The sequence below is a fragment of the Spongiactinospora sp. 9N601 genome, from assembly GCF_044326295.1.
Classification (GTDB): domain Bacteria; phylum Actinomycetota; class Actinomycetes; order Streptosporangiales; family Streptosporangiaceae; genus Spongiactinospora; species Spongiactinospora gelatinilytica.
The window spans coordinates 168,686-211,268 of record NZ_JBIRBB010000017.1 but is presented as its reverse complement, the minus strand read 5'-3'; the positions used below and the strand labels follow the sequence as shown (position 1 = coordinate 211,268).

42 protein-coding genes are annotated in these 42,583 nt (G+C 70.5%); 17 read left to right on the top strand and 25 right to left on the bottom strand.

What is annotated here, in order from left to right:
* The 5 genes from ACH34R_RS34420 to ACH34R_RS34400 all read right to left on the bottom strand — a co-directional run.
* Nucleotides 1-553: NuoI/complex I 23 kDa subunit family protein (locus ACH34R_RS34420; RefSeq protein WP_397565726.1), on the bottom strand; the 553-nt coding region annotated here is incomplete at its 3' end.
* 81 nt (nucleotides 554-634) lie between these two features.
* Nucleotides 635-1,588, bottom strand: a complete 954-nt coding sequence (gene nuoH / locus ACH34R_RS34415) for an NADH-quinone oxidoreductase subunit NuoH (RefSeq protein ID WP_397565725.1) — start codon at nucleotides 1,586-1,588, stop codon at nucleotides 635-637.
* Complete coding sequence (locus tag ACH34R_RS34410; RefSeq protein WP_397565724.1) at nucleotides 1,581-2,132, bottom strand: NADH-quinone oxidoreductase subunit C; 552 nt, start codon at nucleotides 2,130-2,132, stop codon at nucleotides 1,581-1,583. Before ACH34R_RS34410 ends, nuoH begins: the two co-directional genes overlap by 8 nt.
* Nucleotides 2,129-2,680 carry an NADH-quinone oxidoreductase subunit B gene (locus tag ACH34R_RS34405; RefSeq protein ID WP_397565723.1) on the bottom strand — a complete coding sequence of 184 codons (552 nt, stop codon included), beginning with the start codon at nucleotides 2,678-2,680 and terminating at the stop codon, nucleotides 2,129-2,131. Before ACH34R_RS34405 ends, ACH34R_RS34410 begins: the two co-directional genes overlap by 4 nt.
* A gap of 28 nt (nucleotides 2,681-2,708) precedes the next feature.
* Nucleotides 2,709-3,080, bottom strand: coding sequence for an NADH-quinone oxidoreductase subunit A (locus ACH34R_RS34400; protein ID WP_397565722.1), 372 nt, complete (start codon nucleotides 3,078-3,080; stop codon nucleotides 2,709-2,711).
* 177 nt (nucleotides 3,081-3,257) lie between these two features.
* Between ACH34R_RS34400 and ACH34R_RS34395 the strand changes: the two genes are divergently transcribed.
* The 9 genes from ACH34R_RS34395 to ACH34R_RS34355 all read left to right on the top strand — a co-directional run bounded on the left by ACH34R_RS34395 (nucleotide 3,258) and on the right by ACH34R_RS34355 (nucleotide 13,094).
* On the top strand, nucleotides 3,258-4,871 hold the full coding sequence (locus tag ACH34R_RS34395) for a polysaccharide deacetylase family protein (RefSeq protein WP_397565721.1): 1,614 nt from the start codon (nucleotides 3,258-3,260) through the stop codon (nucleotides 4,869-4,871).
* Between the two features lie 105 nt (nucleotides 4,872-4,976).
* The gene (locus tag ACH34R_RS34390; protein ID WP_368773533.1) at nucleotides 4,977-5,066 is read left to right on the top strand and encodes a putative leader peptide; all 90 of its coding nucleotides are present in this window, start codon (nucleotides 4,977-4,979) and stop codon (nucleotides 5,064-5,066) included.
* A gap of 294 nt (nucleotides 5,067-5,360) precedes the next feature.
* Nucleotides 5,361-7,208: a 2-oxoacid:acceptor oxidoreductase subunit alpha gene (locus tag ACH34R_RS34385; protein ID WP_397565720.1), complete on the top strand. Its 1,848-nt coding sequence runs from the start codon at nucleotides 5,361-5,363 to the stop codon at nucleotides 7,206-7,208.
* A gap of 58 nt (nucleotides 7,209-7,266) precedes the next feature.
* On the top strand, nucleotides 7,267-8,247 hold the full coding sequence (locus tag ACH34R_RS34380; protein ID WP_397565736.1) for a 2-oxoacid:ferredoxin oxidoreductase subunit beta: 981 nt from the start codon (nucleotides 7,267-7,269) through the stop codon (nucleotides 8,245-8,247).
* A gap of 51 nt (nucleotides 8,248-8,298) precedes the next feature.
* Nucleotides 8,299-9,102: a bifunctional hydroxymethylpyrimidine kinase/phosphomethylpyrimidine kinase gene (gene thiD, locus ACH34R_RS34375; protein WP_397565719.1), complete on the top strand. Its 804-nt coding sequence runs from the start codon at nucleotides 8,299-8,301 to the stop codon at nucleotides 9,100-9,102.
* 266 nt (nucleotides 9,103-9,368) lie between these two features.
* Nucleotides 9,369-10,319 carry an NAD-dependent epimerase/dehydratase family protein gene (locus tag ACH34R_RS34370; protein ID WP_397565718.1) on the top strand — a complete coding sequence of 317 codons (951 nt, stop codon included), beginning with the start codon at nucleotides 9,369-9,371 and terminating at the stop codon, nucleotides 10,317-10,319.
* A gap of 56 nt (nucleotides 10,320-10,375) precedes the next feature.
* Nucleotides 10,376-11,044, top strand: a complete 669-nt coding sequence (locus ACH34R_RS34365) for a polysaccharide deacetylase family protein (protein WP_397565717.1) — start codon at nucleotides 10,376-10,378, stop codon at nucleotides 11,042-11,044.
* Nucleotides 11,045-11,055: 11 nt separating this feature from the next.
* Complete coding sequence (locus ACH34R_RS34360; RefSeq protein WP_397565716.1) at nucleotides 11,056-12,000, top strand: glycosyltransferase family 2 protein; 945 nt, start codon at nucleotides 11,056-11,058, stop codon at nucleotides 11,998-12,000.
* A gap of 2 nt (nucleotides 12,001-12,002) precedes the next feature.
* The gene (locus tag ACH34R_RS34355) at nucleotides 12,003-13,094 is read left to right on the top strand and encodes a GNAT family N-acetyltransferase (protein WP_397565715.1); all 1,092 of its coding nucleotides are present in this window, start codon (nucleotides 12,003-12,005) and stop codon (nucleotides 13,092-13,094) included.
* Here ACH34R_RS34355 and ACH34R_RS34350 read toward each other — a convergent pair.
* Nucleotides 13,084-14,187, bottom strand: coding sequence for an acyltransferase family protein (locus ACH34R_RS34350; protein ID WP_397565714.1), 1,104 nt, complete (start codon nucleotides 14,185-14,187; stop codon nucleotides 13,084-13,086). The two genes, ACH34R_RS34355 and ACH34R_RS34350, sit on opposite strands and share 11 nt — an antisense overlap.
* A gap of 270 nt (nucleotides 14,188-14,457) precedes the next feature.
* On the opposite strand from ACH34R_RS34350, the gene ACH34R_RS34345 reads away from it, so the two are divergent.
* Genes ACH34R_RS34345 through ACH34R_RS34335 form a run of 3 tightly spaced genes read left to right on the top strand, consistent with a single transcriptional unit; the run spans nucleotide 14,458 to nucleotide 17,763 of the window.
* Nucleotides 14,458-15,786, top strand: coding sequence for a nucleotide sugar dehydrogenase (locus tag ACH34R_RS34345; RefSeq protein WP_397565713.1), 1,329 nt, complete (start codon nucleotides 14,458-14,460; stop codon nucleotides 15,784-15,786).
* Entirely contained in the window at nucleotides 15,776-16,996 is a 1,221-nt protein-coding gene (locus ACH34R_RS34340) for a glycosyltransferase family 4 protein (RefSeq protein WP_397565712.1), read from the top strand. The genes ACH34R_RS34345 and ACH34R_RS34340 overlap by 11 nt, the downstream gene beginning before the upstream one ends.
* A 41-nt stretch (nucleotides 16,997-17,037) precedes the next feature.
* Nucleotides 17,038-17,763 (top strand): methyltransferase domain-containing protein, encoded by a 726-nt coding sequence (locus tag ACH34R_RS34335; RefSeq protein WP_397565711.1) that lies wholly within the window; start codon nucleotides 17,038-17,040, stop codon nucleotides 17,761-17,763.
* Between the two features lie 22 nt (nucleotides 17,764-17,785).
* Here ACH34R_RS34335 and ACH34R_RS34330 read toward each other — a convergent pair whose 3' ends face one another.
* A complete protein-coding gene (locus ACH34R_RS34330; protein ID WP_397565710.1) occupies nucleotides 17,786-18,613 on the bottom strand; it encodes a glycosyltransferase in 828 nt (275 codons plus the stop codon).
* A 28-nt stretch (nucleotides 18,614-18,641) separates the two neighbouring features.
* Between ACH34R_RS34330 and ACH34R_RS34325 the strand changes: the two genes are divergently transcribed.
* The gene (locus tag ACH34R_RS34325) at nucleotides 18,642-19,184 is read left to right on the top strand and encodes a dTDP-4-dehydrorhamnose 3,5-epimerase family protein (protein ID WP_397565709.1); all 543 of its coding nucleotides are present in this window, start codon (nucleotides 18,642-18,644) and stop codon (nucleotides 19,182-19,184) included.
* A gap of 11 nt (nucleotides 19,185-19,195) precedes the next feature.
* A complete protein-coding gene (locus ACH34R_RS34320) occupies nucleotides 19,196-20,077 on the top strand; it encodes a hypothetical protein (protein ID WP_397565708.1) in 882 nt (293 codons plus the stop codon).
* Here the strand turns inward: ACH34R_RS34320 and ACH34R_RS34315 are convergent.
* The gene (locus ACH34R_RS34315; protein WP_397565707.1) at nucleotides 20,029-21,405 is read right to left on the bottom strand and encodes an O-antigen ligase family protein; all 1,377 of its coding nucleotides are present in this window, start codon (nucleotides 21,403-21,405) and stop codon (nucleotides 20,029-20,031) included. The genes ACH34R_RS34320 and ACH34R_RS34315 overlap by 49 nt on opposite strands.
* 1 nt (nucleotide 21,406) lies before the next feature.
* The gene (locus ACH34R_RS34310; protein ID WP_397565706.1) at nucleotides 21,407-22,192 is read right to left on the bottom strand and encodes a hypothetical protein; all 786 of its coding nucleotides are present in this window, start codon (nucleotides 22,190-22,192) and stop codon (nucleotides 21,407-21,409) included.
* A 220-nt stretch (nucleotides 22,193-22,412) separates the two neighbouring features.
* Here ACH34R_RS34310 and ACH34R_RS34305 point away from each other — a divergent pair, with 220 nt between their 5' ends.
* Complete coding sequence (locus tag ACH34R_RS34305; RefSeq protein WP_397565705.1) at nucleotides 22,413-23,294, top strand: DUF6492 family protein; 882 nt, start codon at nucleotides 22,413-22,415, stop codon at nucleotides 23,292-23,294.
* Nucleotides 23,295-23,321: 27 nt separating this feature from the next.
* Here the strand turns inward: ACH34R_RS34305 and ACH34R_RS34300 are convergent, their stop codons facing one another.
* Complete coding sequence (locus ACH34R_RS34300) at nucleotides 23,322-24,296, bottom strand: hypothetical protein (protein ID WP_397565704.1); 975 nt, start codon at nucleotides 24,294-24,296, stop codon at nucleotides 23,322-23,324.
* Nucleotides 24,297-24,716: 420 nt separating this feature from the next.
* On the opposite strand from ACH34R_RS34300, the gene ACH34R_RS34295 reads away from it, so the two are divergent.
* Complete coding sequence (locus ACH34R_RS34295; protein WP_397565703.1) at nucleotides 24,717-25,925, top strand: acyltransferase family protein; 1,209 nt, start codon at nucleotides 24,717-24,719, stop codon at nucleotides 25,923-25,925.
* Here the strand turns inward: ACH34R_RS34295 and ACH34R_RS34290 are convergent.
* The 8 genes from ACH34R_RS34290 to ACH34R_RS34255 are packed head-to-tail and all read right to left on the bottom strand — an operon-like array spanning nucleotide 25,902 to nucleotide 34,292.
* A complete protein-coding gene (locus ACH34R_RS34290) occupies nucleotides 25,902-26,807 on the bottom strand; it encodes a glycosyltransferase family 2 protein (protein ID WP_397565702.1) in 906 nt (301 codons plus the stop codon). The two genes, ACH34R_RS34295 and ACH34R_RS34290, sit on opposite strands and share 24 nt — an antisense overlap.
* Nucleotides 26,800-28,296, bottom strand: a complete 1,497-nt coding sequence (locus ACH34R_RS34285; protein WP_397565701.1) for an oligosaccharide flippase family protein — start codon at nucleotides 28,294-28,296, stop codon at nucleotides 26,800-26,802. The genes ACH34R_RS34290 and ACH34R_RS34285 overlap by 8 nt, the downstream gene beginning before the upstream one ends.
* Complete coding sequence (locus ACH34R_RS34280; RefSeq protein WP_397565700.1) at nucleotides 28,293-29,306, bottom strand: hypothetical protein; 1,014 nt, start codon at nucleotides 29,304-29,306, stop codon at nucleotides 28,293-28,295. The genes ACH34R_RS34285 and ACH34R_RS34280 overlap by 4 nt, the downstream gene beginning before the upstream one ends.
* Nucleotides 29,303-30,574 (bottom strand): DUF4910 domain-containing protein, encoded by a 1,272-nt coding sequence (locus ACH34R_RS34275; RefSeq protein WP_397565699.1) that lies wholly within the window; start codon nucleotides 30,572-30,574, stop codon nucleotides 29,303-29,305. Before ACH34R_RS34275 ends, ACH34R_RS34280 begins: the two co-directional genes overlap by 4 nt.
* A gap of 8 nt (nucleotides 30,575-30,582) precedes the next feature.
* On the bottom strand, nucleotides 30,583-31,647 hold the full coding sequence (locus tag ACH34R_RS34270) for an NAD-dependent epimerase/dehydratase family protein (protein ID WP_397565698.1): 1,065 nt from the start codon (nucleotides 31,645-31,647) through the stop codon (nucleotides 30,583-30,585).
* A gap of 7 nt (nucleotides 31,648-31,654) precedes the next feature.
* Nucleotides 31,655-32,305 (bottom strand): PIG-L deacetylase family protein, encoded by a 651-nt coding sequence (locus ACH34R_RS34265; protein WP_397565697.1) that lies wholly within the window; start codon nucleotides 32,303-32,305, stop codon nucleotides 31,655-31,657.
* Entirely contained in the window at nucleotides 32,302-33,081 is a 780-nt protein-coding gene (locus ACH34R_RS34260; RefSeq protein WP_397565696.1) for a glucose-1-phosphate cytidylyltransferase, read from the bottom strand. The genes ACH34R_RS34265 and ACH34R_RS34260 overlap by 4 nt, the downstream gene beginning before the upstream one ends.
* Nucleotides 33,081-34,292 (bottom strand): methyltransferase domain-containing protein, encoded by a 1,212-nt coding sequence (locus ACH34R_RS34255; RefSeq protein ID WP_397565695.1) that lies wholly within the window; start codon nucleotides 34,290-34,292, stop codon nucleotides 33,081-33,083. The genes ACH34R_RS34260 and ACH34R_RS34255 overlap by 1 nt, the downstream gene beginning before the upstream one ends.
* A gap of 117 nt (nucleotides 34,293-34,409) precedes the next feature.
* Here ACH34R_RS34255 and rfbC point away from each other — a divergent pair, with 117 nt between their 5' ends.
* Complete coding sequence (rfbC, locus tag ACH34R_RS34250; RefSeq protein ID WP_397565694.1) at nucleotides 34,410-35,006, top strand: dTDP-4-dehydrorhamnose 3,5-epimerase; 597 nt, start codon at nucleotides 34,410-34,412, stop codon at nucleotides 35,004-35,006.
* Here the strand turns inward: rfbC and rfbD are convergent.
* The 7 genes from rfbD to ACH34R_RS34215 all read right to left on the bottom strand — a co-directional run bounded on the left by rfbD (nucleotide 35,000) and on the right by ACH34R_RS34215 (nucleotide 42,032).
* Complete coding sequence (gene rfbD, locus ACH34R_RS34245; protein ID WP_397565693.1) at nucleotides 35,000-35,860, bottom strand: dTDP-4-dehydrorhamnose reductase; 861 nt, start codon at nucleotides 35,858-35,860, stop codon at nucleotides 35,000-35,002. The two genes, rfbC and rfbD, sit on opposite strands and share 7 nt — an antisense overlap.
* A complete protein-coding gene (rfbB, locus tag ACH34R_RS34240; RefSeq protein ID WP_397565692.1) occupies nucleotides 35,857-36,828 on the bottom strand; it encodes a dTDP-glucose 4,6-dehydratase in 972 nt (323 codons plus the stop codon). The genes rfbD and rfbB overlap by 4 nt, the downstream gene beginning before the upstream one ends.
* Complete coding sequence (locus tag ACH34R_RS34235) at nucleotides 36,822-37,889, bottom strand: glucose-1-phosphate thymidylyltransferase (protein ID WP_397565691.1); 1,068 nt, start codon at nucleotides 37,887-37,889, stop codon at nucleotides 36,822-36,824. The genes rfbB and ACH34R_RS34235 overlap by 7 nt, the downstream gene beginning before the upstream one ends.
* Before the next feature lie 2 nt (nucleotides 37,890-37,891).
* Nucleotides 37,892-39,352, bottom strand: a complete 1,461-nt coding sequence (locus ACH34R_RS34230; RefSeq protein WP_397565690.1) for a sugar transferase — start codon at nucleotides 39,350-39,352, stop codon at nucleotides 37,892-37,894.
* A gap of 367 nt (nucleotides 39,353-39,719) precedes the next feature.
* Nucleotides 39,720-40,070: a hypothetical protein gene (locus ACH34R_RS34225; protein ID WP_113978718.1), complete on the bottom strand. Its 351-nt coding sequence runs from the start codon at nucleotides 40,068-40,070 to the stop codon at nucleotides 39,720-39,722.
* Nucleotides 40,071-40,425: 355 nt separating this feature from the next.
* Entirely contained in the window at nucleotides 40,426-41,091 is a 666-nt protein-coding gene (locus tag ACH34R_RS34220) for a GntR family transcriptional regulator (protein ID WP_397565735.1), read from the bottom strand.
* A 2-nt stretch (nucleotides 41,092-41,093) separates the two neighbouring features.
* Nucleotides 41,094-42,032 (bottom strand): DMT family transporter, encoded by a 939-nt coding sequence (locus ACH34R_RS34215; RefSeq protein WP_397565689.1) that lies wholly within the window; start codon nucleotides 42,030-42,032, stop codon nucleotides 41,094-41,096.
* Between the last annotated feature and the right edge of the window lie 551 nt (nucleotides 42,033-42,583).

The following is a 42,583-nucleotide window of genomic DNA, read 5'->3' as shown; positions in this document are numbered from 1 at the left end:
GTGGGGGCGTGGGGGGTGGGTTGGGGGTCTGGGGGCGCGGTGGGGTGGGGCGTTGGGGGCGGGAGGTGGCGGTGAGTTCTTTGGGGGGATCGGCGGTGGGGTCGTGTGGGGGTGGTGGGGGGACGGTGTCCGTCCACTCGCGCAGGCGGTCCTTTTCGTGGAGGAGGTCGCCGAGGTCGTGTTCGGCGTACTCGAACTCCGGCGACCAGAACAGCGCGTCGAACGGGCACACCTCGATGCAGATCCCGCAGTACATGCACAGCGAGAAGTCGATCGCGAAGCGATCGAGGACGTTGCGGGCCCGGGGGCGGCCGCCCTCCGGCGCGGGCAGCGTCTCCTTGTGCGAGTCGATGTAGATGCACCAGTCGGGACACTCACGGGCGCAGAGCATGCAGACCGTGCAGTTCTCCTCGACGAGGGCGATCACGCCACGGCTGCGCGGCGGCAGGTCGGGCTTCACCTCGGGGTACTGCTGAGTGACCGACCTGCTCAGCATGTGCCGCAGCGTGACGGACAGCCCTTTGGCCAGTCCTACTCCCGGTATGTGCGCCACGACTCAACATCATGGCGCACCTTGCCCCGAAGGTGAATGCCACAGCACCCGTCCGCGCGTTTTCCCCGGAAACCTTGACCGTCACACGATGAGGACTTTGACCAGGCCAGTGAGTGCGAGCTGGCCGAGCGCGACGGGGACGAGGCCGATCCAGGCCAGTTTCTGCAACTGGTCCTCGCGCAGGCGCGGGTAGCTGACCCGCAGCCAGATCACCACGAACGACAGCAGCGCCACCTTCACCAGCATCCACACCGGCCCCGGCAGCAGCGGCCCGTGCCAGCCGCCCAGGAACAGTACGGCCGTGAGGGCGGACAGGACCACGATGCCGACGTACTCGGCCAGCATGAACAGCGCGAACCGCATGCCGGTGTACTCCGTCATGTGCCCCATGATCAGCTCGGATTCGGCGATGGGCATGTCGAACGGCGGGCGGCGAAGCTCCGCCAGCCCGGCGATGAAGAAGACCACGCCGCCGGCCGCCTGCCAGGGCAGCCACCACCACTGCCAGGCGTCCACGATGCCGGACAGGGAGAGCGTGCCCGCGGCCATCGCGACGGAGGAGGCGGCGAGCACGAGCGGGAGTTCGTAGGACATGAGCTGGGCCGCCGAGCGCATGCCGCCGAGCAGGGAGTACTTGTTGCCCGAGGACCACCCGGCCATGATCGAGCCCAGCACGCCGATGCCCATCACCGCGAGCACGAAGAACAGCCCGACGTCGAGGTCGGCGGCGACCAGGCCGGGGCCGATCGGGATGGCGGCCATCACCACCAGGTAGGGGACCAGCGAGACGCCGGGGGCGAGGGCGAACACCCGGCGGTCGGCGGCCCGCGGGATGATGTCCTCCTTCTGCATGAACTTCACGCCGTCGGCGATCAACTGGGCCCAGCCGTGGAAGCCGCCCGCGTACATCGGGCCGAGGCGGGCCTGCATGTGCGCCATGACCTTGTGCTCGGCCTGGCCCACGATCAGCGGCAGCAGCAGGAACGCGACCAAGACCGACGCGATCCGGACCAGGACGTCGAGCACTTCAGCCATCGCGACCCCAATCGGGGGGAACGCCAGGGGGAAGGGTCTTGCGCCGGCTCGGCGAGCCGTGGTCGGACTCGCCGGGCTCCTTGGCTCCCGGCCACGCCTTGGCGACCCGGGCGGCCAGGACGAAGTCCTTGCGCAGCGGGTGGCCCTCGAAGCCGTCCGGAAGCAGCAGCGGCACCAGGTGGGGGTGCCCCTCGAAGATCACTCCGAACATCTCGAAGGTCTCCCGCTCGTGCCAGTTCGCGCCCCGGTAGACGCCGGTCACGCTGGGCAGGCGGGGGTCGGCGCGGGGCACGGAGGTGCGGGCCAGCAGGTGGGTACGGCCTGCGGGGGCGTAGACGTGCGCGACCACGGAGAACGCCTCGGGCGGGTCGTCCACGCCGGTCAGCCAGTCGAAGAACTCGCACCCCAGCTCGTCGCGGGCGAAGGTGAGCAGATCGGGCCACAGCTCGGCGGGCACGTCGGCGGTGGTCTCACCGAAGGACTCGGTGACCCGCACCCGCTCGCCGTACCGTTCGGCGAGGGCGCGCGCGGCGTCGTCGCTCACGATCCGGCCTCCCCGCCCTGGTGGGACCGCGACCATACGTAACGGTCGCTCAGCGTCTCACCGGCGATCTGTTCCTGGAGCTTGATGATGCCGTGCAGGAGCGCTTCGGGGCGCGGCGGGCAGCCGGGCACGTAGACGTCGACCGGGATGATCTGGTCGACGCCGTTGGTGACGGCGTAGGAGTCCCAGTACGGGCCGCCGGAGTTGGAGCACGCGCCGAAGGAGATCACGTACTTCGGGTCGGGCATCTGCTCATAGAGCCGCTTGATGGCGGGGGCCATCTTGTCGGTCACCGTGCCCGCGACGATCATCAGGTCGGCCTGCCTGGGGCCGTTGGCGAACGGGATCACGCCGAACCGGATGAAGTCGTGCCTGCTCATCGAGGTCGCGATGAACTCGATCGCGCAGCAGGCCAGCCCGAAGTTGAACACCCACAGCGAATAGCGCCGCCCCCAGTTGAGGATGAACCGCATGGGTTTGGGGGCGAGCCGCGACACCGGGCCCACGGTGGGCATCGGGGTGGGCATCGGCAGGTCCGCCTTGGCCATCGTTCTCCTTCCGTCCGGCCCGCCCGGATCAGGTCCAGGCGAGCACGCGCTTGCGCCACGCGTAGAGGATGCCGAGCGCGATGAATCCCAGGAAGAGGAACATCTCCACCAGTGTCGTCATCCCGAAGCCGGGCGCGGCGTAGACGGTAGCCCACGGGAACAGGAAGACGGCATCTACCGCGAACACCACATAAAGGTACGTGAAGACGTAGTACCGGACCTGCGACTGCGCCCAGCCCTCCCCCACGGGATCGACACCGCACTCGTAGGAGGTCAGTTTCTCAGGCGTGGGACGGCTGGGGCGGAGCATCCGGTTGGCGAACAGGGCCGCGGCGACGACTACCGCGCCGATCGCGAAGAGCACGACGATCAGCGCGTAGGAGCCGAAGTATCCGCCCATGGGCCGATCGTAACCCCGCCGCCGGGGCTTTCCCAGACGCGCCGGCGACCCACCTGCCAAGGCCGGACAGGGCCCGCCCATCGTCCGGGAACGCCGCGTAAAAGCATCCCCCCACTTCCCACCAATTCATGACAAGTGGCCACAAATCACCCGGCCGGATCCCTAGCCTCAACCACCATGCGAACCATCCGACTGGCCGGAGGAATCGCGCTCATCACCGCGATCGCGACCGGTTGCGGTGGCATGGACGTCTCCCCCGCCACCGACCCCGCAGGGGCCCCGCTGCCCTCGGACCCCACGATGATGGAGTTCGTCGACCCCGCCCGCGTGGACGGCATCGACACCCGCACGATCGCCGGCACCACCGGCAGCCGGATCCACGTCACCTACCCGAGCCTGCCCGGGGCCCCCGCCCTGACGGACCGGCTCCGCGAGGAGGTGGCCCGGCAGGTCCGCGCGTTCACCGGCAAGCGCGGCAAGACCGGTCCGACGCGGGAGTTCAATGTGGAGTGGCAGATCACCGCTCTGTCCTCCGACATGGTCGGCGTGCGGCTGCGGTCCGGGGAGTACAGCGGGCTGAGCTGGCGCAACTCCACCCGCACCCTGTGGTACCACCACGCCGGCAAGGACTCGCTCGGCTCGGCCAGGCTGCTCCGCGACCGCGAGGCGCTGTCCACCCTCGCGGGGATGGTCAAGCAGCGGCTCGCCCCGCGCTCCCCTCAGGTGAACGTGCAGGCCATCACCCCGACAGAGGCGATGTTCGACTCGATCGCCTTCAACCGGCACGGCGACCTGGTGGTGGAGTTCGACGACGGCCAGGTCGGCCCGGTCTCGCTGGGCCGGGTGGCCGTCGCGGTACCGCGCGAGGAGGCCGACCCGCTGCTGTCCGCGGCGGGCAGGCACGCCCGGCTGGCGACCGAGGAGGCGCCCAGGCGGGCCTGGGACGGGCCGCCGATGCGGGCGTTCGCCGAAGCGCCGCCCAAGGCGTTCAGCAACGAGCAGGGGACGGTGGACTGCACCCGCGTCAAGTGCGTCGCGCTGACCTTCAACGACGGCCCCGGCCGCTACACCGCCGACGTGCTGGCCGTGCTGGCCCGGCACGGGGCCAGAGCCACGTTCTTCACACTGGGCGCCAACGCCGCGGCCCAGCCGGAGGATCTGCGGCGGATGCGGGACGACGGTCATCTCGTCGCGAACCACTCCTGGTCTCACCGCAACCTCAGCTCACTGGGCACCCCGACGCTCTCGGAGCAGCTCAGCCGTACCCAGAGCGCGGTGGCGTCGGTGGTCGGCCAGGTGCCGACGCTGATGCGCCCGCCGTACGGGTCGATGGGGCCGGAGGTGAGCAGGGTGGCCGAGAAGATGGGGCTGAGCGTGGTGAAGTGGAACGTGGACACCCGCGACCTGCGCGACCGGGACAGCCGGGCGATCGAGCGCCGCGCGGTCGCCGGGGCCGCACCGGGGGCGATCGTCCTCATGCACGACGTCTACCGGCCGACACTGGACGCCCTGCCCGGCATTCTCACCGAACTCGGAAAGCGTGGATACAACTTCGTCACCGTGCCGGAATTGGACGGGCTGGATGCGATGGAGCCGGGACGGACTTACTATGCGGGCAGGACCGTGTCACCAGGCGCCGAGCCCGGTGTGAGCGGCCGGCCGCGGGAGGCGAGCCTTCTCCGGCGGGCGCTCGTGCCCGGCGAAGCGCCGCTCGGTGAACAGCACCACGAGCACCATCCAGAAATGCCAGAGGTCACAACTTCCCACTCAGGGGGGCACCGGTCGGCATAACGGGGGAATTACGGGAGCATAACGGGGTGTGGGCGGCTGATGGCGTACGGCAAGGCACCGGTCCAGTCGCCGCCCATCGCCACAGGGGTCATATAGTTAGGGCTCGTGACCCGAACCGTCCTTTTCGCTCGCCTGCACGTGGACCTGTGCCGGCTCGCGTCGGGGCTGTGTCGCGGCTACTTTCCGCGGTCGTGACAGCTCCGGCGATCCAAAACCCGCCACGATCCGCACAAAACGCACCGACGGCCCTGTTCCGTCATGCGCCACGCCCGAGCGGGACGCCCCCGGGGTTCGCCCCCGCCACGCGCCCGGAGCACGCAAGTTCCGCCCGCTAGCCCCGGGTCAGCGGGCCCGGAGAATCTGCGACGTACGTCACACTCTCCGAGAGTGGTACGCGAACGAGATACGCGCCATCCCAAGGGATCTAGCATGGAACCGAAGAACATGCCACAACCAGCGGCGCCCCTGCGCGTCGAGGAGGACTGAGCTGTGACCAAGCAGGTTCAGCAACTCGACCGCGTGATCATCCGGTTCGCCGGTGACTCGGGCGACGGCATGCAGTTGACGGGCGACCGTTTCACCGCAGAGACCGCGGAGTTCGGCAACGACCTGTCCACGCTGCCCAACTTCCCGGCCGAGATCCGCGCCCCCGCAGGCACGCTGCCCGGAGTCTCCAGCTTCCAACTTCACTTCGCCGACCACGACATCCTCACCCCGGGCGACGCCCCCAACGTCCTCGTCGCGATGAACCCGGCGGCGCTCAAGGCCAACCTGGGCGATCTGCCCAAGGGCGCCGACATCATCGTCAACACCGACGAGTTCACCAAGCGCAACCTGGCCAAGGTCGGCTACGCGGCGAGCCCGCTGGACGACGACTCGCTGGCCGAGTGGCGCGTGCACGCCGTACCGCTCACGTCCCTGACGGTCGGCGCGCTCGAGGGCTTCGACATGTCCAAGAAGGACGCCGAGCGGGCCAAGAACATGTTCGCCCTCGGCCTGCTGTCCTGGCTGTACCACCGGCCCACCGAGGCGACCATCCAGTTCCTGGAGACCAAGTTCGCCAAGAAGCCGGTCATCGCCAAGGCCAACATCGCGGCCTTCCAGGCGGGCTGGAACTACGGCGAGACCACCGAGTCGTTCTCGGTCTCCTACGAGGTCAAGCCGGCCAAGCTCGAACCGGGCGTCTACCGCAACATCTCCGGCAACCAGGCCCTCGCCTACGGGCTGGTCGCCGGCTCGGTGCAGTCGGGGCTGCCGCTCTTCCTCGGGTCCTACCCGATCACGCCGGCCTCCGACATCCTGCACGAGCTGTCCAGGCACAAGGACTTCGGGGTGCGCACCTTCCAGGCCGAAGACGAGATCGCCGGCGTGGGCGCCGCGCTCGGCGCGGCGTTCGGCGGGGCGCTCGGCGTGACCACGACCAGCGGCCCGGGCGTGGTGCTGAAGGGCGAGACGGTCGGCCTCGCGGTCACCACGGAGCTGCCCCTCATCCTGGTCGACGTGCAGCGCGCCGGCCCGAGCACCGGCATGCCGACCAAGACCGAGCAGGCCGACCTGCTGATGGCGATGTTCGGCAGGAACGGCGAGTCGCCGGTGCCGATCGTGGCCGCCGCCACCCCGAGCGACTGCTTCCACGCGGCCATCGAGGCGACCCGGATCGCGGTGACCTACCGCACGCCGGTGATCCTGCTGTCCGACGGCTACCTGGCCAACGGCTCCGAGCCGTGGCGGATCCCCGAGGTCGCCGCGCTGCCGGTCATCACCCCCGGCTTCGCGACCGCCCCCAACGGCGACGACGGCGAGACCTTCCACCCCTTCAGGCGCGACCCGCAGACCCTGGCCAGGCCGTGGGCGGTGCCCGGCACCGCGGGCCTGGAGCACCGCATCGGCGGCATCGAGAAGGCCGACGTCACGGGCAACATCTCCTACGACCCCGGCAACCACGACACGATGGTCCGGCTGCGTCAGTCGAAGATCGACGGCATCGACGTGCCCGACCTCGAAGTCGACGACCCCGACGGCGACGCCCGCGTGCTGGTGCTGGGCTGGGGCTCGACGTACGGCCCGATCGCCGCCGCGGCCCGCAGGGTACGGCGGGCGGGCGGCAAGGTCGCCCAGGCACATCTGCGGCATCTCAACCCGCTGCCCAAGAACACCGGCGAGGTCCTCAAGTCCTACGACAAGGTGCTCCTGCCGGAGATCAACCTCGGCCAGCTCGCGCTGCTGCTGCGCGCCCGGTTCCTGGTCGATGTCATCAGCTACAACCGAGTGCGCGGCCTGCCGTTCAAGGCGGAGGAGCTGGCGGGAGTGATCCAGGACGTGATCGACAGTGAGTGAGACCACCCTCAACGGCCGCGGGCTGGCGCTGGTGCCCCGGACCGACGCCAAGCAGACCATGAAGGACTACAAGTCCGACCAGGAGGTCCGCTGGTGCCCCGGCTGCGGTGACTACGCCATCCTGGCCGCGGTGCAGAGCTTCGTGCCGGAGCTGGGGCTGCGGCGGGAGAACATGGTGTTCGTCTCGGGCATCGGGTGCTCCTCCCGCTTCCCCTACTACATGAACACCTACGGGTTCCACTCGATCCACGGCCGCGCGCCCGCGATCGCCACGGGCCTGGCCGCCTCGCGGCCCGACCTCAGCGTGTGGGTGATCACCGGTGACGGTGACGCGCTGTCGATCGGCGGCAACCACCTGATCCACGCGCTGCGCCGCAACATCAACCTCAACATCCTGCTGTTCAACAACAGGATCTACGGTCTGACCAAGGGCCAGTACAGCCCGACCTCGGAGGTCGGCAAGATCACCAAGTCCACGCCGATGGGGTCGCTGGACAAGCCGTTCAACCCGATCTCCCTGGCCGTCGGCGCGGAGGCGTCGTTCGTGGCGCGGACCATCGACTCCGACCGCAAGCACCTGCACTCGGTGCTGCGCGAGGCGGCGAGCCACCGCGGCACCTCGCTGGTGGAGATCTACCAGAACTGCAACATCTACAACGACAACGCCTTCGAGCAGCTCAAGGACCCTGGGCTGCGCGACGACATCACGCTGCGCCTGGAGCACGGGCAGCCGATCGTGAGCGCGTCCAAGGCGGTGCGCCGGGCCCCCGGCGGCGGGCTGGAGGTCGTGGACCGCGCCTCGGTGCCGGAGTCGGAGATCCTGGTCCACGACGCCCACCATCCCGACCCGTCGGTGGCGTTCGCGCTGTCCAGGCTGGACGAGCCGGCTTTCGAGCACGTTCCGATCGGGGTCTTCCGCAGCGTGGACCGGCCCTCCTACGACCAGCTCATGAGCGAGCAGTTGGAGCAGGCGCAGGCCGGCGGGCGGGGCGACCTGCACAAGCTGCTGCACGGCGGAGACACCTGGCGGATCGGCTAGCCAAAGCGGATCGGCCGGCGAAGCCAGATCGGCCCGCGAGAGAGGATTCCCGTGACCGGCATTCCGAAGGTGCTGTCCATCGCAGGCACCGACCCGAGCGGCGGTGCGGGCATCCAGGCCGACCTGAAGGCGTTCTCCGCGCTCGGCGCGTACGGCATGACGGTGGTGACCGCGCTCGTCGCGCAGACCACCACCGGCGTGCGCGCCATCCATGAGGTGCCCGCCGAGTTCGTCACCCAGCAGCTCGACACGCTGCTGACCGACGTTCCGGCGGACGCCGTGAAGATCGGCATGCTGAGCGACGCCCGGGTGACCCGGGCGGTCGCCTCGGCGCTGCGGACCTACCGTCCGCCGTACGTCGTGCTCGACCCGGTGATGGTGGCCAAGAGCGGCGACCGGCTGCTCGCCGTCGAGGCGGTGGCCTCGCTGCGCGATGAGCTGCTGCCGCTGGCCGACCTGATCACCCCCAACCTGCCCGAGGCCGCCGACCTGCTCGGCGAGCCGGAGGCCAAGACCCTCGACGAGATGCGCGACCAGGCCCGGCGGCTGCTCGGGCTGGGCGTGCGGCGGGTGCTGCTCAAGGGCGGCCACCTGGACGGCGAGGAGTGCGTGGACCTCCTGCTGACCGGCGAGGAGGAGATCGAGCTGACCGCGCCGCGGGTGCCGACCCGCAACACGCACGGCACCGGCTGCACGCTGTCGTCGGCGATCGCCGCGCTGCGTCCGCGCCACGAGGGGTGGCCGGACGCGGTCCGCGCGGCGAAGGACTACCTGACCGGCGCGCTGCGCGCGGCCGACACGCTCGCGGTCGGGCACGGCCGCGGGCCGGTCCACCATTTCCACGCCATCTGGTGACCTGAATCGCCATCTGGTGACCTGAAAAGGCTTCATATCTGAGAAAGAATTCCACGCATTATCTATTTTCGGACGTGGAATTTCGATGATCTCGCCCGACCCTCCGGAGAAAGCGTGCAGGCCGTCCGGATGAGGTCACTACATCGGCGCTGACCTGGGTAAACGAATCGATACACCCGAATTCAAGCCGATTCCTGTTCCACCGCCCCAACTACCCGACTAATGTGAGTGCGTTCGCCGATGCCGAATCCGTGAGGAGGATCCGGATGGCCCCCGTCGAGGGACCATGGGACTGGTACGGCAAGCGGGCGCTCGTCACCGGCGCCACCGGCTTCATCGGAGACCGCCTGGTCGCCAGGCTGGCCGCGCTGGACGCCGAGGTACACGCTGTCAGCCGCAGGCCGCAGGCGCAGGCGGCTGGAGAGGTCTGGCACACCGCCGACCTCACCGATCCGGAGGCCGCGGGCAACCTGATCAGGGCCGCGCGCCCCGATGTGCTGTTCCACCTGGCCAGCGAGGTCACCGGCACCAGAGACCACAACGCGGTGCTGCCCACCATGCACGCCAACCTGGCCGCCGCGGTCAACCTGATGTCCGCGGTCGCCGGGGCCGGGACGGGGACCAGGGTGGTGCTCGCGGGGTCGGTCGAGGAGGCCCGGGAGGGCGACGCGGTGCCGTGCTCGCCGTACGCGGCGGCCAAGTGGGCCGCCACCGGTTACGCGCGGATGTTCCACGGGCTGTGGGACGTCCCGGTGACCGTGCTCCGGGTGGCCATGGTCTACGGGCCGGGCAGGGACGAGCCGCGGCGGCTGGTGCCGTACGTGACCCGGGCGCTGTTGCAAGGCCGCGACCCGGAGCTGTCCAGCGGCACCCGGATGATCGACTGGGTCTATGTGGACGACGTGGCGGACGCGTTCGTCGCGGCGGCGTCCGCAGAGAAGGCCGCCGGGCAGGTCTTCGACATCGGCTCCGGCCGGCGGGTGTCGATCAGGGAGACCGTCGAGCGGATCACGCGGATCATCGGCGGGGCGGGCCGGCCGAGGTTCGGCGCGCTGCCGGACCGCCCGCTGGACAACCCCCAGATCGCCGACGTCGCCGCCGCCGCCGAAGTGCTCGGCTGGCGTCCGGTCACGCCGCTGGCGGAGGGTCTGCGGGCCACCGTGGCGTGGTACGCGGACCGTTCCAGATCGGACGGCCTGCCACCCGATGACGTGTAACGCCGGACGCCGCACAGCCCGATATGACGGTGAGCCGGGGATGCGAGGGTGGGGAAATGGCGGGTTCGATCGTCAACATCACGGTGCACGGAATCGGTCCCGTCGTACGCGAGCTGGATCCCGGGGAGGATCACGTCTGGGTCGAGGTGGAGCAGTTCGAGCGCATGCTCGACGCGGCCGTCGGCCGCGGCGACGTGCGGATCACCTTCGATGACGGCAACGCCTCCGACGTCGAGATCGCCCTGCCCAGGCTGCTCGAACGCGGGCTGACCGCGGAGTTCTTCGTGTGCGCGGGCCTGCTCGGCGAGCCCGGCAGAGTGGACGCGGACGGCGTGCGCGAGCTGACCGCGGCGGGCATGCGGATCGGGTCGCACGGCTGGTCGCACCGCGACTGGCGGCTCCTGAGCCCCGAGGACGTCGAGCGGGAGATGATCGAGGCCGGGCGGGTGCTGGCCGGCCTGGTCGGGCACCCGGTGTCGCGGGTGGCCGTCCCGTTCGGTTCCTACGACCGTCACGTGCTGCGCAGGATGCGCGATGCGAAGATCACCCGCGCCTACACCAGCGACGGCGGGCGGGCCAGGCCCGGTACCTGGCTCCAGACCCGCACCAGCATCGGCCCCGACCTCGACCAGGACTGGCTCGACCGGGTGCTCAACGGCACCCCATCGGTGTACGGCCGCGCCCGCGGGAGCGCGGCGCGCGCCTTCAAGCGGTTACGAGGCTGAGGGAGGAGGCCATGTCCGAGCATGTGGCAACGGATCACGAGGGCCCGCGGATCGCCGTGGTCATCGTGACCTACAACAGCGCCGCCGTCATCGGCGACTGCCTGGCGTCGCTGCCGGCCGGCGCCCGGGACGCGCGGCTCACCAGCGTGGTGGTCGCCGACAACGCCTCCGCCGACGACTCGGTCGCCATCGCCGAACGGGCGGCCGGCGAGGGCCTGCCGGTCCGCGTCGTGCAGGTCGGCAGGAACGCCGGGTACGCCGCGGCGATCAACGCCGGCGTGGCGGCGCTCGACCTCGGCGCGCTCGACGCCGTGATGGTGCTCAACCCGGACTGCCGGGTGCGCCCCGGCACGCTGACCACCCTGGCGCAGGCCCTCGGCCCGGCCGGGCGCGGGATCACCGCCCCCAAGCTGGTCAACCCGGACGGCTCGCTGCAACACTCGCTGCACCGCACCCCGGCGATCTTCAGAGCGCTGGTCACCGGGCTGATCGGCGGCGGCCGGGCGGGCCGGATCGGCACGCTCGGCGAGATGTCCACCGACCCGCGCGACTACGACGGGCCGCAGGGCGCGGTGTGGCCGTGGGCGACCGGCGCGGCGATGATGATCTCGGTGCGGACGCTGCGCGAGGTCGGCCCGTGGGACGAGTCGTTCTTCCTCTACAGCGAGGAGACCGAGTACGCCCTGCGCGCCGCCGACAAGGGCTGGACGCTCTGGTACGAGCCGTCGGCGGTGGTCGAGCACATCGGCGGCGACTCCGGGACCAGCCCGGCGCTGGCCGCGCTGCTGGTGGTCAACAAGGTGCGGCTGTTCCGCAAACGGCGCGGGGCGCTGCCCGCGGTGCCCTACTACCTGGCGGTGATCCTCGGGGAGTCGCTGCGGGCCGTGGCGGGCCGGCGTACCTCCCGGGCCAGCGTCGCGGCGCTGCTGCGGCCCTCACGCGTCCGCATGCCCTAGCCATGGCCCCAGACGGGAGCACGACCCTGACCACCCTGCGAACGGTCCGCTACGACGCCCTGGGAGCCGAGGAACTGGACGCCTGGCACGCGATCCGGGCCGCCGACCCCCGGCTCGACAGTCCCTGCTTCCATCCGGAGTTCGCCGCCGCCGTCCATGCCACCGGCAACGAGGTGCTGGTGGCGGTCGGCCGCGACGCGGCCGGGCGGGTCCGCGGGCTGCTGCCCCACCATAGGGAACGTTCCCTGATCCGGCCGGTGGGCTGGCCGGGCGCCGACTTTCAGGGGCCGATCGCCGAGCCGGGCTTCGCGTTCCCGGTCGCCGGGCTGCTGGCGGGCGGCGTGCGGCAGTACGCCTTCGACCACCTGCGGGACGGCCTGGCCGGGCTGGAGGAGTTCGAGCCGTGGGTGGAGTCGCGGATGGTGTCGCCGTACGTCGACACGACCGGCGGGCTCGACGGCTACCTGGGCAGGGCCTCGCGCAGCGGCAAGGACAAGATGGCCGAGGCGCGGCGGGGCACCAACAAGGCCGGGCGCGAACTCGGGCCGGTCCGCTTCGAGGCGCAGGCGGTGGACGAGGAGTCCCTGGCGCGGGTGATCGACCGCAAGCGCGAGCAGTACGCCGCGACCGGGGTGCGCGACTACTTCGCGATGCCGGGCCGCCGCGAGCTGATCACCCGGCTGCTGCACACCAGCGGGCCGGGCTTCTCCGGGATGCTGTCCACGGTCCACGCCGGGCCGCACCTGCTGGCCGCGCACTTCGGGATGCGCTCGGGTGGCGTGCTGCACTGGTGGTTCCCGGTCTACGACCCGGCCTTCGGCACCCTGTCGCCGGGCTGGATCCTGCTGCGCGAGGTGCTGGCCGCCGCTCCTGAGCTGGGGCTGACCCGCATCGACCTCGGGCGCGGCGACGACGACTACAAGCGGCGGGCCAAGACCGGCGAGTACACGGTGAGCCAGGGCATGGTGACCAAGGGCGCGACCGGCCGGCTGGTACGGCGGGCGGGCCTCGCGGTTCAGGCGGCGGTGAAGCGCTCGCCGCTGGCCCCGGCGCTGCGCCGGGCGGTACGCTCGCTGCGCTCCATCAGCCGGTGAGGCGGGGGCGGCCCAGCCGTCGTTCCAGCGGGCGCTCGACCAGCCGGTAGAGGGCCCACGACCCGAGCAGGGTGAGCGCCAGCATCGCCAGCATGCCCGCCACCTCCAGCGACGGCGGCAGGTCGTCTCCCACGGCCCACACGACCAGCCGGATGACGCCCTGGTGCACCAGGTAGAAGGCGAACGACACCTCGCCGAGCCAGACCAGCGCCCGGCGGCGCAGCACGGACCGGCTCCCCCGCACATCGGACACCGCCGCGGCGGCGATCAGCACCGCGTACGGGCCGGTCATCCACGCCACCCACTTCCACGCCTCGGGGGCGTAGGGCACCGCGACGTACGCGACCAGCACCAGTGCGACGGACGGCACCAGTCCCGGACCGCGCCAGCGGCCCTCGCGCACCATCCGCGCCAGGACCATGCCGAGCGCGAACTCCATCGCCCGGGGAATCGGGAAGATCCACACCAGCCAGTAGCCGATGCCCACCGGCAGCACCAGGGTGACCAGCGGCATCAGCCACACCCCGGCCAGCAACAGGGCGGCCACCGCCCACAGCCGGCCCGGCGCGATGCGCTTGACCAGCGGCAGTAGCAGCGGGAACGCCGCGTAGAAGGCCATCTCACAAGAAAGCGACCAGGCGGGGGTGTTGACCGCGAAGAAGTAGTCGATGTCGGGAATCCACGCCTGCGTCAGGAACAAGCCGGCCACCGCGGGGCCGGGGGAGATCTGCTCGCGCGCCAGCAGGAGCAGCGCGAGCGTGCCGGCCCAGGTGACCACGTGGTTGGGCAGGACGCGGGCGGCGCGCCGCCGCCAGAAGGTGACCGCCGGCATTCCCTCGCGGGCCGACCAGGTCAGCACCATCCCCGACAGAATAAAGAAAAACGGCACACCCGACGCGCCCGCCCCGAATAGCACAGAGAGGAAGCGGTCGATCACTTGATCGTCGGAAAGCCCGCTGTGGTGTACGTGAAAACCGAAGACAACAAATGCCGCAAACCACCGCAATCCGGTCAATGACGGGAGCCTGACCGGCACCTGTCCCGCCGGGGCGGTGCCCGTAACCTGCGGTGATCCGGTACGACCCTCAGTCATCAGACCCTCAAGCGATGAACGTCCAGCACGAATGGGGAGCCGATCGCCCGCGAGACCGGATACCGGGCTAAATCCTACTATCAGGGCTTACAATGCTAGACCCACATCCCGGGATGCGGCGGCCGTCGCGGCCCCGGCAAACCCTTTCCATCCCCGGCGTAACGACCCGTCACGCTGCGGCGATATATGCGGTGGAGTCGGGGGAACACCGGATATTTCACCTCCCGCTCCGCGGCGGAGTCCGCGAGCTATGGAGGGGCTGGTTTCAGCGTGCGGATCAGCGTTTTCGGTCTGGGCTATGTGGGGTCGGTGTCCGCCGCGTGCCTGGCGGCGCGCGGTCACCAGGTCATCGGCATCGACGCCAACCCGGAAAAGGTCGCCCTCATCGCGAGCGGCAGGGCCCCCGTGGTCGAGGAGCGGATCGGTGAGCTGACCGCCGAGGTGGTACGTTCCAGAGCGCTGCGGGCGACGACCGACGTGACCGAGGCCATCGCGGCGTCGGACGTCTCGCTCATCTGCGTGGGCACGCCGTCCGCGCCCAACGGGAGCCTGTCCACGCTCTACCTGGAGCGGGTGGCCGAGCAGATCGGCCGGACGCTGGCCGCGCGGGCACCGGGCGAGCCGCGGCACACGGTGGTGTTCCGCAGCACCATGCTCCCGGGCACCTGCGAGGAACTACTGGTGCCGATCCTGTCCAAGGCGTCGCAGCTCACCCCCGGCATCGACTTCGGCGTGGCGGTGAACCCCGAGTTCCTGCGGGAGGGCACGAGCGTCCGCGACTTCTACGAGCCGCCCAAGACCGTGATCGGCGAGCTGGACGAGGAGAGCGGCGACACCGTCGCCGCGCTGTACGAGGGGTTACCCGGTGAGGTGTTCCGGGTGCCGGTCTCCGTCGCGGAGATGACGAAGTACGTGGACAACACGTTCCACGCGGTGAAGATCGGGTTCGCCAACGAGATCGGCGCCGTCTGCCGCGCCCTCGGCCTGGACTCCCACCAGGTCATGGACGTCTTCCTGGCCGACCGCAAGCTCAACATCAGCCCGGCCTACCTGCGCCCCGGGTTCGCCTTCGGCGGCTCGTGCCTGCCCAAGGACCTGCGCGGCCTGGTCTACGCGGCCCGCCGGGCCGATGTCGCGGTACCGATGCTGTCCAACGTGCTGCCCTCCAACGAGGAGCACCTGCGCCGCGCGTTCGAGCTGATCGCCTCCTACGGCAGGCGCAGGATCGGCCTGTTCGGCCTCTCCTTCAAGCCCGGCACCGACGACCTGCGCGAAAGCCCGCTGGTCGAGCTGGCCGAACGCCTCCTCGGCAAGGGCTACGACCTGCGGATCTACGACGCCAACGTCTCCCTGTCCCGGCTGATGGGCGCCAACCGCGCCTACATCGAAGCCCGGCTCCCCCACCTGGGCGAGCTGCTGACCAGCTCCGCCACCGACGTCATGGACCACGCGGAGATCTGCGTGGCCGGCTGCGCGGACGCCGACGTGCTGACCGCCCTGGACAAGGCCGCCCCGGACCAGGTGATCATCGATCTCGTACGCCTCCCCGACGCCGCCGCGCGCCGGGCCCGACCTGGGTATGTGGGACTTGGCTGGTAAGGCGTCCTCGCTCGGCAAGGTCCTCATTCTGGTCGAGAACCTCTCGGTGCCCTTCGACCGGCGCGTCTGGCAGGAGAGCCTGGCGCTGCGCGACGCGGGCTGGGAGGTCCACGTCATCTGCCCGCAGGGCACCAAGCGGGACACCGAGCCGGAGGCCGAGATCGACGGGGTGCGGATCCACCGCTACCCGCTGCGCGCCGCGACCGGCGGCCCGCTGGGTTACCTGCGGGAGTACGGGGCGGCGCTGTGGCACACCCGCAGGCTCGCCCGCCGCGTCGGGCGCGTGGACGTCGTACACGCCTGCAACCCGCCCGACCTGTTCTTCCTGCTGGCCGGAGGGCTGCGGCGGCGCGGCGCGAAGTTCGTCTTCGACCAGCACGACCTGGTGCCCGAGCTGTACCTGTCCCGCTTCAACCGCGGCAAGGACCTCCTCTACCGCGTGGTGTGCTTCCTGGAACGCCGGACGTACCGGGCCGCCGACGTGGTGATCGCCACCAACGAGAGCTACCGCCAGGTCGCCCTGACCCGCGGCGGCAAGCGGCCCGAGCAGGTCTTCGTGGTGCGCAGCGCGCCCGCTGTGGAGCGTTTCAGGCAGGTGCCGCAGGAGCCCGGCCTGCGCAAGGGCAAGCCGTACCTGCTGTGCTACCTGGGCGTGATGGGACCGCAGGACGGCGTGGACTACGCGCTGCGGGCGCTGGCCAGGCTGCGCGACGAGGTGGGCAGGGACGACTGGCACGCGGTCTTCGTCGGCGCGGGCGACACCTTCGACGACATGGTGGCGCTGGCCCGGCGGCTGGGGCTGGCCGAGCAGGTGGAGTTCACCGGGCGCATCCCCGACGAGGACCTGCTGCGCTACCTGTCCACCGCCGACGTGTGCCTGTCGCCCGACCCGTTCAACCCGCTCAACGACGTCTCCACCATGAACAAGGTCATGGAGTACATGGCGATGGCCCGGCCGATGGTCTCCTTCGAGCTGCGCGAGGCCAGGGTGTCGGCGGGCGAGGCGGCGCTGTACGCGCCCGGCAACGACGAGCTGGAGTTCGCCAAGCTGGTCGCCAGGCTGCTGGACGATCCGGACGAGCGGGCCAGGATGGGCGCGATCGGCCGGGAGCGGGTCGCCGGCCCGCTGTCGTGGGAGCGGTCGCGGGAGGCGCTGATCGCGGCCTACCAGGCCGCCATGGGCGGGGCCGGGCAGACCCGGCCCGAGTGACCTTCCGGCCCGCGCGGCCGGAGCAGAAGAAAGGGGAGGGCATGACGGTCCTGCTGGAAGCCGTCGCCGTCGTCGACATCGCCGCGGAGTGCGCGGGCACGGAATCGGTCGGGCTGCTGGCGGCCCGCCGTCCGTGGACCTGGCTCCGCCGGACCGCCGCCAAGCTGCTGTTCGAGTGGCGGTACGGCGTGCACACCTCCGAGTTCGTCCACCTGGAAGAACTCGGGCTCGCCCACAAGGACCGCGCCTACTACTCGCCCGCCAACTGGATGACGCTGCGCCGCACGCTGGCCAGACACGAGGTGGGCCCGGACGACGTCTTCCTCGACCTGGGCTCGGGGATGGGCCGCATGGTCCTGGAGGCGGCGGCCGGGTACCGGTTCAAAACGGTGATCGGTGTCGAGTTGTCCCGGCACCTGAACGAGATCGCCCGCGCCAACCTCAAGAGCACCCGGGTCCGGCTGCGCTGCGGCGATGTCCGGCTGGTCACCTCCGACGCGCTGGACTACGCGATCCCCGACGACGTGAACACGGTGTTCATGAACAACCCGTTCGGCGGCGAGGTGTTCAGCAGGGTGATCGACAACCTGATCGAGTCGGTGGACCGCCGGCCGCGCCGGGTGCGGCTGATCTACTTCAACCCCGTGGAGGAGGCCCGCCTGCTGGCCACCGGGAGGTTCCGCCCGGTGCGCACGGTGGCGCGCGGGCGCGGCAAGCCGGAGGTGTTCGGGTCGACGCGGGTCTACCTGCTGGAGCCCCGTGCGTGACCGCACCGGGCGGGCCGGGACGCTAGCGCGTGGTGGCGTCGGTCCCCCAGCTCACCTGGCCGCCGCGCTGGCCCCGCAGCCTGGTCAGCGCCTTGTCCATGACGAGCACGGCCAGGAAGCACCCGGCGTCCAGCGGGCTCACCCGGCGGGCGCGCAGCAGGCCCCACAGGTCGCTGAGCGACAGCCTGCGCTCGCTGACCGGGCGGCCCAGCTCTTCGAGCTGCCGGTTGCCCATCCGCACCCGGACCCGCCGGTTCAGGTTGGCGCTCAGCGTGCGGGACGGACGCACCAGCGACCGCGCCTCGGTCACCACCATCCGCTCGTGGGGCGCGAAGCTGGCGTGAACGTAGCCGTCGTCGGAGATCACGTCGGGCATCGGGAACACCCTGGCGTGGCCCTCCTCGCTCAGCACGTAGACGCCGGTGCCGGCCAGGCCCCTGGTCGGCTCCACCAGCCGCTCCTGGACCTTGTGCAGCCGGCGCGACAGCCAGCCCACCCCGGCCATGTCCAGGTCGGGCACCGGCGCGCAGGCGAGCACGCCGGGCCTGCGCGCCGCCGCGACGAGCGCCCGCGCGGACGCGGCGGAAAGGCGCACGTCCGCGTCGAGGTACACCCTCGGAAACGATCGGCAGGCGGCGTCGCCCAGCCGCAGCGCGTTGGCCTTGCCCGGCTCCGCCGTCTCGACCACCCGCGCGCCGGCCTTCCTGGCCACCTCGGCGGTGCGGTCGGAGCAGGCGTTGGCGACCACGATGACCTCGAACTCACCCGGCTCCGCACCGTCCAGCAGGGTTTTGACGCCCGCCCCCACGACGGTTTCCTCGTTGTGCGCGGGAATCACTACAGTGGCCATTTTCCCTCCCCTTGGGAAAGGATCTCATATGCGCGCTGAGAAAGCACCGCTTGATGGCGTCTTGTTATTCGTCCCGACCCCGCACCATGACGAGCGGGGGTTGTTCACCCGGACGTTCGACAACGTTCTCGCCAAGGACTGGGGATTGGACCCGCACGCTTTCGTGCAGGACAGCCAGTCGCGTTCGGTGCGGGGCACGATACGCGGAATGCACGGCCGTTCCGGGCGCGGCGAGGCCAAGCTGGTGCGCTGTGCCCGGGGGGCGATCCTCGACGTCCTGGTGGACACGCGGCCGGGTTCGCCGACGTTCGGGCAGCGGTTTTCGGTGCGGCTGGACGACGAGACGTTCACCACACTTTACGTCCCGCCCGGAATGCTGCACGGTTTTCAGGCGCTCACCGAGCACGCCGACGTGTGCTACAGAATCGACCGTGAACACGATCCGGCGGAGGATCTGTCGGTCCGGTTCGACGACCCTGAATTGTCGATCGAGTGGCCGCTTCCGGTCACCGTGGTAAGCGCTCGTGACCGTGCCGCGGGTTCGTGGGCACAATTGCGCGAACGACTGTAGGAGTCTGGAATATGCGCCGGGTTTTCCCGATCATCGTCGCGGCCGGGTTGCTGGCGGGCTGCACGGCGACGCCGCAGGCGGCGCCGTCCCCGCCGCGCGCCCCCTCCCCCACGCCCTCCCCGGTCTGCCAGGGCCATCCGACACCGAAGTGCACCGGGCTGCCGCCCGGCCGCAAGCTGACCGAGGTGGAGCTGAACATCGACGGCCTGGCCCACCTGGTGGACACGCCGGGCGCGGTGCTGGACGGCGTGCACGTCAAGGGCGAGCTGGTGATCGGCGCGGACAATGTCACGATCAAGAACAGCCTGATCGACGGTCAGGTGTGGGGCGAGTACAACATGAAGTTCTCGTCCTTCACGATCTCCGACTCCACCGTGGGCCCGGCCAGCGGCTGCAACCAGGCCCCGGGGGTCGGCCCGGCGAAGTACAAGGCCACGCGGGTCAACATCCGGAACCACTCCGACGGCTTCCGGGCCTCGGGCGACGACATCGACATCCGCGACTCCTACATCAAGCTGTGCTCCAACCCCGGCGACCACTCCGACGGCATCCAGTCCTACAAGACCGGCAAGAACCTGATCTTCCACCACAACACCATCGACCAGCGGTTCGCCAAGGACGCCACCGCGCCGATCTTCCTGGTGGACGAGGGGCAGGAGAACGTCACCGTCACCGACAACCTGGTGATGGGCGGGACCTACAGCATCCAGGTGCGCAACGTGGCGGGCCGCCAGGTCGTACGGGACAACAAACTGGTGGACAAGTCGTGGGTCTACGGCCCGGTGGTCGCCGACTGCCGCGACACCGTGTGGGCGGACAACACGCTGGTGCGGATCGACGAGGACTACCGGATCACCGGCACGGTCGGCCCGCTGGCCTGCGACGGCCCCTGAACCGGCCTCTGGACCGGCACCGCTTCGGCGAGGGCGTTGCGGTGCAGCGCCCCGCACGCCCCGATGATCAGGAAGCCGAGGCCGGTCACCGTCGCGAACGCCAGCAGGTCGAAGGTGGCCGACCCGATCAGCGGCGCGGTCAGGCACGCGGCCAGGGTGAGCCCGAGGTCGCGGGTGCCGGGGTCGGTGCTCAGGTGCCGGGCGCGCAGCGCCGCGTAGATCGCCACGACGAACATCGCCACGAACGCGGCGGTGCCGATGAAGCCGGTCTCCACCAGGTTGAGGATGTACTGGTTGTCGAAGACCTGGTGCTTGGGCGCGTACCAGGTCGCCACCCCGCGGCCGAGCCACGGATGCTTGGCGATCTCGGCCGCCGCCACGTCGTAGTCGTGGGTGCGGTAGCGGATGCTGTCGTCGTTGCCGAGGTTGCTGAACAGGCCGATGAAGGTGCCGAGCAGCCCCGGTACGGCGAACCTGATCACCACCAGGAAGCCGAGGGTGACCCCCAGGGCGATCAGCCGGCGCCTGGCCGGCCAGCCGATCAGCAGCACCACGGCGACGCAGCCGAGGCCCAGGACCGCCGAGCGGGAGACGGAGAACATCAGCCCGAGGCCGATCAGCACCGCGCACGCCCACCAGCGCAACGACGGCTCGGCGCGCATCTTGGCCTTGTTCCCGTAGTGGACCGCGATCGGCAGCAGCATCGAGCAGGCCACGCCGAACTCGATGGGGTGCCCCATCGTCGCGCCGACCCGCCGGCCGCCCGAGCGTTCGATGACGAACGCCTCCTCGGAGGTGTAGCGCAGGCCGGGCAGTTCCAGGAAGCGGGTCAGGTCGATGTTGAACAGGTATTGGAACGCGCCGATCACGGAGATGAACGCCCCGGCCAGCACCATGCACTTGAGCAGGAAGTCCAGCCGGTCCGCGCCGCGCACGCCGTCGCAGACCAGCAGGGCCAGGCCGAGGTTGGCGATGATCAGGATGAACGCGTGGTCGGCCAGGCCCAGCTCGTCGGGCGGCAGGTAGCGGTAGGTCGCGAAGCCGTACGTGGCGACCATGGCCGAGCCGTACACGAACAGGCCGGTGCGCACCGGCGTGCGGCCCTTGGCCATCCTCAGCACCAGCGTGAAGTGCGCGAAGAACCAGCAGGCCGCGGCGATCAGGCTGATCAGGTTGGCCGGGGTGATGGACAGCGGCAGCCCGACGAAGACCAGCCGGGCCGGGACCACCAGCAGCACGGTGGAGAACACCACGGCCAGCGTCGCCCCGTCGGCGCGCACGAAGCCCTTCTTGGGGAGCGGTTCCGCCTCGCTCGTGAGGGTCGTCACATCAGCTCCCCGGCGGCGGCGCGCCGACGCGCACCAGCCCCGTGCCCTGTTCGCCGGGCTCCCCCTGCTCCCCGGACTCACCGGCCTTGGCCGGCTCGGGCCCCGGATCGGGCGGTACGACCGGCGCGCGGGACCGCCGCCCGCGGCGGTGGCCGGCCACGCTCTCCCCGGCGAAGGTGACGGTCAGCGCCGAGATCACGCCCAGCCCGAGCGCCGCCGCCACCGCGCGCATCTTGCGGGTGCCCTGCTCCAGCGGCGTGGTCGGCGGAACGCTCTCGCTCAGCTCGATGTAGGTGGCCTCCGGCGCGGACAGCCGCCGCTGCCGTTCGGCCAGCTCGACATGGGCGCGGGCGATCACCTTGCGGACCATCTCCTTGGCGGCGGCCGGATCGGCGCTCTCCGCCTCGATGAACACGAACGGCCCGGTGGCCAGCGACTCCAGGTTGCTGCTGCCGTTGAAGGCCCGGTAGGTGGTGGTGCCGCCGGGCGTCGAGCCCAGCTCGGCCGCCACCTCGGGGGTGCCGAGGGCCGCGATCAGGATCGACGCCGACACGCTCAGCCCGTGGTCGAAGTTGAGCAGCGGGTTGACCTTGGGGTTGGGGTACTGCGGGTTGTTCGGCAGGCTGCCGCCGCTGGTCGGAATGGTGAGGACGAGCATCGCGGAGGAGACGTGCGTGACCGGCACGGTCTTGTAGACGCCGAAGGCGGCCCCGACGGCCAGTACGAAGGCGGGCACCGAGAGATACCAGCGCCGGAACAGAACGAGGACCGTCCCCCAAAAGTCCATTCGCTTCCCCATTCCGGATGACAGGAGCCGAACAGACAGTCTCCCCTAAGAGCAATCGGGCCGGGACCGGTCGGATGTTACGTTCCGAACAGCGGTTCTTCCACGTCTTCGACGTGACCGAAACGCAACTTTTCCGGTACTCCGGTCGCAGCGCTCAGGCACCACCATGATGAATAGGCAAACAGCCCATGACGTCGTAGGACTGGAGACGCGACCACCCATGCCGAAGCTGGCCGTCGTCACCCCGAGCTACCCGCCCGACCTCCCGCTCTTCGCGGATCTGCACGAGTCCGTCCTCACCCACACCCAGGGCGAGACGATCCACCATGTCTACGTGCCGCCCGGAGACCTCCGGCTGTTCTCCCGGTTTCAGGGCCCGCGCTGCCGGGTGAGCGTCCGTTCCCGCGCGCTCCCCGGCCGCTACCTGCGGCTGCCCGCATCGGAGATCTACGTCAACGCCCGGCGTCCGTGGCCGCCGGTGCGCGGCTGGATCACCCAGCAGGCCATCAAGATCCACGCCACCGCGACGATGGACGCCGACGTCGTGCTGATCGCCGACTCCGACGTGGTGCTGGTCCGCCCGACCACGGCCGAGCGCTTCGTCCGCGACGGGCAGGTGGTGCTCTACCGGGAGGACGACGGCGTGCACGCGTCGATGGCCCGGCATGTGATCTGGCACCAGGTGGCCCGCAGGCTGCTCGGCCTGCCGCCGCCGCCCCCGCCGCCGCTGCCCGACTACGTGGGGCCGATGATCCCCTGGGAGCCGGCGATCGTACGGGCCATGCAGCGCCGGATCACCGAGGTGACCGGCAGGCACTGGCTGGACGCGTTCACCGCCGAGATGCACATCTCGGAGTTCATCCTGTACGGCGTCTTCGTGGACGAGGTCCTCGGCCAGAGCCAGGAGCCCCCGCCCGTCGACACCACGTTCTGCCACACCAGCTACGACCCCGACCCCTGGGACGAGCGGACCGCGGTGGCCTTCGCGGACCGGCTCGGGCCGCAGGCGGTGGGGATGGCGATCTCCGCCAAGTCCAACACCCCGCACAACGCGCGGCAGGCCGCCATCCGGCGCTGTGCCGAGGTGGCCGCGGAGTCCTGACCCGCGGCCCCTGCGGCGCCGGTGTGCTCAGGTGTCCTTGCCGTGGTCCTTCTGGTTGATGTGCTTGTCGTTGTTGACGGCCGGGATGGGGGCGGTCTCGTCCATCGGGATGCGCGCGAACGCGACCGTGTCGTCGTCCCCGCCCGTCGCGGGGAACACGACGACGACCGACTTGCCGAGCCCCTTCCTGGGCTCCCGCTCCTCGGCCGGGCGCTCCGGCTGTTCCGTTTCCTCGGGTTCCCGCGCCGGGACGGCCCGCGCGCCGGCGGGGGCGGGGGCCGGTCTGGGCGCGGGCCGGATCAGGCCGGCGTCGGGTTCGTCCGGACGCCCGAGCGCCGGCTGCTCCACCCTGTCGATCGTCAGGGCCGCGGCGACCGGGGCGGGCAGCGGCGGCCCGTCGCCCCCGGCGCCCTCGGCGCGCAGGATCTGCCGCCGCCGGATGAAGTAGGCGATGGCCAGCCCGGCGATCAGGCAGAAGACGAACGTCGCGGCGGCGATCTGGAGTTTGGTGGACGTGGACTCCTCGGGAGCGCTCGGCGGGACGACATCGACGACGACGATGTAGGTGGAGCGGGGGGCGTTCAGCTCGCGCTGCCGGTCGACGAGTTCCTGGCGCAGCCGCCGCTGGGCCCGCGCGGTGGTGTCCCTGGCCTTCTTGGCGGATCTGCTGGTGGTCTCTACATAGACGAACGGCCCGCTCACGCTGGCGGCCAGCAGCTCGGCGTTGCTGCGTCCGTCGTTGATGACGATCGAGGTGTCGCCCCCCTTGACGATCCCCAGCTCGGCCAGCGTCTCCGGGGAGTTCATCGTCGCGATGATCACGCCCGCGGTGATCCGCAGCCCTTCGCTGAACTGGAGCAGGGGGTTGGTCAGGCCGCCCTGCCGTTCGGGGTCGGAGGTCAGCGTGCCGCCGTTCGGGGAGGTGGTCAGGACCATCGACACACTGGACACGTAGGTGGACGGCACCAGCAGGTAGGCGGCGGAGGCCAGGATCAGGGACACGAGGACCACCGGAGGGCCGACGAACTTCCTCCGGGCAAGATCAAATATGGTCTTCCAGAACTCCATTATTCCCCGCCCTCTATGTGCGCCAGGGTGCCGGCAACCCTGGGACACCGTCGTTGGCCATCGTCCGCGGCAGCCTGCCTGTTACCAGGTGTAGCGCTCCACCCACATATGAAACCGTCAACCTTTGGGTTGTCAAGGCATGAAACATCAGCACACTCAAGCCTAAAACGGCACAAAACGCCGTATCTGGAACGATCCCATGACCTTTCATCTCTTCGGATTCATGTTACGTAGAGAGCCTTTCATTCGATTAACAGCCGAGGGCCGAACCCCCCGTGCGACCACTCCATCGTCGCCAGCCCGCTTCGCCCGGTAGTGCCGCCAAATGACACGTCGGCGACTGGAGTCACCTGAATGCAACGTTCTGTGCCGGCCGCGGACGGCCGCGCCCGGCTCGCCGGGCTCGACGGGATCCGTGGGCTCGCGGCGCTCTTCGTCGTCCTGCACCATTGCCGGCTGCTGTCCTACACCGGTTTTCCGGCCGACACGGGCCCGTGGTGGTCCGGCTGGCTGCTGTACGGGCACTTCGCGGTGGGCGTCTTCATCGTGCTGTCCGGTTTCTCCCTCGCCGTCGCCCCGGCGCGGGCCGGCTGGCGGCTCGGCGGCCTGCGCAGGTTCGCCCACCGGCGGTTGTGGCGCATCCTGCCGCCCTACTGGCCTGCCCTGGCGATGAGCCTGGTCATCGCCTGGACGCTGGTCCCCCAGCCGGGCGAGGAGGTACCGACCCTCAAATCGGTGCTGATCTACGGCCTGCTGTTGCAGGACGTCTTCGGTTCGCCCAGCCCGAACGGCGCGCTGTGGTCGATCGCCGTGGAAGCCCAGCTCTACCTGGTCTTCCCGCTCCTGATCCTGGTCGTGCGCAGGGCCGGGGCCGCCGTCATGCTGGGCGCGGTGACCGTGGTCGTGGCCGCGGTCGGGGCGCTGGCCCCGAGCGTGCCCGCCGTGGACGCGCTGATGCGGCTCACGCCGCAGTTCGCCGCGCTGTTCGCGGTCGGCGTCGTGGCGGCGGGCGTCGTGTCCGCCGGGGAGCGGACGCGCCGGCTGCCCTGGCACTGGCTGGCGCTGCTCGCCTTCCTGCCGGTGCTCGCGCTGATCCTGGTCAAGGGCTCGGTGTGGACGGTCGGCAACTTCTTCTGGGCCGACCTCGCCATCGGCCCGCCGGTCGGCCTGCTGCTCGCCGCGGTGGCGACCGGCCGGCCGCGGTGGCTCCTGCGGCTGCTGGACACCCGGCCGGTACGCGCGCTCGGGTCGTTCTCCTACAGCCTCTACTTGACCCACGCGCCGCTGGTCGTCGTGGTGAGCCTGCTGGTGGTCGGGCCGTTCGCCGCGCCGGGCACCGGGAAGTTCCTGGCCACGCTGGCGCTCGCGGTTCCGCTCACGCTGGTGGTGGCGCGGCTGTTCGCGGCGGCCTTCGAGTGGCCGTTCCAGCGGCACCGGACCTGGCCCGCGCTGCGGGAGGCCGTGCGCTCGGCCGTCTCGCGCCGGCGGGATCGTAGGCGTTCGGTTCACCACACTGACCTGGATGAGAAGGGTGAGGATTCAGCCGTTGGCCGTTCCGCGTGACCCCGCCACCGAGGCGGCCATGCGGGCCAGCTTGCGGGTGCGGTGGGCCAGCGTGCGGCGGTGGCGGGTGCCGTACATGCGCAGCACCGCCGCGCGGGCACGGCGGTGCTGGGCGGGGGTGAGACCGGCCAGCGGCAGCCAGCGCAGCATCTCGCGGCACTGGAGCAGCGTGGCGAACCTGGCCTGCCAGGCGGGCACGTCGAGGCGGCGGGCCAGCTTGGGCAGCCGGTCATGCTTCCAGTTGCGGTGCGCCAGCACCTCGGGGACGTGCGCCCACGGCCCGGCCAGAGCCAGTTTGGTGGCGAACACCTCGTCCTCGCGGAGCATGTTGCGGCGCGGTATCGCCCGCGCCGGCTCCCGCCTGACCATCCCGTACAGCGGGTCGATCAGCAGATGGCTCTGGTTGAGCAGGCGCAGCATTTCGGCGAACCGCTCGACCGGGTCGGCCGAGCCCAGCGCGGTGCCCTCGTAGGCGGCGGTCTCGACGGCGCCGTCCGGGCCGATGTAGGCGACCTGGGTGGTGACCAGCACGATCCGCTCGTCGCGCAGGAAGGGTTCCAGCGAGCGGGTCACGCACTGCGGTTCCAGCCGGTCGTCGTCGCCGACCCAGCGGAAGTACTCGCCCCTGGCCAGGTCGATCGCCGAGATGAAGTTGTTGAGCAGGCCCAGGTTGCGCGGGTGGCGGTGGTAGACGATCCGCTCGTCGAGCGCGGCCAGCCGTCTGCACACCTCCTCGGTGTCGTCGGTCGAGCCGTTGTCGCAGATCACCAGTTCCAGGTTGGCGTGGTCCTGGGCGAGGACCGAACGGACCACTCCGGGCACCCGGCCGGCCCCGTTGTAGACGGGCAGCCCGATGGAGACCAGTGGCATGGTGTCAGGCATCGGATTCCTTCCTCAGGGCGGGGCGCAGCCCGGCCTTGACGGCCATCGAGACCATCACGGCCCGGGGCACGACGACGAGGGCGAAGGCCAGCAGCCCGCCCCCGCCCGCCACACAGAGCTGAACGAACTGGGATTCGCCCACCACGCCGGCGAGCAGGGTCATCACGACCGCCGCCACGGCCCCGCCCAGCAGCGGGCGCACCAGGCCGAGCGCGACGGGGGGCAGCCGGACCCCCGCGCGGTGCATGACGAGGACCATCACCGGCAGCGCGTACAGCACGGCGACGCAGGCGTGCGCGATGGCCGCGCCCCTGATGCCGTCCAGCCGCCCCCCGATGAGCAGGGCCGGCACGAGCATGCCGACCCACGAGAGGTTCAGCCACATGGTGGCCTTGGTGCTGCCGAGCGCGGCCAGGATGTCGGTGACCAGCGCGCTGAGCATGCGCACGGTCATCACGATGGCCAGGAAGCGCAGCGCCTCGGCGGCGGGCGCCCACTCCGCGCCGTACAGGAAGGTGACGAGGGCGGGCGCGAGCACGCCCATCAGCACCGCGACCGGGAGCACCACGGAGGCCAGCATGGGGATGGCCCGCCGGGCCCCTTCGGAGACCGCGTCGGCGGAGGAGTCCTCGGCCAGCCGGGAGAAGCTGGGCAGGGCCACATAGCGTACGGCGGTGCCGATCAGCCCCGGCACCCACGCCGAGATGTTGAACGCCATCAGGTACAGGCCCAGCGCGCGCTCGTCCACGGCGCTGCCGACCAGCAGCAGGTCCACGTTGAGCAGCAGGCCCTCGATGCCCATGGTCACGCACAGCGGCAGGCCGAAGACGAGCAGACCGCGGGCCACCGCGCGGTCCAGGCCGATGCGGATGCGCACCCGCGCGAACACGATCACCAGAATGCCGGTGATCACGGCCTGGAGGAGCTGGCCGTAGGCGAAGCTCATCGCCCCTGTGCCGTGCACGGCCAGGGTGATGGCCAGGGCCGCGTTGCCGCAGAAGCCGATCAGGTTGGCCAGCGCCAGTTTGCCGTGCTCGAAGCGGCGCATCAGCGCCGCGCTGCGCACCGCCGACAGGCCGTAGACCACGTTGGTCAGCATGAGCACCCGCATCACCCCGACCGCGTCCTCGCTCCCCACGAAGAGCGCGTAGAGCGGGGCGGCGGTCCAGAATATCGCGTACAGGGTGACGCTGGAGACGATCGCCATCACGGTGGCCGTCGGCGCGATCTCCGAAAGCCGGCCGCGCCACTGCACGGTCGCCGCGATGATCCCGGCGTCGTTGATGTGCAGCATGAGCTGGCTGGCGGCCAGCGCGACCGCGAAGACGCCGAACTGGTCGGCGTCGATCAGCCGCGCCAGCACCAGGCTCATGACGAACGAGCCCGCCTTCATCACCACGTTGCCGAGCAGGCTCCAGCCCAGCCCGCGACCGGCCTTGCGGCCGATGTCGGCGAGGCCGTCAGTGGTGTCCGGCGGTTGTTCCTTCATCCGCTGACAGGCTCCTTGACCGGGCCAACGGCCGCGGGGACGCGCTCCAGCCAGATCTCCCGCCAGAACGGCACGAATTCCCTGGGGCAGTTGGCGTTGTACACACCCGCGCAGACGATGTCCTCAAGGATGATGCACGGGTTCTTCATCGTCAGCAGGCGGCCGGTCTTCTCGTCGATGCACCGCTCGACCCGGGCGCGCACGACCGCCGTCCGGCCGCAGTAGCGGGCCATCTCCTCCTCGAAGCCCATGCCGCGGTTGAGCAGGTCGGCGTTGAGGGTGGCCATGATCTCGGCCTTGGACCTGATCCTGACGACCTCGCCCGGCTGGAGGCCGAGCGTGGCGGTCGGGGTCTTGCCCTCGGTGACGCCGCCCTTGACGAACCCCCAGCGCAGGCCGCCCTTGATCCACAGCCAGCGGGGCAGGTACCGCTGGGCGCGGTCCTGGAAGCGGTTGAACAGCCCCACCAGGAAGGTGCGGACGCTCCCCGCCACCCCGACGTTCCCGCTGCGCACGTCGTCGGCGTACTGCCGCAGCGAGCCGAACGGCAGGCAGGTGGGCGCGGCCCGGAGGAGTTCGGTGGCCTGGCAGCGGTACCGGGCCTCGCCGTCCTCGCCGTCCTCCCGGCGGGTCCTGATCGTAAGGAGCGGCAGGCTGCGCGGCGGTTCCTCGGTGGGCTGCTGCTCGATGGGCCGGGGGCCGGAGGCCGGCTTGAGCCACGCCTCCTTCCAGTACAGCGAGCAGGCGGTCTGGCAGCCGCCGTGGGCGGCGCCGTCGCAGCGCGCCCCGGTCAGGTGGACGGCCCGTTCCATCCGGCGGATGCCGCTGCGGCTGATCGTGTCGCACAGCTTGTGCGCGACCTTGTGCACGGTCATCCGCTGCCCGCAAAAGCGCAGCATCTCCGGCATGAACGGGAGGTTCTCCAGTTCGCCGTTCTCGTCGAGGGTGGCCAGGATCTCGTCCGCGCTGCGGACCTCGACCACGTCGCCGACCCGTAAGCTGGTACTCATCGGATCTCCTTCAGCAGCCCGGCCTCGGCCAGCGCCCGCGCTGCTTCCGCGACGGCGTCGAACGGCAGACCGGCCTTTTCCGCGATGTCGAGCAGAGCGCAGTCCGGCGAGACGCCGTCGGACTGATTGAGCACCCACAGCATTGCCATCTGGAGTCGCTGGGTGTCGCTACGCCCGCCCAGCGAGCCGTACAGGCCGCGCCTGCCGAGTTGCGGCTCGCCGTACGGGCTGAGGTTGAGGTAGCGCCGGTTGCGTTCGAGCACCTGGAAGACCTCCCAGCAGGTCTCCAGGGTGTCGCTCATCGCCTCCGCGGAGACGAAGTCAGGGTCGTCGCCGGAGGTGTGGTACTCCGGGTAGCCCGCATACGTGCTGCGGGTCATGCAGCCGACCGGCAGGTTGAAGCCGGGCGAGCAGTACTGCCTCTCGTCGTAGCCGTAGGGAGAGAAGGGCAGGACGGTGTGCTCGCGTCCGGAGGCGCGCAGCACTTGGGCGGCGGCCCGGTCGATCTCGGCGTCGCCGCGCCTGCTGTGCTTGTAAGTGAGCGAGCCGCGGTCGCCCGCGCAGGCCAGTACCAGCCCGTGCGCGATCTTGTGGGCGGCGCGTTCCCGGTTGCGGGCGAGCCAGGTGATGGACCCGATCGTGCCGGGCGCGAAGACGAACCGGTAGGTGTGGTACGGGTCCTTGAGCCGGAGCGCCAGCGACACCGCCACCGCGATGCCGGCCAGGTTGTCGTTGGCCAGCGACGGGTGGCACACGTGGCAGGAGACCAGCACCTCGCGGTCGGTACGGCCGGGCACCACGTGCTCGGCGTAGGTGAGGTGACCGTCGGCGAGCGTTGAGTCGATCATGACCTCATAGTCGCCCTCGGGCAGCCCCGCCAGCGTCTCGTGCCGCAGGCAGAACCCCCAGGTCTCCTTGTAGTAGCTGGTCCGGTAGGGGATCAGGTCCGGCTGCTCGGGCAGCGTGTGCAGCCGGCCGCGCAGGTCGGCGAGGCTCAGCACGGTCGGCGGCACGGGCACGCTGTAGCCGACCACGTGCAGGTTGGACTCGTTGAAGTCGACGACCCTGCGGCCGGTCGCGACGTCCTTGATGTAGGCGTCGCGGATGTTCCACTCCTTGGGCACGATCCAGTCGAGCACCTCGGTGCCGGTCGGCACCTCGCTCACGTCGAGCGGGATCGACTCGCCGACGATCTCAAGGGTGCGCCGCACCCCGTCGCCGGTGATGCTGCGGCACAGGGGGTACAGCCGCCGCACCAACTCGTGCATGTCGAGGGTCACAGTCCAACGGCCTCCGGCGAGCGGGAGCCGCGCAGGCCCTCGCGGGGGCGCAGCTCGGCGTCGATGGTGCCGTCCTCGCGCCGCTGGGCGAGCCGGACCAGGCGGGTGAAGCGCGGCTGGAAGTCGGCCTCGCGCAGGCCGTACCTGGTGTAGGCGTCCAGGAGTTCGGTCGCGCCGGCGGCCACCGTCCAGGTCGCCTCGAACCCGGGTACGGCGGCGCGCAGCGCCGAGAAGTCCACCCGGTAGGACCGCGGGTCGGGCCCCGCCTCACCGGTGATCACCAGCTTGGCCCCCGGCACCGCGTTCACGACGTGCGCGGCGATCTCCGCCACGGTGACGTTGTTGACCTCGGTGCCGATGTTGAACGGCTTGGCGTGTACGGCCTCGCGCGGCGCGCTGAGCAGCGCCACGACGGCCCGCGCGATGTCCTCGGCGTGGACCAGAGGCCGCCACGGCGTGCCGTCGGAGAGCACCCGCACCTCTCCCGTCAGGTAGGCGTGCGCGACCAGGTTGTTCAGCACGATGTCGGCGCGCAGCCGGGGCGAGTAGCCGAACGCGGTGGCGTTGCGCAGGAACACCGGGGTGAAGTCGCCGTCGGCCAGCGCGACCAGGTCCTCCTCCACCCGCACCTTGGACTCGGCATAAGGGGTGACCGGCCGCAGCGGCGCGGTCTCGTCCACCAGTTCGTCGCCGCCGGAGGCCCCGTAGACCGAGCAGGTGGAGGCGTACATGAACCGCCTGACGCCCGCATCGCGTGCCATCCGGGCCAGCCGTACCGAAGCGTGATGGTTGATCTCATAGGTCAGCTCGGGGGCCAGCGACCCGAGCGGGTCGTTGGACAGCGCGGCCAGGTGGACCACGGCGTCGATGCCGGTCAGCAGGTCGGGCGTGACGTCGCGCAGATCGACGGCGTGCCCGGACGGGTCGGGCGGCGGCGGGCCGAGCACGCAGTCGGCGAACAACCCCGAGTCCAGTCCGACCACCTCATGCCCGGCAGCCGTGAGCACCGGGGCCATCACGCTCCCCAGGTAGCCCTGGTGACCGGTGAGCAATATGCGCATCCGAATCTCAGCCTCCAGCCAGATTCAAGGTCAGTTTGTTCACATGGAAAGCCTCCGCGTAGCGCTCGTGGCACTCGATCCCGCGGATGCGGGCCAGGCCCAGGAACGCCTCGCGGTCATACCAGGGACGCCCCCACTGCGAGGGGTAGTGACGCATCAGCAGGGCCACCTTGGCGGCGGCCACGGCCGAGGTGAGCGGCTGGTAGACCGAGGGCCGCCCCATGTCGCCGTCCCATTTGACGATCTCGTAGCCGAGCACCAGGTGGTCGCGGAAGGCCGTGGGGACCAGCTCGGCCAGGCCGCGGTGGTCCTGGTGGGCGTCGTGCGGGCTGGGCGCGATGAGCAGGTGCGGCTCGGTCTCGGCGCGCAGCCCCTCCAGGGCGTCCTTGGCCTCGTCCCAGTGCGCGGGCAGCCGCCCGTCGGGCAGCTTGAGCACCCTGACCCGGAGGTCGGCGCCCGGGCAGAAGTCGGCGAGCGCGGCCCGCTCCTCGTCCTCACGAGCGGTACCGCCGCCGGACAGCACCAGCACGTCCACCCGCGCACCGGGACGGGCCGAGCAGATCGTGAGCAGCGTGCCGCCGGCGCCGATCGGGATGTCGTCGCAGTGCGCGGCCAGCGCCACGATCCGGTCGGCCCCGGTGGGAAGCAGTCCGATCACGCCGAACGCTCCCATACCGCCCAGGGCCGGTCGCCGCGCGAGTACGCCTCGTCCAGTGCCAGCCGTTCCTTGACGGTGTCGGTGGGCCGCCAGTAGCCGCGGTGCGGGTAGGCCAGCAGCCGCCCGCTCTTGGCCAGCGCGAAGCAGCCGTCGGCGACCAGGTCGCCGCCGGGCGGGATGTGGTCGAAGATCTCCTGGCGGAGCACGAAGTAGCCTCCGTTGACCCACAGCGGCATCTCACTGACCGGCGTCACGCCGCCGACCTGGCCGTTCTCCCCCACCTCGATGCAGTGGAAGGTGGCGGGCGGCGGGACCACCATCATCGAGGCCCCCACGTCGCCGCCGTTGAACCGGTCGATGATGTCCGGCAGCGGGGCGTCGGTCAGCACGTCGGCGTAGTTGGCCAGGAACACCTCTTCGCCCTCCAGGTGCTCGCGGACCCGGCGCAGCCGTTCGCCGATCGGCGACTCGATCCCGGTCTGCACGAAGGTGATCGACCAGTCGGAGATGTCGGTGGACAGCAGTTCCACCCGGCCGCCGCGCAGCACGAAGTCGTTGGAGGTGGTCTCCTGGTAGTTCAGGAAGAACTCCTTGATGTGGTGCGCGCCGTAGCCGAGACATAACACGAAGTCGGTGTGGCCGAAGTGCGCGTAATAGCGCATCACATGCCAGATCAGCGGGCGTGGTCCGACGAGTTGCATGGGCTTGGGCACGTCGCCGGGTGTCCCGCTGCGCATGCGCGTGCCGTACCCGCCGCAGAACAGTACGACCTTCACTAGACCACCTCCAGGCTCGGGATCGGGAAGACCAGGCGGCCTCCCCACTCGTGGACGTAGGAAAGCTGGGCGGTCAGCTCCTCCCGCAGGTTCCACGGGAGGATCAGCACGTAGTCGGGGCGGTCTTCGGCGATCCGCTCCGGCGGCAGGATCGGGATGCGGGCTCCCGGGGTGTACTTGCCGTGCTTGTAGGGGTTCATGTCGACGGTGTAGGGCAGCAGGTCGGGCCGGATGCCGCAGTGGTTGAGCAGCGTGTTGCCCTTGCCCGGCGCGCCGTACCCCACGACCTTCTTGCCCTGGTCGGCGGCGTCGATCAGGAACCGCAGCAGGTCCCGCCGCACCTTGCCGACCCGCGCGGCGAACTCCGCGTAGCCGGACAGTTCGGTGAGCCCGGCGGCCTTCTCGCGGGCCAGGACGTCCAGTACGGCCGGCGACGGCTCGCCCGCGTGCTCGGCCGGGGCGGCCCACAGCCGGATCGATCCACCGTGGGTCGGCAGCAGTTCGACGTCCACCAGCGCGAGCCCGCCGGTGGCCAGCGCCCGCTGCGCGGCGGTGACCGAGTAGTACTGGAAGTGCTCGTGGTAGATCGTGTCGTACTGGTTCAGTTCGATGAGCGTGAGCAGGTGCTGCACCTCGATGGACACCCTGCCGTCGTCGGCGACCAGCGCCCGCAGGCCGCGGGTGAACCCGACGATGTCCGGGATGTGCGCGTAGACGTTGTTGGCCACGACCACCGAGGCGGGCCCGTGCTCGGCCCGTACGGCCGCGCCCATCTCCGGCGTCAGGAACGCCGTCCGCGTCGGCACGCCGCGCTCCCTGGCGGCCATGCCGACGTTCTCCGACGGCTCGATGCCCAGGCAGCGCACCCCCCGCTCGACGACGTGCTGGAGCAGGTAGCCGTCGTTGCTGGCGACCTCCACCACGAACGCGTCACGTTCCAGCGCGAGCCCGTCCACGAACCTGCGGGCGTGCTCCACCCAGGAGGTCGAAAAGGAGGAGAAGTAGGCGTATTCGGTGAACGTCTCCTCCGGCGTGATCAGCGGCGGGATCTGCGCCAGCCAGCACGACGTGCACACGCGCAGATGCAGCGGGTAGGCGGGTTCGGGGGCGTCCAGCTCGGCCGCCGTGAGGATCCGCTCGCACGGCGGCGTGGCCCCCAGATCGACGACGGACGCAAGAGTCGCCGAGCCGCACAGGCGGCAGGTTTTCATTGGATATCTCCCTTATGGCCGTGCTGGCCGACAGCTAGTTCGCTGGATCCGACGTACGCGTTACAGCACACTTCTCGCAGACGCCTTCCACCGCTCAGGCGTGGCATGCTCTGCCCCATGGATCCCCTCAGCATCGAAGGCGCCTGGTGCCACACTCCGCGCGTCCACGCCGACGACCGCGGCCGGTTCATGGAGACCTATTCGGAGCCCGCCTTGCGGGCGGCGGCCGGGCACGGGCTGCGCCTCGCGCAGGCCAACTGCTCGGTCTCCCGGCGCGGCGTGCTCCGCGGCGTCCACTTCGCCGACGTGCCGCCCGGACAGGCCAAGTACGTCACCTGCGTGTCCGGAGCGGTGCTCGACGTGGTGGTGGACCTGCGCGTGGGCTCGCCCGGGTTCGGGCGCTGGGAGGCGGTGCGCCTGGACGATGAGTCGCGGCGCTGCCTGTACGTCGCAGAAGGGCTCGGGCACGCGTTCATGGCCCTGTCCGAGCAGGCCACGGTGGTGTACCTGTGCTCGGAGGGATACGCGCCGCAGCGCGAGCACGGCGTCCACCCGCTGGACCCGGAACTCGGCATCGAATGGCCCGCCGACATCACGCCGGTGCTGTCCGGCAAGGACGCCGCCGCCCCGTCGCTGGGCGAGGCCCGCGCGAGCGGCCTCCTTCCCGACTACCAGACCTGCCTCGCCTACTACGACAAGCTGAAGAGTCACTGAACCTTCCCGAGCATCGAGGGCCAGGCGTCGCGAAACGCCGTGCGCCAGTCGCGCATGGGGGACAGCCCGGCCCTCGCCCAGCCCTCGTGCCCGAGCACGCTGTAGGCGGGCCGCCTGGCGGGCAGCGGGTAGCGCGCGGTCGGGATGGGGGTCACCCGTCCCGGGTCCGCGCCGAGCGCGGTGAAGATCTCCCTGGCGAAGCCGTGCCAGGTGGTCCGGCCCCCGTTGGTGCCGTGGTAGACGCCGCTCGGGGCCTCGGTACGGGCCAGCCGGAGCACCTGCGCCGCCAGGTCGCCGGTCCAGGTGGGCTGGCCGGTCTGGTCGTCCACGACCGCGATGGTGTCCCGCTCGGCGGCCAGCCGGATCATGGTCCGCACGAAGTTACGGCCGCGCGGCCCGTAGAGCCACGCCGTGCGCACGACCAGGTGGCCGTACGCGAGCGCGGCGGTCTCCCCCGCCAGCTTGCCGCGCCCGTAGGCGTTGACCGGGTTCACCGGGTGGTCCTCGGCGTACGGCACGCGCGCGGTCCCGTCGAACACGTAGTCCGTGGAGATCTGGACCAGCCGCGCGCCGTACCCGGCGCAGACCGTCGCCAGCGACTCCACGGCCGCGCCGTTGACCACCGTGGCCTCGGCCTCGTGCTCCTCGGCGGCGTCGACGGCGGTCCATCCGGCGCAGTTGACCACCACGTCGGGCTTGTGCTCCTCCATGGCCGCGGTGACGGCGTGCGGGTCGCGTACGTCCAGCTCGGCGCGGCCGGGCGCGGCCACCGTCTCGGGCACCGGCCCGCGGCGCAGCGCCGCCACCACGTCGGTGCCCAACATGCCCTGACCACCGGTCACCAGCCACCTCACGGCGTGCCCTCCTTCAGGGGTTTCCACCAGGCGGGGTTCTCCGCGTACCAGCGCACGGTGGCGGCCAGGCCGTCCTCGAAGCCGATCCGCGGGGTGTAGCCGAGCGCGCGCAGCTTGGCGTCGTCCAGGGAGTAGCGCCGGTCGTGGCCCTTGCGGTCGGGGACCCGCTGGACCATGTCCCAGTCCGCGCCGCAGGCGGCCAGCAGCCTGCCGGTCAGCTCGACGTTGGTCAGCTCCGCCGTGCCGGCGATGTGGTAGACCTCGCCGGGCTCGCCGCGCTCGGCGACCAGGCGGATGCCCGCGCAGTGGTCCTCGACGTGGATCCAGTCGCGGACGTTGCCGCCGTCGCCGTACAGGGGGACCTTGCGGCCCTGGAGCAGGTTGGTGACGAACAGCGGGATGACCTTCTCCGGGTACTGGTTGGGTCCGTAGTTGTTGCCGCACCGGGTGATCGACACCGGCAGGCCGTGGGTCACCGCGTACGCGCGGGCGATCAGGTCGCCGCCCGCCTTGGCCGCGGAGTACGGCGAGCGCGGCGCGAGCGGGGCGTCCTCGGCCCATGAGCCGGACTCGATCGACCCGTAGACCTCGTCGGTGGACACCTGGACCACGCGCGGCGTACCGGCCGCAAGACACGCCTGCATGAGCGTCTGGGTGCCGAGCACGTTGGTCCGCACGAAGTCGGCGGCCCCGTCGATAGATCGGTCCACGTGGGACTCCGCGGCGAAATTGACCACCACGTCGTGCCCCGGGACCACGTCGGCGAGGAGCCGCGCGTCGCAGACGTCGCCGCGCACGAAGTCGTGCGGTGTCCCGTCCAGGTTGGCGGGATTTCCGGCATACGTGAGCTTGTCCAGGACCGTGACCGTGACCCCGGCGGCGGCGAGCGCCCGCACATAGTGCGAGCCGATGAACCCGGCGCCGCCGGTCACGAGTACACGCCCCTGGTCACCAGGGGGGTTCAGCAACTGATCTGCACCTTGCTGTGGTCGCCGAGCACCAGGCGGTGGGCTCGGGGCGTGGCGGGAGCGGGCGTGACCTCGACGTCATGTCCGATCAGCGACGCCTCGATGCGTCCCACGCCGGAGATCGACGCCCGCGGGAGCACGATCGAGTACTCGATCTCGCTGTGGCTGACCGAGCAGCCGGCCGCGATCGAGGTGAACGGGCCGATGTAGCTGCCGGTGATCACGGCCCCGGCGCCGATCACGGCCGGGCCGACGATGCGCGAACGGGTGACCATCGCGCCAGGCTCCACCACCACCCGGCCGATCAGCTCGCTGCCCGGATCGACCGTTCCCTCGACCCGCGCGGGCAGCGACTCCAGCACGAGCCGGTTGACCTCCAGCATGTCGGTGACGTTGCCGGTGTCCTTCCAGTAGCCGGTGACCATGGTGGACTCCACCCGGTGCCCCGCGTCGATCAGCCACTGGATCGCATCGGTGATCTCCAGCTCACCGCGCCCCGAGGGCTTCAGCTCCGCCACCGCGTCGTGGATCGCGGCGGTGAACATGTAGACGCCGACCAGGGCCAGGTCGCTCTTGGGATGGCGGGGCTTCTCCTCAAGGCCGGCCACGCGGCCTTCGGAGTCGAGTTCGGCGACGCCGAACTGCCCGGGGTCGGCGACCTGGGTCAGCATGATCTGGGCGGCGGGCCGGTCATGAGCGAACCGGTCCACCAGCCCGTTGATCCCGCCGACGATGAAGTTGTCGCCGAGGTACATGACGAAGTCGTCGTCGCCGAGGTAGTCGCGAGCGATCGCGACCGCGTGCGCCAGCCCGAGCGGGGCGTGCTGGCGCAGGTAGGTGACCTGGAGGCCGAACGCGGAACCGTCGCCGACGGCCGCCTCGATCTCCGCGTGCGTGTCGCCGACCACGATCCCGGTCTCCCTGACGCCCGCCGCGGCGACCGCTTCGAGACCGTAGAACAGCACCGGCTTGTTGGCGACCGGCACGAGCTGCTTGGCCGACGTGTGGGTGATCGGCCGCAGCCGTGTCCCCGCCCCGCCGGCCAGCACCAGAGCTTTCACGGTCAGTAGGCTCCTTCTCCGCTTATCACGGCGGCCCAGGTCTTCCAGAGGATCTGGAGATCGAGCACGAGCGACCAGTTCTCCACGTAGCGCAGGTCGAGCCGGACCGACTCCTCCCAGGACAGGTCGGATCGTCCGCTGACCTGCCACAGGCCGGTCATGCCCGGCTTGACGACGAGGCGGCGGCGGACGTCCTCGCCGTACTTGCGCACCTCGTCGGGGAGCGGCGGACGAGGGCCGACGAGGGACATCTCGCCGCGGATCACGTTGAGCAGTTGCGGGAGTTCGTCCAGCGAGTAGCGGCGCAGGAAGCCTCCCACGCGGGTGATCCGCGGGTCCTTGCGCATCTTGAACAGCACGCCGTCGAACTCGTTGTCGCCGAGCAGTTCGAGCTTGCGACGTTCGGCGTCGACGACCATGGTGCGGAACTTGAAGACCTGGAACTCACTCCCGCCCTTGCCCACCCTGGACTGCCGGAACAGCGCGGGCCCGTCGCTGGTCGCGCGGATGAACGCCGCGATGACCAGCATCGGCACGGCAAGTACGGTCAGCACCGCCCCGGCCACGACGCGGTCGAAGGCGTTCTTCACCAGCCGCCTGGCCCCGTCGAACTCCGGGTGCTCCACGTGCAGCAGCGGCATCCCCGCCATCGGCCGGATGCTGATCCGCGGACCTGCGACGTCCAGCAGCGCCGGGGCGACGTATAACTCGGTGCGGGCGTCCTCCAGGCTCCAGGCCAGCCGGCGCAGGGCCGCGCCATCCAGCTCGGGGCAGGCCAGGATGGCCACGGAGTCGGCTTTAGCACGTGCCACAGCCTCTGGAACGCTACCGAAGTCGCCGAGGACCTGGACACCGTCCACGTCCAGCACCGGATCCAGAGCCCCGTCGGGCAGGCACGCGGCGACGATCTGCATGCCGTGGTGCGGCTGGCGGCGAAACTGCATCACCAGGTCGAGAACGGCCTCGCGATGACCTACAGCCACCATCTGTCTTACGTAATCGCCTTGCTTTCGTAGCCGATGCAGCCTTTTGCGCATCCGGTAGCGGAAGAACAACGTCAGCAACAACGCCAGCGGGAACATCGCCATCACAAAGCTGCGCGCGATGCTCGTCTGGGTCGCGTAGGCGCCGATCGCCACCGCGGCGGTGAGCGCTAGACCGCCATTGAAGACCACCCGGAACTCCTCGGTGCCCTCGCCGTGCAGCCGCTTGCGGTAGGCGCCCCCCAGCGCCATCGCCACAGGCCAGGCCAGTGCGAGTGCCAGCCCGAGAAGTGCCTCGGTGCCAGGTACGTAGGCGCCCAGCCACAGCCGGGTGCCTACGACGATTTCGCAGGCGATCACCGCGCAAGCGAGATCGCCCGCCATCAGGATCCGAGCGTAGGACCTTGTCCAGATGCTTGGAGCCGTGCGCGCGACATCATCGAGGAGCGCCACGCTGCGCTCCTCAACCCCCACCCTCATTCCACCCCACCCTGCTGCCTCTGTCTAAGCAGAAACGAGACGTGCGGCCCGTCCCTCTGGTTGACACATTTCCTGGATGTATCAGGAGCGGTGGGTACCCATGGAAATCCTAAAGATCAACCACCTTGAGGGGAATAAGGGTGGATGTCCACAATCGGACGAATCGTGGGGGGTGTAGGGCCTTGACGGAACGGTCCAAATGGTGTGGACCGGGCAAGGTGCGAGGGCGTCCTGTGGAGGGCGTACCGCCTGGTGATCGGGCCGAAGGCCATTCGGATTCCGGTCCGCAGCCGGTCGGCGGCTCGTCGGCGGCTCGCTGGGGGCTCGCTGGAGGATCGCTGGGGGCTAGTCCGGGGCTCGTCGGGGGCTAGTCGTATTCGAGGTCGGGCAGTGGTGATGGCGGATCGGGGCTGCGCCAGACCACCGTGTATCCCTCTTTGGAGGTCGCCACCGCCGACGCGAGCCGATCCAGATCGAAATCGGGCAAATAACGCAGCCGGGTGAGAAACGACGCATCGGTGGCCGACCTGGGCACGACACAGCCCTGGCCGTCGCGGTCGAGCAGGGTATAGAGAACGTCGGCGTCCGCGTCGCCCTCGACCCGGACCTCCACGACGTCTTCCCACGCGAGCGCTTCCACGCTGCCGTCAGCGTAGTGACGGGTCACGCCTTCTTCTGTGACGTACACGTAAGAGTCCGGCACTGGGTTGCCGTGCATGGGCGCGATTCTTACGACTCCAGGGGGCCGCGTGCAAGGGAACGAAGAAACAGCGGGGGGTCGCACCCCCCATAACCCCCCAAACCATCCCCCACCCCCAAGGCAGTAGGGGTGGGGTTGCTCGTAGGGGTCCTGTGGAGCGGCCTGAGGGGCGGTCCAGACGGACGCGTACGGCAGCGCGCAACGAGAGCCCACCAGGTGGCGGTACTGCTTGCGGTGGGTCCTGTGGAGGGGTCCAGATGGGCGCGTACGGCAGCGCGGGCAACCCCGGCCGGACGGGCCAGTAGATCGCCATGCTCGGCGATCAAGACCGCGCGCAAGCGAACGAGAAAGCAACGGGACGCCACCCCCGCCCTCAGGCAGTGGTGTCGCTCGCGGGAGGTTCAGCGGGGTGGCCGGGCACGTGGTCGCCCCAGGAATGGTCCAGATGGGCGCGTACGGCGGCGCGGGCGGCCTTGGCCGGGCCGGCGGCGATGGCGTCCAGGAGGTCGCGGTGCTCGGCGATCAGAGCCGCTCGGTCCTCGTCGTAGACGCGGCGCAGCCGTACCAGCCCGAGGCGGGTCTCGGCGGCGAGCGTGCCGTACAGGCGCTCCAGCCGCGGGCTGCCCACCGCGACGATCAGCGCCTGGTGCAGGGCCATGTGCTCGGCCACCACTCGCCCCCACGGCGACCCCGGCGGCAACTCCGCCATCCGCGCCAGCGCCGCTTCGGCCTCCGCCACCCGCCGCCCCGCCAGCGCCGTGGCCATCAACTCCTCCAGCGGCCGGCGTACGAACATCAGGTCGGCCAGGTCCGCCGCGCTCACCACTGGCACATGCGCGCTGCGGTTGCGTTCGCGGCGGAGCAACCCCTCGTGCACGAGCGCGGCCAGCGCCTCACGCACGGTGGGACGCGCCACGCCGTACGCCGCGGCGATCTCCTGCTCCGGCAGCGCCGTCCCCGGCTCGATCTCTCCGGACAGCACCCTGGCGCGCAGCGCGTCGGCCAGCGCGCTGACCGTCGAGACCGGTCGCAGTGGCATGCTCACGCCGACGATTCTGCCCTCTCCGGCGCGGCCGGGCGCCGCCGTACCAGCCGCGCGCCGCCGGTCGGCAGGGCCACCAGCACGAGCGCCACGGCCAGCAGGCCGAGCCCCGCCAGCGAGGCCGGGGCCAGCCGCTCCCCCAGCACGACCACACCGAGCAGGGCCGCGACGGCGGGCTCGGCGAGGGTCAGCGTGGCGGCGGTGGCGACCGGGGTGGTACGCAGGCCCAGGCCGTACACGAAACACGCCAGCGCCGTGGTCGCGCACCCCAGGTACACCGCGGTACCGAGGCCCGCGGCACCGCCCAGCCAGGTGAAGTCGGAGGTCAGCAGGATGGGCAGCATCACGACGCCCGCGCCGCCGAACATCGCTCCCATCACCACCCCCGACGGCGTCCCCGCGCTGATCACGCGGGCCGCGATGACCGCGTAGAACGCGTACAGCAGGCCGCCCAGCAGCGCGAACAGGATGCCCGGCAGGACCTCGCCACCGGCCGCCACCCCGCCGCCCGCGATCAGCACCGCGCACCCCGCCACCGCCGCCGCGGTGGCCGCGGCCCAGCGCGGGGTCGGCCGCACGCCGTCGATCAGCCACGCCAGCACACCCGTGAAGATCGGCCCACTGCCGATCGCCACGACCGTACCGATCGCGACCCCGGTCCGGGTGACCGCCGCGAAGAACGCGAGCTGGTAACCGGCCGCGGCGACCGCGGCCAGCAACATCGGCAGCCGGGCCGGGCCCCTGCCGGTCAGCAGCGCCACCGCGGCGGGCGCACCGGTGAGGACGGCCAGCAGCACACCGCCGATCAGCAGCCTGGCCGCGGCCAGCGACACGGGCGCGACATCAACACCACCGAGCACCGCCAGCGCCCCCGCAGTACCGGCGGTCCCCCAGAGCACGGCAGCACCGACCACGGCAAGTGGTCCATTGAACTTCACCGCATGATTGTCTGACAACCAGACACTCGCCGTCCAATCGTTTTCCTCCTCCCCTCGTCCTCGCGGCGGCGTTGCGAACGGCGGACTCCCCTGCCGGAACCATGAGTCGACGTTGACTTGAAATCAACAAGAACGTTGACATCGTCGAGACGTCGCTCACCAAGAAACAATCGTCATCGAAAAGCACAGGGTCGACGCAGGCCGCGGCACGCACCCCAGCTCCGCCCGGGCTTTCAGCGGGCTTTCGGCGGGCTTTCGGTGAGCTTTCCCCTCTGCCGTGATGGCACCCCGCGCCACCACGCGCCGCCCCCCGATGCGGATGAAGATCGACGCAGCCGGCATCACCGCGCATGCCCGAGCCCCGACGCCAGCTAATGCACAGGCCGGCTTCGTTAACGCGAGCCGACTCCGCTTGGCAGCCGGCGAAAGTCTGTCAAGGATCCCGTCCCAAAGGGGCCCAATAGCGAAAAGCAAGGTGGGCATGCTCTGGCCATCAGGTCCGATACCCCGCGGGCACGTCCGGCCTGGGGCGTGGCGTGTGTGATGGTGGC

Excerpts from the sequence above, each read along its gene's own strand:
- ACH34R_RS34330 (WP_397565710.1), bottom strand. The coding sequence starts at position 18,613 with ATGGCCACTGTAGTGATTCCCGCGCACAACGAGGAAACCGTCGTGGGG.
- ACH34R_RS34310 (WP_397565706.1), bottom strand. The coding sequence starts at position 22,192 with ATGGACTTTTGGGGGACGGTCCTCGTTCTGTTCCGGCGCTGGTATCTC.
- ACH34R_RS34325 (WP_397565709.1), top strand. The coding sequence starts at position 18,642 with ATGCGCGCTGAGAAAGCACCGCTTGATGGCGTCTTGTTATTCGTCCCG.
- ACH34R_RS34365 (WP_397565717.1), top strand. The coding sequence starts at position 10,376 with ATGGCGGGTTCGATCGTCAACATCACGGTGCACGGAATCGGTCCCGTC.
- ACH34R_RS34255 (WP_397565695.1), bottom strand. The coding sequence starts at position 34,292 with ATGAAAACCTGCCGCCTGTGCGGCTCGGCGACTCTTGCGTCCGTCGTC.
- ACH34R_RS34320 (WP_397565708.1), top strand. The coding sequence starts at position 19,196 with ATGCGCCGGGTTTTCCCGATCATCGTCGCGGCCGGGTTGCTGGCGGGC.
- nuoH (WP_397565725.1), bottom strand. The coding sequence starts at position 1,588 with ATGGCTGAAGTGCTCGACGTCCTGGTCCGGATCGCGTCGGTCTTGGTC.
- ACH34R_RS34355 (WP_397565715.1), top strand. The coding sequence starts at position 12,003 with ATGGCCCCAGACGGGAGCACGACCCTGACCACCCTGCGAACGGTCCGC.
- ACH34R_RS34350 (WP_397565714.1), bottom strand. The coding sequence starts at position 14,187 with ATGACTGAGGGTCGTACCGGATCACCGCAGGTTACGGGCACCGCCCCG.
- ACH34R_RS34275 (WP_397565699.1), bottom strand. The coding sequence starts at position 30,574 with ATGCACGAGTTGGTGCGGCGGCTGTACCCCCTGTGCCGCAGCATCACC.
- ACH34R_RS34285 (WP_397565701.1), bottom strand. The coding sequence starts at position 28,296 with ATGAAGGAACAACCGCCGGACACCACTGACGGCCTCGCCGACATCGGC.
- ACH34R_RS34220 (WP_397565735.1), bottom strand. The coding sequence starts at position 41,091 with ATGCCACTGCGACCGGTCTCGACGGTCAGCGCGCTGGCCGACGCGCTG.
- ACH34R_RS34395 (WP_397565721.1), top strand. The coding sequence starts at position 3,258 with ATGCGAACCATCCGACTGGCCGGAGGAATCGCGCTCATCACCGCGATC.
- ACH34R_RS34360 (WP_397565716.1), top strand. The coding sequence starts at position 11,056 with ATGTCCGAGCATGTGGCAACGGATCACGAGGGCCCGCGGATCGCCGTG.
- ACH34R_RS34335 (WP_397565711.1), top strand. The coding sequence starts at position 17,038 with ATGACGGTCCTGCTGGAAGCCGTCGCCGTCGTCGACATCGCCGCGGAG.
- rfbC (WP_397565694.1), top strand. The coding sequence starts at position 34,410 with ATGGATCCCCTCAGCATCGAAGGCGCCTGGTGCCACACTCCGCGCGTC.
- ACH34R_RS34370 (WP_397565718.1), top strand. The coding sequence starts at position 9,369 with ATGGCCCCCGTCGAGGGACCATGGGACTGGTACGGCAAGCGGGCGCTC.
- ACH34R_RS34305 (WP_397565705.1), top strand. The coding sequence starts at position 22,413 with ATGCCGAAGCTGGCCGTCGTCACCCCGAGCTACCCGCCCGACCTCCCG.
- ACH34R_RS34295 (WP_397565703.1), top strand. The coding sequence starts at position 24,717 with ATGCAACGTTCTGTGCCGGCCGCGGACGGCCGCGCCCGGCTCGCCGGG.
- ACH34R_RS34380 (WP_397565736.1), top strand. The coding sequence starts at position 7,267 with ATGAAGGACTACAAGTCCGACCAGGAGGTCCGCTGGTGCCCCGGCTGC.
- ACH34R_RS34225 (WP_113978718.1), bottom strand. The coding sequence starts at position 40,070 with ATGCACGGCAACCCAGTGCCGGACTCTTACGTGTACGTCACAGAAGAA.
- ACH34R_RS34290 (WP_397565702.1), bottom strand. The coding sequence starts at position 26,807 with ATGCCTGACACCATGCCACTGGTCTCCATCGGGCTGCCCGTCTACAAC.
- ACH34R_RS34405 (WP_397565723.1), bottom strand. The coding sequence starts at position 2,680 with ATGGCCAAGGCGGACCTGCCGATGCCCACCCCGATGCCCACCGTGGGC.
- ACH34R_RS34230 (WP_397565690.1), bottom strand. The coding sequence starts at position 39,352 with ATGAGGGTGGGGGTTGAGGAGCGCAGCGTGGCGCTCCTCGATGATGTC.
- ACH34R_RS34280 (WP_397565700.1), bottom strand. The coding sequence starts at position 29,306 with ATGAGTACCAGCTTACGGGTCGGCGACGTGGTCGAGGTCCGCAGCGCG.
- ACH34R_RS34400 (WP_397565722.1), bottom strand. The coding sequence starts at position 3,080 with ATGGGCGGATACTTCGGCTCCTACGCGCTGATCGTCGTGCTCTTCGCG.
- ACH34R_RS34270 (WP_397565698.1), bottom strand. The coding sequence starts at position 31,647 with ATGCGCATATTGCTCACCGGTCACCAGGGCTACCTGGGGAGCGTGATG.